The organism is Streptomyces odontomachi (assembly GCF_024435355.1).
GTDB lineage: Bacteria > Actinomycetota > Actinomycetes > Streptomycetales > Streptomycetaceae > Streptomyces > Streptomyces odontomachi.
In genome coordinates this window covers 1-43,122 of the sequence record NZ_JAMJWG010000038.1, presented here as the reverse complement: position 1 = coordinate 43,122, position 43,122 = coordinate 1, and the positions used below count along the sequence as shown (strand labels likewise).

Annotated in this window: 36 protein-coding genes and 1 pseudogene; 17 read left to right on the top strand and 20 right to left on the bottom strand. The window is 71.3% G+C overall.

Annotated elements, in window-relative coordinates; translation table 11 throughout:
• The first annotated feature begins 145 nt into the window (after window positions 1-145).
• From NQO67_RS41140 to NQO67_RS41120, 5 genes and pseudogenes are all read left to right on the top strand, one after another.
• On the top strand, window positions 146-1,528 hold the full coding sequence (locus tag NQO67_RS41140; RefSeq protein WP_255955703.1) for an MFS transporter: 1,383 nt from the start codon (window positions 146-148) through the stop codon (window positions 1,526-1,528).
• On the top strand, window positions 1,525-2,805 hold the full coding sequence (locus NQO67_RS41135; RefSeq protein ID WP_255955702.1) for an aconitase X: 1,281 nt from the start codon (window positions 1,525-1,527) through the stop codon (window positions 2,803-2,805). Before NQO67_RS41140 ends, NQO67_RS41135 begins: the two co-directional genes overlap by 4 nt.
• Window positions 2,802-3,353 carry an aconitase X swivel domain-containing protein gene (locus NQO67_RS41130; RefSeq protein ID WP_255955701.1) on the top strand — a complete coding sequence of 184 codons (552 nt, stop codon included), beginning with the start codon at window positions 2,802-2,804 and terminating at the stop codon, window positions 3,351-3,353. Before NQO67_RS41135 ends, NQO67_RS41130 begins: the two co-directional genes overlap by 4 nt.
• An 87-nt stretch (window positions 3,354-3,440) precedes the next feature.
• Window positions 3,441-3,895 (top strand): annotated as a pseudogene (locus NQO67_RS41125) (AEC family transporter); the annotation flags it as partial.
• Between the two features lie 250 nt (window positions 3,896-4,145).
• On the top strand, window positions 4,146-5,624 hold the full coding sequence (locus tag NQO67_RS41120; protein WP_255955700.1) for a hydrolase: 1,479 nt from the start codon (window positions 4,146-4,148) through the stop codon (window positions 5,622-5,624).
• Window positions 5,625-5,690: 66 nt separating this feature from the next.
• Here the strand turns inward: NQO67_RS41120 and NQO67_RS41115 are convergent, their stop codons facing one another.
• The 5 genes from NQO67_RS41115 to hemB all read right to left on the bottom strand — a co-directional run bounded on the left by NQO67_RS41115 (window position 5,691) and on the right by hemB (window position 11,157).
• Complete coding sequence (locus NQO67_RS41115) at window positions 5,691-6,662, bottom strand: NAD(P)/FAD-dependent oxidoreductase (RefSeq protein ID WP_255955707.1); 972 nt, start codon at window positions 6,660-6,662, stop codon at window positions 5,691-5,693.
• A 132-nt stretch (window positions 6,663-6,794) separates the two neighbouring features.
• Window positions 6,795-8,423 carry a carboxylesterase/lipase family protein gene (locus tag NQO67_RS41110; protein ID WP_255955698.1) on the bottom strand — a complete coding sequence of 543 codons (1,629 nt, stop codon included), beginning with the start codon at window positions 8,421-8,423 and terminating at the stop codon, window positions 6,795-6,797.
• A 271-nt stretch (window positions 8,424-8,694) separates the two neighbouring features.
• A complete protein-coding gene (locus NQO67_RS41105; RefSeq protein WP_305126904.1) occupies window positions 8,695-9,336 on the bottom strand; it encodes a GOLPH3/VPS74 family protein in 642 nt (213 codons plus the stop codon).
• Window positions 9,337-9,464: 128 nt separating this feature from the next.
• Window positions 9,465-10,127, bottom strand: coding sequence for a response regulator (locus tag NQO67_RS41100; protein ID WP_255955696.1), 663 nt, complete (start codon window positions 10,125-10,127; stop codon window positions 9,465-9,467).
• 40 nt (window positions 10,128-10,167) lie between these two features.
• Window positions 10,168-11,157 carry a porphobilinogen synthase gene (hemB, locus tag NQO67_RS41095; RefSeq protein WP_255955695.1) on the bottom strand — a complete coding sequence of 330 codons (990 nt, stop codon included), beginning with the start codon at window positions 11,155-11,157 and terminating at the stop codon, window positions 10,168-10,170.
• A gap of 192 nt (window positions 11,158-11,349) precedes the next feature.
• Between hemB and NQO67_RS41090 the strand changes: the two genes are divergently transcribed.
• From NQO67_RS41090 to NQO67_RS41070, 5 genes are all read left to right on the top strand, one after another.
• Entirely contained in the window at window positions 11,350-11,793 is a 444-nt protein-coding gene (locus NQO67_RS41090; protein ID WP_255955694.1) for a hypothetical protein, read from the top strand.
• A gap of 209 nt (window positions 11,794-12,002) precedes the next feature.
• Window positions 12,003-13,118 (top strand): protein kinase family protein, encoded by a 1,116-nt coding sequence (locus NQO67_RS41085; RefSeq protein WP_255955693.1) that lies wholly within the window; start codon window positions 12,003-12,005, stop codon window positions 13,116-13,118.
• A 294-nt stretch (window positions 13,119-13,412) separates the two neighbouring features.
• Window positions 13,413-14,057 carry a DUF4360 domain-containing protein gene (locus NQO67_RS41080; RefSeq protein ID WP_255955692.1) on the top strand — a complete coding sequence of 215 codons (645 nt, stop codon included), beginning with the start codon at window positions 13,413-13,415 and terminating at the stop codon, window positions 14,055-14,057.
• Between the two features lie 324 nt (window positions 14,058-14,381).
• The gene (locus tag NQO67_RS41075; RefSeq protein ID WP_255955691.1) at window positions 14,382-15,581 is read left to right on the top strand and encodes a DUF8814 domain-containing protein; all 1,200 of its coding nucleotides are present in this window, start codon (window positions 14,382-14,384) and stop codon (window positions 15,579-15,581) included.
• A gap of 29 nt (window positions 15,582-15,610) precedes the next feature.
• The gene (locus NQO67_RS41070) at window positions 15,611-16,441 is read left to right on the top strand and encodes a M23 family metallopeptidase (protein ID WP_374119292.1); all 831 of its coding nucleotides are present in this window, start codon (window positions 15,611-15,613) and stop codon (window positions 16,439-16,441) included.
• Window positions 16,442-16,495: 54 nt separating this feature from the next.
• Here NQO67_RS41070 and NQO67_RS41065 read toward each other — a convergent pair whose 3' ends face one another.
• Window positions 16,496-16,957, bottom strand: a complete 462-nt coding sequence (locus NQO67_RS41065; RefSeq protein WP_255955690.1) for an ATP-binding protein — start codon at window positions 16,955-16,957, stop codon at window positions 16,496-16,498.
• A gap of 159 nt (window positions 16,958-17,116) precedes the next feature.
• On the opposite strand from NQO67_RS41065, the gene NQO67_RS41060 reads away from it, so the two are divergent.
• Both NQO67_RS41060 and NQO67_RS41055 read left to right on the top strand, forming a co-directional pair.
• Window positions 17,117-17,953 (top strand): helix-turn-helix domain-containing protein, encoded by an 837-nt coding sequence (locus tag NQO67_RS41060; protein ID WP_255955688.1) that lies wholly within the window; start codon window positions 17,117-17,119, stop codon window positions 17,951-17,953.
• Window positions 17,950-18,210, top strand: a complete 261-nt coding sequence (locus tag NQO67_RS41055; RefSeq protein ID WP_255955687.1) for a DUF397 domain-containing protein — start codon at window positions 17,950-17,952, stop codon at window positions 18,208-18,210. The genes NQO67_RS41060 and NQO67_RS41055 overlap by 4 nt, the downstream gene beginning before the upstream one ends.
• A 23-nt stretch (window positions 18,211-18,233) precedes the next feature.
• On the opposite strand, the gene NQO67_RS41050 is transcribed toward NQO67_RS41055, so the two are convergent.
• Window positions 18,234-18,935 carry a hypothetical protein gene (locus tag NQO67_RS41050; protein ID WP_255955686.1) on the bottom strand — a complete coding sequence of 234 codons (702 nt, stop codon included), beginning with the start codon at window positions 18,933-18,935 and terminating at the stop codon, window positions 18,234-18,236.
• An 89-nt stretch (window positions 18,936-19,024) separates the two neighbouring features.
• Between NQO67_RS41050 and NQO67_RS41045 the strand changes: the two genes are divergently transcribed.
• A complete protein-coding gene (locus tag NQO67_RS41045) occupies window positions 19,025-19,879 on the top strand; it encodes a DUF4132 domain-containing protein (protein ID WP_255955685.1) in 855 nt (284 codons plus the stop codon).
• Entirely contained in the window at window positions 19,866-23,570 is a 3,705-nt protein-coding gene (locus NQO67_RS41040; RefSeq protein ID WP_255955684.1) for a hypothetical protein, read from the top strand. Before NQO67_RS41045 ends, NQO67_RS41040 begins: the two co-directional genes overlap by 14 nt.
• Window positions 23,571-23,664: 94 nt before the next feature.
• Here NQO67_RS41040 and NQO67_RS41035 read toward each other — a convergent pair whose 3' ends face one another.
• From NQO67_RS41035 to NQO67_RS41015, 5 genes are all read right to left on the bottom strand, one after another.
• On the bottom strand, window positions 23,665-25,347 hold the full coding sequence (locus NQO67_RS41035; RefSeq protein ID WP_374119293.1) for a bifunctional uroporphyrinogen-III C-methyltransferase/uroporphyrinogen-III synthase: 1,683 nt from the start codon (window positions 25,345-25,347) through the stop codon (window positions 23,665-23,667).
• 194 nt (window positions 25,348-25,541) lie between these two features.
• A complete protein-coding gene (gene hemC / locus NQO67_RS41030; RefSeq protein ID WP_255955681.1) occupies window positions 25,542-26,639 on the bottom strand; it encodes a hydroxymethylbilane synthase in 1,098 nt (365 codons plus the stop codon).
• On the bottom strand, window positions 26,636-28,441 hold the full coding sequence (locus NQO67_RS41025; RefSeq protein ID WP_255955680.1) for a glutamyl-tRNA reductase: 1,806 nt from the start codon (window positions 28,439-28,441) through the stop codon (window positions 26,636-26,638). The genes hemC and NQO67_RS41025 overlap by 4 nt, the downstream gene beginning before the upstream one ends.
• A complete protein-coding gene (locus NQO67_RS41020; RefSeq protein WP_255955679.1) occupies window positions 28,438-29,277 on the bottom strand; it encodes a redox-sensing transcriptional repressor Rex in 840 nt (279 codons plus the stop codon). The genes NQO67_RS41025 and NQO67_RS41020 overlap by 4 nt, the downstream gene beginning before the upstream one ends.
• 793 nt (window positions 29,278-30,070) lie before the next feature.
• Window positions 30,071-30,349, bottom strand: a complete 279-nt coding sequence (locus NQO67_RS41015) for a glutaredoxin family protein (RefSeq protein ID WP_255955678.1) — start codon at window positions 30,347-30,349, stop codon at window positions 30,071-30,073.
• A 126-nt stretch (window positions 30,350-30,475) separates the two neighbouring features.
• On the opposite strand from NQO67_RS41015, the gene NQO67_RS41010 reads away from it, so the two are divergent.
• The 3 genes from NQO67_RS41010 to NQO67_RS41000 all read left to right on the top strand — a co-directional run bounded on the left by NQO67_RS41010 (window position 30,476) and on the right by NQO67_RS41000 (window position 34,707).
• Complete coding sequence (locus NQO67_RS41010) at window positions 30,476-31,429, top strand: HAD family hydrolase (RefSeq protein ID WP_255955677.1); 954 nt, start codon at window positions 30,476-30,478, stop codon at window positions 31,427-31,429.
• A 636-nt stretch (window positions 31,430-32,065) separates the two neighbouring features.
• On the top strand, window positions 32,066-32,914 hold the full coding sequence (locus tag NQO67_RS41005; RefSeq protein WP_255955675.1) for an ECF subfamily RNA polymerase sigma factor, BldN family: 849 nt from the start codon (window positions 32,066-32,068) through the stop codon (window positions 32,912-32,914).
• Window positions 32,915-33,504: 590 nt separating this feature from the next.
• The gene (locus tag NQO67_RS41000; RefSeq protein WP_255955674.1) at window positions 33,505-34,707 is read left to right on the top strand and encodes a DUF5667 domain-containing protein; all 1,203 of its coding nucleotides are present in this window, start codon (window positions 33,505-33,507) and stop codon (window positions 34,705-34,707) included.
• A gap of 111 nt (window positions 34,708-34,818) precedes the next feature.
• On the opposite strand, the gene NQO67_RS40995 is transcribed toward NQO67_RS41000, so the two are convergent.
• From NQO67_RS40995 to NQO67_RS40960, 8 genes are all read right to left on the bottom strand, one after another.
• Window positions 34,819-36,000 (bottom strand): lysophospholipid acyltransferase family protein, encoded by a 1,182-nt coding sequence (locus tag NQO67_RS40995; protein WP_445195121.1) that lies wholly within the window; start codon window positions 35,998-36,000, stop codon window positions 34,819-34,821.
• Between the two features lie 218 nt (window positions 36,001-36,218).
• Window positions 36,219-37,295 (bottom strand): NAD-dependent epimerase/dehydratase family protein, encoded by a 1,077-nt coding sequence (locus tag NQO67_RS40990; protein WP_255955704.1) that lies wholly within the window; start codon window positions 37,293-37,295, stop codon window positions 36,219-36,221.
• Window positions 37,296-37,638: 343 nt separating this feature from the next.
• Window positions 37,639-37,737 carry a 30S ribosomal protein bS22 gene (locus NQO67_RS40985; protein ID WP_003948845.1) on the bottom strand — a complete coding sequence of 33 codons (99 nt, stop codon included), beginning with the start codon at window positions 37,735-37,737 and terminating at the stop codon, window positions 37,639-37,641.
• Window positions 37,738-37,966: 229 nt separating this feature from the next.
• Complete coding sequence (locus NQO67_RS40980; RefSeq protein ID WP_255955672.1) at window positions 37,967-38,176, bottom strand: helix-turn-helix domain-containing protein; 210 nt, start codon at window positions 38,174-38,176, stop codon at window positions 37,967-37,969.
• Between the two features lie 693 nt (window positions 38,177-38,869).
• The gene (locus tag NQO67_RS40975; RefSeq protein WP_255955670.1) at window positions 38,870-40,042 is read right to left on the bottom strand and encodes an acetoin utilization protein AcuC; all 1,173 of its coding nucleotides are present in this window, start codon (window positions 40,040-40,042) and stop codon (window positions 38,870-38,872) included.
• An 88-nt stretch (window positions 40,043-40,130) separates the two neighbouring features.
• Window positions 40,131-41,369: an MFS transporter gene (locus tag NQO67_RS40970; RefSeq protein ID WP_255955669.1), complete on the bottom strand. Its 1,239-nt coding sequence runs from the start codon at window positions 41,367-41,369 to the stop codon at window positions 40,131-40,133.
• A gap of 90 nt (window positions 41,370-41,459) precedes the next feature.
• Entirely contained in the window at window positions 41,460-42,308 is an 849-nt protein-coding gene (locus NQO67_RS40965; RefSeq protein ID WP_255955668.1) for a VC0807 family protein, read from the bottom strand.
• A gap of 148 nt (window positions 42,309-42,456) precedes the next feature.
• A complete protein-coding gene (locus NQO67_RS40960) occupies window positions 42,457-43,107 on the bottom strand; it encodes an HAD family hydrolase (RefSeq protein ID WP_255955667.1) in 651 nt (216 codons plus the stop codon).
• Window positions 43,108-43,122 lie beyond the last annotated feature (15 nt).

Genomic DNA, 43,122 nt, shown 5'->3' with positions numbered 1-43,122 from the left:
CCCCCGCCCCCCGACCCCCCCTGGTCCCCTCCCCCCCCGCATCCCCCCCCCCCCCCCCCACGCCCCCCCCGGGGGGGGCCCCCCCCCCCCCCCCCCCCCCCCCCCCGCCAGTCCCCTCCCCGTCCCCGGCCTTCAGGAGTCTGCGATGACGCTGTCCGAAGCCCGTTCCGCCGCTCGAGTCAGTGAAGCCGACGCGCGGCGTTCCGCTCGTGCGGGTGCGTTCTCGATGTTCGTCGACAGCTTCGACGTGTATCTGCCCGCTCTGGTGCTGCCCGCCGCCATGGCGTACTTCATGCCGAAGGGCATGCCCGCCGAGACCCGGGCCACCATGACCACGCTCATGTTCACCGTCGGACTGCTCGGCCGGCCCATCGGCAGTGTGATCTTCGGCAACATATCCGACCGTATCGGCCGCAAGCGGACCACGTTGATCAGCGGCTGGGGCTTCACCATCGCCACCCTGCTGATGGGGTTGCTGCCGGGGCATGCCGCCTGGGGCTACGGCGCCATCGCGGTCTTCGCGACTCTGCGCCTGATCAGCGGCGTCTTCCTGGCCGGCGGCTATGCGGCGCCGATGCCGCTCGCGCTGGAGCAGGCGGGGCCGGAGCGGCGTGGCTGGGTCGGCGGGCTGATCGGCGCCGGGGCGCCCGGCTCGTTCCTGGTGATCAACTCGCTGCTGCTGGTGATGCTGAACGTCGTGCCCGAGGGCAGCTTCCTCTCCTGGGGCTGGCGGCTGCCGTTCCTGCTCGGCTTCCTGCTGGGCCTGGTCTACCTGTGGTCGTACCGCAGGGTGCACGAGGACGCGGAGGTGTTCGCGCAGCGTCGTGCGGAGGGCGGGCGGCAGCCGGTCGTGGAGCTGTTCACCACGCACCGGAAGCTGATCCTCAGCGTGTTCCTGTTCACCTGCGGCTACTGGTTCGCCACGCAGATGTCGGTGTCGTTCCTGCCGACGCTGCTGGTGCAGGTGTTGGGGTCCAGCGCCAACCTGAGCACCACGGCCGAGCTGATCGCGTCCGTGCTGACCATCGCCCTGATCCTGGTGCTGGCGAAGGTCGGGCAGCGGATCGGGCGCCGGCGGCTGCTGATGATCTGGTCGCTGGTCATGACGTTCGTGGTGGGCGGCGCGTTCACGGCGCTCGCACTGGCCCGCGGCGGAGGTCAGCCCGCCTGGCTGACGGTGGTGATCTACCTGGTGGCGAAGGTGATTCCGTCCGCGCCGCTCGGCGTGATCCTGGCCTACCTGAACGAGCGCTTCCCGGCCGGCGTGCGGGCCAGCGGCTACGGCATCGGCTACATGTTCGGCCTCATCCTGCCCGGCCTGTACACGTTCGAGCTGCTCTGGCTGAGCAACCTGATGCCGTACGAGTACACCCCGATCGTGCTGATCGTCTTCGGCGGGCTGCTGATGCACATGGCGGTGCGCCGCGGACCCGAGACGAACCCGGTGACCGGTCCGGCCGACGCGGGCGCCACGGAAGCGCCGGCAGCGCTGGCCGCGGAGGGCATCGCGGCGGAGGGCACGCGATGAGGCTCAGCGACGACGAGAAGGCGATGCGGGACGGCGCCGAGGGCGCCGCGGTCGCGGCCGCGATGGACCTGCTGATCCGCTACGGCGAGGCGCTGGACGCCGAACGGCTCTGCGACACCCGCAATGTCGCGGGCACCACCACCCAGCCCTCGCCCGCCAAGGCCCGGCTGGTCGCCGAGGGCGGCTGGAGCAGGGCGTTCTCGGTGATCAGCCTCGATGCCGACGAGACGCTGGACATCCCGGACATGCGGGTGCCGACCTGCCAGCTCCAGCACGGCTTCGGCCCCGACTCGGTGGGCGTCGCGCCGTATCCGAAGGAGTTCGTGGAGCTCCAGACGCAGGCGGAGGCGTTCGCCGGGCGGCGCGGCGTCAACATCCTGGCCACCTGCACCCCGTACCAGGTGGGCAATCTGCCGGTGCGCGGCGAGCACTGCGCGTGGATGGAGTCGTCGGCGGTCGTGTACTGCAACTCGGTGCTGGGGGCGCGCACCAACTGCGAGGGCGGCGCCTCCACCGGTGCCGCGAGCCTCACCGGCAAGATCCCGTACTGGGGCAACCACATCCCCGAGAACCGCTTCGGCACCCATCTCGTGCGCGCCGACGTACCGGTGCGGGACTTCATGGACTGGGGGCTGCTCGGCTACTTCACGGGCGACCTGGTGCAGGAGGGGCGCCCGGTGATCACCGGCGAGTTCGCCCGGCCGGACCTGACCGACCTCAAGCACTTCGGGGCGGCGAGCGCGTCATCCGGCGGAGTGGAGCTCTACCACATTCCGGGCATCACCCCCGAAGCGGCCACCGTGGCGCAGGCGTTCGACGGCAGGCGGGTCCCCGACCCCCTGGTCTTCGGCGCCGCCGAGCGCCGTGCGGTCTACGAGAGCCTGAACAACCAGGGCACGTCGACCGACGTCGACTTCGTCCTGCTGGGCTGCCCGCACGCCTCCGTCGACCAGATACGGGCAGCGGCCCGCCTGCTGGACGGCAAGCGGCTGCACTCCGGAACCCAGCTGTGGATCATGGCCCCACGCGCCCTGAAGGACGTCGCCGACCGCAGCGGCTACACCGCCGTCATCGAGGCCGCCGGCGGGAAAGTGCTGGTCGACTCGTGCCCGGCCATGTCCCGTTCGGCGCCGCCCGGTACGAAGGTCTTCGCGACGGACTCGGCGAAGCAGGCCCACTACCTTCCGGCGATCCTCGGCATCGAGGCCTGGTTCGGCACCCTGGAGGACTGCATCGACGCGGCGGTCACCGGCCGCTGGGGAGGGGAACTCCGATGAGCACGACGCACGGTTCGGCACGGCCCACGGCCGGTCAGGCGGCACTCGGCACCGCGGCCGGTCAGGCGCCACTCGGCGCCCCGGACGCCGGGGCACACGTCGCCCACCGCGCCCCGGAGCCGTTCACCCTGCACGGCCGCACCGTCGTCCCCGGCGTGGTGGAGGGCGAGGCGCTGGTCTCGCACGAGACGATCTCCGGCTGGGGCGGCATCGACCCCGCGGCCGGCACCATCATCGAGCGCCGCCACGAACTCTTCGGCGTCTGCTTCACCGGCAGGATCCTCGTCTTCCCCGGCGCGAAGGGCTCCTCCGGCTGGTCCGGCTTCTTCCAGACCACCCGCCTCCTGGGCACCGCCCCCCTCGGCATGATCTTCACGGTGACCACGACGAAGTCGGCCCTGGGCGCCGTCGTCACCCGCGTCCCCACCCTCAGCGACCTCGACCGCGACCCGGTCACGACCATCCGCACCGGCGACTGGCTGCGGCTGGACGCGGACCGGGGGGTGGTGGAGGTGGTGCCGCGGGAGCGGCGGGGGCCGGGGGACTGACGGCTGACCCGCGACGCCTACCGGAGACGATCCGGCGAGGATTCAGAGGACTGAGACGCACCCCACCGCCCGGGAGACAGCCGCCGCGCCGCGGGCACGCCGTCCGGGGTCGCGGTGGTCGGCGGCCGGCTGGACCGTGCCAGGGCCCGTGCTGGCCCCGCTCACCCTGATGGGCAACCTGTCCGTGCCGGCCGTCCTGCTCGCTTTCGGCATCTCCCTGCGTGGCAGCGCCCTGCCGGGCCGCAGCGCGGAGCGCCATCCGGTGCTGCTCTCCGTCGTGCTCAAGTCCGTCGCCCAGCCGGTGGTCGCCTGGGTGCTCGGGGCGTGGGTCTTCCGGCTGGCGGGCGCCGACCTGCTGGACGTGGTGGTGATCGCGGCGCTGCCGGCCGCGCAGAACCTGTTCGCCTACGCCTCGCGTTACCAGGTGGCCGGGCTGCTCGCCCGCGAAGCCTCCCCCACTGCCTTCATGGCGTGGGAGGTACCCCCAGCTGTCGACGGCGGCGTCCGTACCCGTGCTGTGCGCCGTCGCGGCGGCGCTCGGCCGACCAGGCCGTCGGCCACGGCGTACGGGCGAGTCATGCGGACGCAGCCTGTTCAACGGCCCCCCGCCCTTGTACCGTTCGGTACGTCTCCCTGTTCTACGCGCGTCGGCCCGCACCCCCGGGCTCATGATCTACGCGCGCAGACGCACCCGCCAGAGTCGACCACCCCCCACGCAACAACCCCCCACCGCACCATCCGCACCGCCGCCACCATCCCGCCCCCGCCCCCCACTGTTCGGAGGTAAGACGGATGCCCGGAACCGGAACGTTTCGCCGTAGACCCGTCGCGGCCCTCGCCCTCGGTGGCCTGTTCGCCGCCGGGCTGGCCGCCGTCCAGACGTCCACCGCGCCGCACGCCACCGCGGACGCCACAGCCACCACCACCGCCGCTGCCGCCACGCACCGGGTCCTCTTCGACAACTCGAAGGCGGAGACCGCGGCCAACGCCGACTGGGTGATCAGCACCAGCCAGCCGGACCCGCTCGGCGAGGACGCCAGCCCGTCCGCCGAGACGGACTGGACCGGCGCGCTGTCGTCCTGGGGCGTCGCGTTGCAGAAGACCGGGGACTACAGCCTGAAGACGCTGTCCTCCGGCAGCAGCATCACCTACGGCACATCGGCCGCCACCGACCTGACGAACTTCGACACGTTCGTGCTGCCGGAGCCGAACGTGCTGCTCAGCGCGGCCGAGAAGACCGCCGTGATGAAGTTCGTGCAGAACGGCGGCGGACTGTTCATGATCTCCGACCACTCCGGCGCCGACCGCAACAACGACGGCGAGGACGCGGTCGAGGTCCTCAACGACCTGATGGCGAACAACACCGTCGACAGCACCGACCCGTTCGGCTTCTCCATCGACGCGATCGACGCCGGCACCGACAACCCGCGGGCCATCTCGGACTCCTCCAACCCGGTCCTGCACGGCAGCTTCGGCACGGTCACGGGCAGCATCCTGCGCAACGGCGCCACCGCCACGTTGAAGCCGTCGGACAACTCCGCCGTCAAGGGCCTGGTCTACCGCACCGGTTACTCGGGCAACACCGGCGCCTTCTTCGCCACCAGCACCTTCGGCACCGGCCGTGTCGCGTTCTGGGGCGACAGCTCCCCCGTCGACGACGGCACCGGGCACTCCGGCGACACCCTCTACGACGGCTGGAACGACCCGGCCGGCACCGACGCCGCGCTCGCGCTGAACGCGACGGCATGGCTGGCGGGCGACGGCAGCACGGGCGACCCCGGCGATCCGGGGGATCCCGGCACCTGCACCGCGGCCCAGCTGCTCGCCAACCCCGGCTTCGAGTCGGGCGACACCGCCTGGTCGGCATCCGGCAGCGTCATCACGAACGACTCCGGCGAGCCCGCCCGCACCGGCTCCTACAAGGCCTGGCTGGACGGTTACGGCACCGCGCACACCGACACGTTGTCCCAGCAGGTGAGCATCCCGGCCGGCTGCTCGGCGACTCTGAGCTACTACCTGCACATCGACACGGACGAGACCGGGTCCACTGCCTACGACTCCCTCAAGGCCCAGGTACTGAACTCCAGCGGCACCGTCCTCGCCACCCCGGCCACCTACACCAATCTGAACGCGGCCGGCGGCTTCACCCAGCACACCCTCGACCTGAGCGGCTACGCCGGCCAGAGCGTCACGATCAAGTTCACCGGCACGGAGGGCTCGAAGCTCCAGACGTCCTTCGTCCTCGACGACACCTCCCTGAACGTCCACTGAACGTCCGCCGACCGCACTCCCGGGGGTGGGTTCTTCCCACCGGGGCCCACCCCCACCCCACGCGCCTCAGCGAAGCTGCGACTGCGACTGCGACTGCGACTGCGGCTCCAACTCCGGCGCCAGCTCCAACTCCTCCATGATGAGGGCGTTGTTCACCGCTATCGCGGTGGTCGTGGCATGGCCGACCGACCCGGCGACGGTCAGGGACGGTCGGGCGCAACTGCCTGCCGCCCACACACCCGACACGCCGGTGCGGCCCTCGTCGTCGGCGACGATGGCGGCGGAGGAGACCTCGCAGCCCAGCGTCGCGGGCAGCTCGGTGGCCTGACGGCGCGTGGTGGCGGCGAACACCGCGGCCCGCTGGAGAACGGCACCGTTCGCGAAGGCGATCCCGTACAGTCGCCCGCCCTTCGAGACCACCCGGTCGACCGGCTCCTCGTGGACCGCGACTCCGGTCCGCCGCAGATGGTCGAGCTGCCCGCGCTCCAGCCCGGTCGGCCCGTTGCCGACCAGGGCGAGGTCTTCGGTGAAGCGCCGCAGCAGCAGGAGTTGCTGCCAGGCGCGCGGACCGCTGCCGACGACCGCGACCGGCTGGTCCCGGACCTCCCAGCCATGGCAGTAAGGGCACGAGACGACGTCCCCGCCCCACAGGTCGGCCAGCCCCGGCACCTCGGGCAGTTCTTCGACCACCCCCGTGGCGAACACCAGGGCCCGCGCTCGCAGCGGATCCGCGGTCCCGGTCTCCGTCCGCACCAGCCAGCGCCCGTCGGCCCGGTGCGCCGCGGTCACCGAAGCGGTGACGATCTCGGCGCCGTAGCCGCGGGCGTCCGAGCGTGCGCGGCCGAGCAGCTCATGGGGATCGATCCCCTCGTGACCGGCCAGGTTGTGCACCGCCGACGCTCCGGCGTTGCGCGGCGCGCCGGCATCCACGACGACAACGCTGCGCCGGGACCGCGCAAGTACGAGAGCGGCTTGGAGACCTGCCGCCCCGCCACCGATGACCACGACGTCGACATCTCGCTGAACGCTCGGATCCATCATGCGCCGAAGTAAATCGGCCGTCCATATTTCGGTCAATATCGTATCGACATGTGGACGTCCGTCGCAGCAGTCCAGCCCAATCGCATCCAGTCCCGTCCAGTCCCGTCCAGTGCCGTCCGTCCTGCCCAGTCAGGGCAGGGTGTTCCACAGGGCGCAGTGGTGGGCGGTGGCGGTCGTGTCCGTGGGGCCGGTGTGGTCCGGGACCAGGGACTGGACGGAATCGGCCGGCCAGGCGGGGGCGTTCGGGGAGTTGGGGTTGCCGGTACGGGCGAAACCGCTCCAGTAGTCGATCATGGTGTCGGCGAGACGGTGCTGGGCGGGGGTCATGGCGCGGGGCAGGCCGCCGAGGTCGAAGAGGTAGGTCAGCTCGCTGGCGTGCGGGGCGCCGAGCGGGAACGGGGTGGGCGTGGAGGTGAGCGGCGGGGCGTGCTCGTCGGCGAACTCGTAGCGCCAGAGAGGGACACGGCCCGCGAGGAGCGCGCCGGTTCGCAGGGTCGGGCAGGAGTAGTTGCCGTCTCCGATGACCGCGCCCAGGACCGGTCCGCCGTTCGTCTCGGTGACCGGGTAGGTGCGGGCGACGGTGGGAGCCTGGGCGGGGTCGGGAAGGAAGTCGGCCACCGTTTCGGGCCAGTTGGCGGGGGTGATGCGGACGCCGGCCTGGACGATGGCGGCGGCCCAGCCGTTTCCCTCGTCGTGGTTGGAGCCGATGAGGACGGGCACGTGGTGCACGGCACCGTGGGCCAGCGCGGTGCTCGGGTCGCGGGGCAGGAGGCCGGTGGCGTAGGCGGGCTGCTGGTCGACGTCCTGGGCGGCGAGCAGCCGCGCAGGGCTCACCCGTCGCAGGCAGGTCACGACGTGCCGGACGGCGCCGCAGCCCACCGCCTTCGCCAGCTTCGCCCCGGCGGCGTCGGCCGCCGTGCGGGAGATGGCGGACGGCGCGAAGGGGCGGTCGGCGCGGCCGGTGCACGGTCCGCTCTCGATGAGGGCGCGGTCGAACAGGCCGACGGCGGTGGGCGAGGCGAGCTGGGCGCACACGCTGAAGCCGCCTGCGGACTCGCCGGCCAGGGTGAGGTTGTGCCGGTCCCCGCCGAACGCGCCGATGTTCGCGCGCACCCAGCGCAGCGCCGCCTGCTGGTCGGCGAGTCCGAAGGTGCCGGAGCCCGGCAGGCCGCCGTGGGCCAGGAAGCCGAGGGCGCCGAGGCGGTAGTTGAGGGTGACCACCACGACGTTGCCGCGCGTGGCGAGGCGATGGGCGTCGTAGGAACTGCCCGCGCCGGTGCTGAAGCCACCGCCGTGCACCCACACGATCACGGGCATCGGGCGGTCCGGACGGGCGGCGTCGGGCGCGGTCACGTTCAGGTAGAGGCAGTCCTCGTCGACGCTGCCACCGGGTACCTCGCCGGCCGGCTGCGGGCAGGCGCTGGCGGGGCGGGTGGCGTCCCGCACGCCCCGCCACGGGGACGCGGGGTGCGGTGGCGCCCAGCGCAGGGAGCCGACCGGAGGCGCGGCGTACGGGATGCCGTCGAAGGTGCGGTAGCCCTCCCCCGCGGTGCCGCGCACGGCACCGGCCCGGGTGCGCACGACGGGTGTGCCGGAGGTGACGGGAGCGCTGGAGGTGACGGGGGCGTTGGAGGTGACGGGAGCGCTGGAGGTGACGGGGGCGTTGGAGGGAACGGTGGCGGTGGGTGAGCCGGGTGCGGCAACCTGCCGGGCCTCGGGTGTCCCCGCCCGGGCCGGCGTCGCGGCGAAGGCCAACACGGCACACGCCAGCACCGCCGTCCACCGCCCCACTCGCCCCACTCGCCCCACTCGCGCTACTGGCTCCACTCGCCCCACTCGCCCCACTCGCGCTACTGGCTCCACTCGCCCCACTCGCCCCACTCGCGCTACTGGCCCCACTCGCGCTGGTCGCGCTGCTCGCGCAACTCGCCCTGCTCGCCCTAATGCCATCGGTGTACGCCTTCCAACTCGGATCGGGTGCTCGCGGGGGGAGGATGAGGGAGGAGGGATGAGGGAGACGGGAGGCGGATCAGCTCCCGCCCATACCCCCCTGCGCGGCGATCATGGTGGTGCGCAGGCCGCGCACGGCCGTCTCCAGCCCCGGCGCGAGTTCCCCGAGCCGGCCGGTCAGGTCGTCGATCCGCGCATGGTGCCGGCGCTGGTCCGGTCCGGACAGCACGGAGCCGATCCGGCCGGCGGCGGCCAGCGCCACCAGCGCGGCATCCTCCGGGGCGACCTCGTGTGCCGAAGTGGTGGCGTGCAGGACCGCGGTCACGTGCGCGCGCAACGCCCGTACGGTGCCCGGGTCCTGCACCGTCGTATGCCGTCCGGACAGCACCGGGATCCGGCCCGGCGCGACGGTGAGCCGTCCGCCGGCCGCAAGCTGGTCCTCGACGTCGTGCAGGGTCTGCGTCCGGTGTCGCCGCGCCAGGTGCTTCCAGCCGTGCGCGGCCGCGGCCACCTCGTCCAGCACACGGTCCAGGACCGGATCGCCGACCGGTCCGGGTTCGGTCACCCGCACCTCACCTTCGCGCTCCGCCAGATGGCCGCGCAGGGTGAGGTCGACGAGTGCGGCGACGCGGACGAGGAATCCGGTGCGGGTGCGGTCGTAGGGGCCGCGCGCCGCCTCGTCGTAGGCCAGCAGGTACATCCGGTAGGGCAGGGCATCCATCACACCTGCGACGCTACGGCGCCACCGCCGGCCCGTGATCGGCCTGGCGGCGCACTTCGGGATGGACCACGAGGATCACCCGCCGGGCGTCTCCTCCTTGAGGAGGACGGTCCCGTCCTGGGAGGGGCTCACGAACCGCGCGGCCGAACGAGACCGTGGTCATAGGCGGCGACCACCGCCTGGACGCGATCCCGCAGGCCCAGCTTGCGCAGCACCGCGGCAACGTGCCGCTTGACCGTGGCCTCGGACAGGGACAGCCGACGGGCTATCTCCGCGTTGGACAGCGCCTGCCCGATCAGGGTGAGCACCTCGATCTCGCGTGCGGACAGGCCCGCCAGCGCGGGCGGCGTCGTGGGCCCGTCCGGCGCGGTGCGCAGGAACCGCTCCAGCAGACGGCCGGTCAGGCCCGGTGCGAGCAGCGTGTCGCCGCGCACCGCGGCCCGGATCGCCGCCACCAGCTCGGTGGACTCCATCTCCTTGAGCAGGAAGCCGCTGGCGCCCGCCCGCAGCGCCGCCAGCACGTGCTCGTCCTCGTCGAACGTGGTCAGCATCAGGACCCTGGCCGCGCTGCCGGAGGCCACGATCTGCCGGGTGGCCTCGATCCCGTCCATGCCGGGCATCCGGAGGTCCATCAGCACCACGTCCGGCCGCATGCGGTCGATCACCTGCAACGCCTGCCGGCCGTCTCCCGCCTCGCCCACCACCGCCAGGCCGTCCCAGGAGTCGATCACCAGACGGAAGCCGGTACGCAGCAGTTCTTCGTCGTCGGCGATCACGACCCGGATCGTCATGAACGGCATCCCATCAAACAGCGTTCGTGCGCGTCCAGGATCAGAGCCGGCGTGCGACCTCCGTCGCCCAGTACGTCAGGATCATGCTCGCGCCGGCCCGCTTGATGCCGAGCAGGGTCTCCATGATCGCTGCGTCGCGGTCGATCCAACCCCGTTGCGCGGCGGCCTCGATCATCGCGTACTCGCCGGAGATCTGGTACGCGGCCACCGGCACGTCGGCGGCGTCCGCGACCCGGGCCAGGATGTCCAGGTAGGGGCCCGCGGGCTTGACCATCACCATGTCGGCGCCCTCTTCGAGGTCGAGGGCGAGTTCGCGCAGGGAGTCACGGGCGTTGGCCGGGTCCTGCTGGTAGGTCTTGCGGTCGCCCTGCAACGAGGAGGCGACGGCCTCCCGGAAGGGCCCGAAGAACGCGGAGGAGTACTTGACGGTGTAGGCGAGGATCGCCACGTCCTGGTGGCCGGCCCCGTCGAGGGCGGACCGGATGACGCCGATCTGGCCGTCCATCATGCCGCTCGGCCCGACGACATGGGCCCCGGCCCCGGCCTGCACCCGGGCCATCTCCGCGTACCGCTCCAGGGTGGCGTCGTTGTCGACGCGGCCCTGCGCGTCGAGGACACCGCAGTGGCCGTGGTCGGTGAACTCGTCCAGGCACAGGTCCGACATCACGAGCAGCTCGTCGCCGACCTCGGCACGCACATCGCGCAGCGCCTGCTGCAAGATCCCGTCCGGGTCGGTCCCGACGGACCCGACGGCGTCCTTCTTGGCGTCCTCCGGCACCCCGAACAGCATGATCCCGGAGACTCCCGCGGCCACGGCCTCGGCGGCGGCCTTGCGCAGGCTGTCACGGGTGTGCTGGTACACGCCGGGCATCGAGCCGATCTCCACGGGTGCGCTGATGCCCTCCCGCACGAAGGCGGGGAGGATCAGGTCGGCCGGGTGCAGCCGGGTCTCGGCCACCATGCGCCGCATCACCGGGGAGCGGCGCAGCCGCCGGGGCCGCGCCGCGGGGAAGGAACCGTACGTCGTCATGCTCCCTACGCTACGCCCGGTGCACGGCCCGTCCGCCGGCCCCCACCCGGTCGGTGCGCCCCCACAGCGCCCCACCGCGGCCCCGCTCCGCACAGATCGAGATGCAGGCACGGGCAACCCATGCATAACCTGAATTTTGTGCCCAAAAGGCACGAAAAACCACAGCTTGCAAGCCAGACGAGGTGAAGCGCCATGCAAAGCACCAGGAAGCCCTTCCGCGTCCGCACCGCCCTCGTGGCCTGCACCTGCGCCGGCCTGCTGGCCGGCGGGGCCGGTGCCGCGTTCGCGACGCCCGCGGCGGCGTCGCACGCGCCTCAGGGCACGACGACGCAGAGTCCCTCGCCCAGTCCGACGGCCGCGGCCTCCATCACCCTCCTCGTGGTCCCCAGCACCGCGACCGCCGGCGACACCGTCGTGATGACCGGCCAGACCAAGGGGCTCAACCCCGGGGACGAGCTGACCGTGGAGATGCAGGGCAGCAACGGCCAGTGGAAGCCGTTGGACAACGTCAAGACGACCGTGAACCACGACGGCCGCTACAACGCGACCGCCAAGCTGACCACCAAGGGCACGGTGAAGGTACGCGTCGTGCACGGCTCGACCGCGTCGACGCCGGTGTCCGTGACCGTCAACTGACGGCGCCGCCCGGTCTCCACCCCTCCTCTCCGCGACGTGCGCCGCGGAGGGGAGCCGGCTTCCCCGGCCCCGGGTGCGGCATGCCTGGGTAAGGTCACCGAGGCACCTGAGACGCTCGCCCACGACCTCGCGCCGAGGTCACGTGCGTCCTCGTGACCGTCCGTCCCCCTGCTGCCGGAGCCGGGAGACCAGCGGACCCTGGAGCGCCCGTGGAAGAGACCCGAGCCCGGCACGAGGCCCGAGCCCGGTACCGGGCACGCCGGCACGCGCACGTGACCGTCGGCACCCGCCTGTCCCTGTACGGCGACCGCCGGCTCGGCGACGCCGTGGCCGCCGCGCCGCCGCTCGGTTCCGGGTTCGGCGGCAGGTCGTCGGAGCTGGAGGTCGAGGGCGAGAGGGTGTTCGTCAAGCGGATCCCGCTGACCGACCTCGAGTTGCGGCCCGAGCACGTCCGGTCGACGGCGAACCTCTTCGAGTTGCCGTTGTTCTACCAGTACGGGGTCGGGTCGCACGGCTTCGGCGCCTGGCGGGAACTGGCCGCACACATCATGACCACCGGCTGGGTCCTGAACGACGACTACGCCGGCTTCCCGCTCCTGCACCACTGGCGGGTGCTGCCGGACCGGCCGCCCACCGGGTTCGTCGACGAGTTCGGCGGCATCGACGGAGCGGTGGCGCACTGGGAGGGGTCACCCGCCGTGCGTCGGCGCCTGGAGGCCGTCGGCCGGGCCTCCGCCAGCCTGGTGCTCTTCCTCGAACACGTACCGCAAACGCTCGCCACCTGGCTCGCCGACGCACGCACGGCACCCGAACCGGACGAGGCGACCGTGGGTTCGGCGTACCGATGGGTGGAGGACGCGCTCGCGCACGGGACCTCGTTCATGAGCTCACGCGGCCTGGTCCACTTCGACGCCCACTTCGCCAACCTCCTCACCGACGGCCGGCAGGTCTACTTCGCCGACCTCGGACTGGCGCTGAGCCGGGACTTCGAACTGGCACCGCAGGAGACGGCCTTCCTCACCGACCACCTGCCGTACGACCGCTGCTACGCCCCCACGCATCTGCTCCGCCATCACCTGCCCGACGGCCTGCGCGGCAGCCTCGCACCCGAGGAGTTCCTCCGCGCCTGGGTCGCCGGCCGCCGGCCCGACGGAGTTCCGCCCGGGATCGCCGCGCTCATCGACCGCCACGCCCGACCCGCCCTCGTCCTGGACGACTTCCACCGCCGCCTGCTCACGGAGAGCAAGAAGACCCCGTTCCCGGCGCACGCACTCCGGCTGGCCATGAGCAGCGGTCCCGGCCTCGCACACGCACCGACGGCGTAGCGCCGCCACCCCAGGAACCGGGCAGGCAGCCCGCCCGCCACCCCGCACCACGCCACCCCGCACCACCGGCATCCGGTCATATGCCCCTGTCCTTACCGGTGATTTCCGCCGCCGCGCCCGGGAATCTCATGCATCGCACAGGCACCGCCTTCCGGGGTTCCATCGCGGGCATGCGCCCCCCTAGGATGATGGGAGCGCTCCCACCTTGGTCGGAGTCGCTCCCTCCGCTCACGTCACCACGCCGTGCCGTGTTCCTCGGCACGGCTCCCCCCGTATGCAACCGATGGGAGAACCATGCCTAAAATCCTTGCCGCCGGTGGAGCGGCCGTGGCGTTGTTCGCCGCGGCACTTTCCGCACAGGGCGCACAGGCCGCGACGACGCCGGACGCCGCGCCGTCCGAGGCCACGCAGGTCAGCATCGAGAGCGTCAACGGCTCGGGCTGTCCGGCAGGGACGGCCAGAGTCAGCGTCGCGTCGGACAACAGCACCCTCACCGTGACCTACAGCAACTACTACGCATTGGCGGGCATCGGCGCCGAGCCGACCGACGCCCGGAAGAACTGCCAGCTCATCCTGGACGTCGAAGCCCCGGCGGGCTACACGTACGCCATCTTCGGCCTGGACTACAGCGGCCACGCCCACATCGAGGCGGGGGCCACCGGGTCCCAGCGGTCGGAGTACTTCTTCCAGGGCTCGACGAGCGGTGTGGTCAAGTCCCACACCATCACAGGCCCGTACGACGGGGACTGGAGCACCTCGGACGACACCTCCGACCAGCTCGTCTGGGCACCCTGTGACGCCCAGCGGTACCTGAACGTCAACACGGAACTCCGCGTGGACGCCGGGACCTCGGACACGCAGCACTCGTCCAGCCTGATCGCGATGCGTTCGACGGACGCCCCCGCCAGCACGTACCACCTCACCTGGAAGAAGTGCTAGGGCAGCCGATCAGGAGCAGGATCAGGGTTATTGACCAGGACCAGCGATCAGCGATCAGGTCAGTGACCGGCCGGCCGGTCAGCGCACCCCAGGGGCATCTTTCACCGAACACCGGCATCTTTCACCGGACATCCTTGTCAGGTGCACGCCCTCCCCTTAGCGTGGCGGTCGCTCTGTGAATCAGGAGACACAGGGTGAAGATCCCCATTAGTGGGGCCCTACGCGGAAAGGGGGCCGCGCATGCGCGGTTTAGGGAGTAGACGAAAGGGACACATAGGCCGCCGCACACAGGTGGCGGCCGCGGGTGCGTTCGCCCTGTTGTGCGTGGCGGGCGCATCCGGCCAGGCGACCGCGGCGGCTCCGGAACCCACCTCCGGTGCCGCCGCAGTCGTCTCCTGGCAGGCGGACCTGTCGAAGGTCGGCTCGGACGACGTCAACGTCCGCTACGCCGCAGGGGACCTGAAGGTGCACGCCAAGGGCTTCCACCCGGCGTCCGACGGTGCCGGCGCCGGATACGGAACCGAGTTGCTCTCCGCCCACGGGCTCGACACCCCGGTCAACCGCGTGCGCGCCGACCTCGACGCGGCCGTGCCCTCCGGCGCCGATGTCGTCGTGGACGTCCGGGGCCGGGCGAGCGACGGAACCTGGACCGAGTGGCGGACCGCAGCGGACGGCACCGCGGCGGTGCTGCCGCGGCCGGTGACGCAGGTGCAGGCACGGATCACCTTCGACGACCCGACGGGCCGCGCCGCGGTGCACGGTCTGCGACTGAGCGCTGACAACGTTGCCCGGCCCCGCTCGGCGACCACGGCGACGGCCGCGTTCAGCTCGACGGTGTACGCCACCCGCGAGGGCCTGGTGGGCGGCACCACCGCGAACGGGCACGTGATCAAGAGCAACGACCACTTCGTGGCCCTGCCGTCGCGGCGCGGACTGTCGCCGAACGGCAGCTCGGCGTACTCGGTCGAGGTCTGCGGCCCGGCCCGCTGCGAGACGGCGCCGGTGTGGGACGTCGGCCCCTGGAACATCCACGACGATTACTGGAACCCCTCCGCGACCCGCGAGCAGTTCAAGGACCTGGCGCAGGGGCTGCCCGAGGCGCAGGCCGCCTACCAGAACGGCTACAACGGCGGTAAGGACGGCTCCGGCCGCACGGTGTCCAACCCCGCCGGCATCGACCTCGCGGACGGCACGTTCTACAACATCGGCCTGAACAACAACGGCTGGGTGACCGTCACCTACCTGTGGACGGGCGACGGCGGCGGCAGCACCGGAACCAGCTTCCCGACCTGGGGCTCGGGCGTGAACATCCGCGCCGACGCCACCACCGACTCGTCCGTCGTCGCCACGCTGTCGGGCCCGACGCAGGTCAACGTGGAGTGCCAGAAGCACGGCCAGACGGTGACGTACGACGGCTACACCAACGACGCCTGGTCGTACCTGCCCGACTACAAGGGCTACATCTCCAACATCTTCATCGCCGTCGACGACCAGTGGCTCCCCGGGGTCCCCGAATGCGCATGAGGACGACGAGGATGCGGAGGACGCAGAGCATGCAGAAGACGCGGAGGGTGCCGAAGACGCAGGGGGTGCAGTCGACCCGGCTGAAGCGTTTCGCGGCGACCCTCGGCGCCCTGCTCGCCGCCACCATCGGCATGATCGTCCTGCCCGTGCAGGCGCACGCGGAGCCGACCTTCAAGGCACCGTTCCCGTGCGGCCAGAAGTGGACCTACGCCCACTTCTCCGGCGAGGTACGCCGCGCGTTGGACTTCATCCGCGCCGACGGCGGCACCACCAACGGAACCCCCGTACTGGCCTCCGCGGCCGGCACGGCGACCCGGCTGTCGGAGCCCGGCGGTGCGGGCAACTACATCGCCATCGACCACGGCGGCGGCTGGAAGACGTACTACTTCCACCTGTCCGCCTACTCGGTGCCGAGCGGCGCCCAGGTGGCGCAGGGCCAGCAGATCGGTGTCACCGGCAGCACCGGCAACACCACCGGGCCGCACATCCACTACGAGCAGCTGCTCAACGGAGTCGGGCAGACCATCCGCATCAACGGCACCGCCCTGCCCTACCCCTCGTCGTACAACCAGTCCTATCTGACCAGCGACAACGGCTGCGGAGACGGCACGGGCACGCCCTACATGACCTGGGGAACCGACGTGCGCGTGCACGCCGACGCCACCCTCGACTCGCCCGTCGTCACCACGCTCCCCGGTCCCACCTCGGTCATCGTCGTCTGCCAGAAGCAGGGCGACACGGTCACCGCCGAGGGCTACACCAACAACTGGTGGAGCAAGCTGCGCGACCAGGGCGGTTTCATCACCAACATCTACATCAACGATCCGAACGCCAAGCTCCCGGGCGTGCCCGAGTGCTGACACGGTGGCCCGCGGTCCTGCCGCGGGCCACCCCCGCCCGCCCCCGTTCGACCTTCACGTCACGGGCGGCAGGTCGATCTCCGCCCACACGGTCTTGCGCGGCACCGGCCCGCACCGCACACCCCACCGGTCCGCCAACTCCCCCACCAGCAGCAACCCGCGCCCGCAGTCGGCAAGCGGGTCGTCGGCGGCGCGCCCCGGCACGGGCAGTTCCGCACCCCGGGTGTCGGTGACCTCGATCCGCAGTGCCCCCGCCACGGTCACGCTCATGCCGAACAGGAAGTTCCGTCCCTGCACGCGGCCGTGCGTGACGGCGTTCGCGGCGAGTTCGGCCACGAGGAGCCGCGCCGGGTCCGGCGCGAGGCCCCAGGTGCAGAGCCGGGCGGTGGCCAGCAGCCGGGCGAGACGGGCACCGCGGGGGGTGGCGGAGAGCGGTACGGAGTATTCGAACCCCGGTTCAGGCGCCGTTCCATGCTGGGTTCGATCACTCACGGTGGTGATGTTCTGACGGTTCATGTCGCTCAGCGTGTTCGCGTGTGCCTAGCGTGTGAAGCAATGGCGCCCGTGCGGACGGGGTTGTCCGCGGGTCCCCCGGTTCCGTACGGGCTGTACGGGGTGACCGGGCACGGGCGTCCGGGGTTGGACACGCAAGCACACGATGGGGAGGCGGCAGACATGGGCGAGTGGGACGCGGAACTGGACGGTGACGACGAGGCCGGTGCCGTGATGCGGACCGTCGGGCGACAACTCAAGTATGCGCGGGAAGCGGCCGGCCTCACACAGGCCGAGTTCGGGACAGCCATCGGGTACGGGGAGGAGCAGGTCTCCTCCGTCGAGCGGGGAAAGCGCATCCCTCGGCCCGAGTACCTGGACAAAGCGGACGAGGTGCTGGACGCGAACGGCCGGATCTCGGCGATGAAGAAGGACGTGGCGGAGGTCCGGTACCCGAAAAAGGTACGGGATCTGAAGAAGGTGGAGGCGGAGGCAATCGAGCTGTGTGCCTTCAATAATTCCGTAATCCACGGGTTGTTGCAGATCCCAGAGTACGCAAGCGCAGTGTTCGGTGCTCGCAGACCGCCGTTCACGGACCAGGAGATGGAGCAGAGGCTCGCCGCTCGGCTGTCTCGCCAGGAGATCTTCGACTCCCCTGCTGCAACGCCCGTCTTCAGTTTCATTCAGTGCGAGTCAACGCTACGACGCCCCTACGGGGGCAAAATGGTGATGCACAAGCAACTCGAACGGCTGTTACACCTCGGGGAGCGACCGAACGTTGATATCCAGGTCATGCCCTTGGACCGACAAGGCAATGCCGGCATGGACGGACCGTTCCGCGTACTGAGGCTTAAGGACGGCACCACTGTTGGGTACAACGAAGTGCAGTTCGTCAGCCGTGCGATCGTGGAACCGAAGCTCACCCCGATCCTTGCCATTCGTTATGGGGTCCTGCGATCTCAGGCGCTCACCCCGCAAGAGTCACTGGACTTCATCAAGCACATGCTGGGAGACGCATGAACCTCAAGCCCCACCTCGGGAACGCCCCAGCGTTCACCTGGATAAAAAGCAGTTACAGCGGCGCGGACGGCCCCGACTGCCTCGAAGTGGCCTGGACGAAGAGCACCTACAGCACGGCAGACGGCCCATCCTGCGTAGAAGTGGCCACCGTCCCCGCCACCATCCTCGTCCGCGACTCCAAGAACCCCACGGGCCCCCGCCTCGCCTTCGCCCCCGCCACCTGGGCGACCTTCCTCCCGTTCGCTTCCGGAGACTGACACACGAGGGCGGCCGGATCACGCTAGTCGTCCCGCGGGTCGAAAGCGACGTCTCCCTGGGCGTCGATCCCGACGGACACGTTTCTCCGGTCGCCCTCCCACCGGCCGTCGGAGCACCACCAGAACACGGACTGGCACTCGTAGCGGGTGGGCTTGGCCACCTCGACCCGGAAAACCTTCGGCATCTTGTCGCAGCGCAGGCCGGCTTCCTTCTGGGACGCATGGCCGTATGAGGCGTAGACGTTCGGGGCCGTCAGCAGGCCGGTGACCAGCCAGCTCCGCATCGACATCGTGCCCGTCACGTCCGTCATGGAGCCGCCGGAGAACTCCACCCGCCACACCGTCTCGAAGTCCCCGTACCGCACGGTGCAGCGGTAGTCTCCGGCCTCCCCCTCCGCGAAGACGTGCTCCTCGCACCGGCCCGGCCGCATCTCGCCCTTGGCGCCCACCATGCGGAGCGTCTTCCTCATCAGCTCGCGCATCGCCTGGTCCTCGTAGGAGGACTGCTCCTTCGCGGGCGGCAGCGCCGCCTCGATCTCCTGATCGGTCATGCCCTGCGGGAGGCGGGCGAGCGGGTGGACCGTGACCGGCAGTTCGGTCCCGGGAAGGCGGACCGCGGCCCGGTCCCGCTCCTCGCATGTGTGCTCGGGCGCAGGAGAGGCGGAACACCCCGCCAATACCCCCACGACGGCGGCCGCCACGACCGTCCACGCGTTGCGTCTCATCGTTCGGGTATACACCGGGGCCCCGGGATCCCTCCCGTACCCGGTAGCGCACCGGACCGATTGTCAGCGGGATCTGACACAGTCTCGCCATGTCACATCCCCTCACATGGATTCCCGCGGCCCACGGCCATGAGCTGGCGCTGGACGGAACCACCCTCAGATGCCGCAAGAGCAACGGACAGATCCTGAAGTCCGTCCCCAGGACGGCGCGCTACAGCACCGTCGGGGAGGAGCTGTCCGAGCTGCGCGAGCGGCTGGTGCGGCACGAGTCGACGTGCCGGGCCACCGTCGACTCATGGCTGCTCGCCGGCGTGCCGATACCCGCCGCGCTGCTGGCCCGCGTCTGGCCCGACCCGGCCTGGCGGTGCTGCCTGGAGCACCTGGTGGTGACCGTCGACGGGCAGACGGGCCTGCTGGCGGACGTGACCGAGGCGGGGCGCACCACACTGACCGGGCTGGACGGCGCGACGTTCACCGCGTCGCCGGGGCCGGTGACGCTGCCGCACCCCGTGCATCTGCTCGACGCCGATCGGTGGCGCAAGGTGCTGGAGAGCCAGGACGCCGCGCAGGGCATCCCGCAGTTGACCCGGCAGACCCACCGGCGCCCGGCCGAGGCCCAGCCCGAGGCCACCAGCGTCGACGACTACGCCGGTGGCCGTTTCGAGCGGTTGCAGCAGGCCACGGCGCGCGCCGCCGAGCACGGGTTCGCGGTACGCGGCGGCTCCGCGGTGCTGGACGTCGCCGACGACGGCGTGCGGGTGCAGGCCCGTTACTGGGTGGGCGCCGACGATCCCAAGGAACCGACCACGACCGGGCGACTGGTGTGGGTCGACGCGGCGGAACGTCCCCTCACGCTCGCCGAGGTGGGCCCGGTGGCCTGGTCCGAAGGCGTCCGCATGGCCGCGCTGATCCACGAGGGAAGGCAGCCCGATGAGCAGCAGTGAAACGATCACACCCGGCAGTGAAGTGATCCCACCCGGAAGTGAAGCGACCGCGCTGGAGGCGGGTCTGGCGCCCGTCGGCACACCGGGCGGCGAACCGGTCACGGCCCGCCGCTACCACCACCCCAGGCTCGGCGCCCGGCCCGTGGTCCTGCTGTGCGGGGACGCCACCGCGCCCGGCGAGGATCGGGTGCTGGCCGCCGCGGGGTTCGCCGCGCCCGACGTCGGCGCCCCGGTGGCGGCCGGGCGCAGGGGGGAGTTGGGCTACCCGGCCTGGGCCGTCGTCCACGACCCCGCCCATGCCCAGGTCGCGCTGGACGCCGCTCCCAAGATGGCACGCGCCGAGCTGCTGGCCAGGCCCAAGCCGGGTCCTGCGCTCGACATCTATCAGGCGCTCGCCGCCACCCTTCCGGACGACCACCTCCCCGTCTACTGGGAACAGGTGGGCCGGGCGTTCATCGCCGCCGAGCGGCACCGGCAGGCCGCGATGATGTTCGGCCGGGCCCGCGCCGCCGAGCAGCACGTCACGGCCGTCGACCCGGTGCGGCGCAGCGCGGTGTTCCTGGAGTTCGCCCTTGCCGGAGCCCTGTCGGCCAAGGACATCAAGGCGTACGTCGCCGACCTGAGCCGGTCGCCGGACCCCGCGGCGGCCTACCGGGAACTGCGCGAGCTGGCCGTGCGCCGCACCCTCGGGGGGCTGCCGCCCTGGCCCGACATGTTCAAGCAGCTCGGCAAGCTGGCCAAGGCCGCCGGTCTCGACGTGGCCGAAGAGCACGGGCTTGTGCTGGCGGCGCTGTTGGACGCGCCGGCGCTGTGGCGGGCCTCGGAGAGCTTCTGGACCTCCCAGCGCAAGACCTGGGTCGCCGCCATGGCCGGCTCTGCCCCCGTGAAGAGGCGCCTGCTGTGGCGGCTGGCCGAGCTTCCGTACTCGGACCTGGACGCCTGGTGGGTCACCCTCCTCGACGAGGTGGCCGCCTTCGACGAACTCGGCGACGACACCGGCGCATGGCTTTCCCGGATGCTCCGCCGCTACGGCGGCGGCCGGCGCGCCCCCAAGGCGCCCCAGAAGCTGCTGGACCTGCTGCCGCGGCTGGCCGACCGGGTTGCTCCGGAGAGCCGCCCGCTGCCGCTCGGGAACGGCACGACCCACATCGACGCGGCCGTCATCGGCGGCTGCCTGGCCGCGGGCATCGCGGTGGCGGACCCCGATCCGCACCTGCTGCTGGCGCACTGGTCGGACCAGAACCGGGTCGACCTGGTGGCGCTGACCGCCGACGACCGGTTCGCCACCCCGCTGACCAGGTCCATCGTCGAGGACAAGGGGTACTCGGGCTATGACGAGCGGTGGCGGACGGAGTGGACGATCGAGCCGCTCCGCCCCTTCCTGCGCGACATCGTCGACAGCCGGCTGCGCTGGGCCGCGTCCAGCGGACTCCAGACCGCCCTGGACGCGTTCGAATGGCTCCACGGAACGCTGAGCAGGCAGGCGGTCGCGCATATGCCGGACCTGCCGGCGCGGCTCGCCGCCGTCGACATGGTCACCCCGCTGACCAGGACGCTGCGCGCGGGCATCTTCGACGAATACGGCTGGGACGCGCTGGACCAGGCCGCCGCCGAGCTGGGCAGGAAGACCTGGTGCCGGGCGAGCTGGCCCATCCTGACCGTGCACAACCAGCGCAAGGCCATCGCGGTCGGGCCCGGCGGACGCATCATGGAGCACCAGCTGAAGGTGCCGTCGAACGCCAGCCAGTTCAGCTACGACGTCCGGGTGTTCTTCTCCGCCGGCGAGTTCCTGGTGTTCCACGCGGTCAACCAGACGCAGACGCTGTACTGGTCCGGCGCGCCCCAGCAGCTCCACATGGAGCACGAGACCTCGTGGCGGTGGCGGTACGGCGAGAGGAAGCGCGCCGGCTACACCTTCGTGGGACCCCGCGTCCAGCGGTTCACGGGTGCCCCGCTGCCGTCCCACGGTCCCCGGCTGCTGTCCGTGGGCGACAACCGCCTGGGCCCCGACGGGCACATGTTCCACGACGGTCGGACCTTCTGGTGGTACACGGGCGAGGGCGCGGGCTCCCGGGTGCGTCCCATCGACCCGGTCACCGAGGAGCTCGGCGAGCCGGGCCTGCCGGCGTTCCTGGACCCGGCCCTGCTCGGCGAGGACGAGCACTGGCAGATCGGGCGGTCGTCGCTGGCCCCGGTCGCCCCCGGCACCGCGACATCCCCCCTGGGCACCGACGGCACCCACCTCGGCTTCCGGGTCGCCCGCAACCGCCGCACGGGAGAGGTCGGCTACCACCGGATCGACGGCGTGCACGGCACCGTCCCGGCCACCGTCCCGGGCGTGGTCCCCTGGGGGCTGCTCGACGTGCCGGGCTCGGACGGGCGGCTGCTGCTGGACAGCCACACCCACTACCACGTCTACAGCGTCACCGCCCGCGATCCGCAGACCGGCGAGGCGTACTGGCGGGCCTGGATGACGGACCCGGACCGGGTCGTCATGGACGATCCCGACCCGATGGCCGCGGGCACGGTCCGCATGCCACCGAAGGCGTTCTGGCACTTCCTGACGCCCCGCGACCTGCCGGGCTCCCGGGCGCTGCGGGAGATATCCGAGGACACCGTGCGCGGGCTGCTGGCAGCGGCGGCCACCTCCGAGTCGACGCTGCGGGAAGCGATCGGGCGCCTGCTGCCCGACGTCAGCCATCCGCTGCTCCGAGACGGCATCGTGGGGATCGTCAAGGAGGCGGCCCGCCGGATCCCGGATCGGAACAGGCTGCTGAAGGTGCTCGAACCAGCCGTACCCAAGCAGCTGGAGGTGTCGGGACCGGACCTGGACGACGCACTGTACGGGCTGGTCAGCCACTTCGGCGAGGGTCACGGGGGCCTGGTGCGGCAGGTCGAACTGGCCGCAGCGTTCTTCTCGGGCTCGATCGACGGCGAGACGGCGATGGCGCACTGGGACATCCACCGCAGCCAGTACGACTGGACCGAGCTGGCCGGCCGCATCGGCGGCCTCGCCGTCCGCGCGGCCGGCGCCGTCACCCCGGCTGCGCAGCGCACCGCGCTGACCGCGCTGCTGAAGTTCTGGGCCTCGTCTCCGCTGCTCGATCCGTCACTCCAGCGCGGCCTGCACGACCATGAGTCACCGAAGGCGCTGTCCACCGCGGAAGGCCGGCTGCTGCCGCTGGACATCGCCATGCACTTCGGCGACTGGGCCCGTTCGCACGACGACGGCAACTACACGATCAAGGCGTTCCTGCAACGCGGCGACGTGCCGCGCCCGGACGGTTACATCGACGTCCGCCCGGTCGCTTCGGGCTGGGCCACGGCCAAGCGGCTGAAAGCGCTGGTCGCCGAGCTGGAGCGGCGTGACCCGGTGCCGTTCGAGCCGGCCGCCGCCGAGCGGCTTGCGGCGGCCACCGATCTCGACCGCGCGGCGGCGGCCCTGCTGCTGGCCGGTCTGCCCGGCGTCGAGGACAGCGGTCGCGTGTCGGACCTGACCCGCGAGAACCTGGGGCTGAAGGTGACGGAGGCGGACGCCGCACGTGACCGGTGGTGGCGCGTGCCCGCCGCCGCCCGGCTGGAGCTCTACGACGCGGCCATGCCCGACGATCTCGCGGAGCTGTGGGACCAGCACGCGATGGCCGACCGGTTGGCCGTGGCCTGGCGGAAACTGCCGCAGGCGGCTACCTGACAGGTGACGGCTTACAGACGCGGAGTGCACCGCAGGACACCCCTTCGATGTCCTGCGGTGCACTCCGCGGTGGCCCCTGAAACCGGCGGCGCCGTTACGTCGTCGTCCTCCGCCGCCGTGCCCCCGGCCGCCGCTCGCTGGGTCGGGTCACCGGGTCACCGGCCTCCACGGCCGCGTCGCGGCGTCCCGCACCGAAGTCCGCCAGGGCCTCGGCGAGCTTGAGCACGGACGGCTCGGGGGCCATCACGTCCACCCGCAGGCCGTGCTCCTGCGCCGTCTTCGCGGTCGCGGGACCGATGCACGCGATCACCGTCACGTTGTGCGGCTTGCCCGCGATGCCGACGAGGTTGCGCACCGTCGAGGAGGAGGTGAACAGCACCGCGTCGAAGCCGCCGCCCTTGATCGCCTCACGGGTCTCCGCCGGCGGCGGCGAGGCGCGCACCGTGCGGTAGGCGGTGACGTCGTCGACCTCCCAGCCCAGCTCGATCAGGCCGGCGACCAGCGTCTCCGTGGCGATGTCCGCACGCGGCAGGAACACCCGGTCGATCGGGTCGAAGACCGGGTCGTACGGCGGCCAGTCCTCCAGCAGACCCGCCGCCGACTGCTCGCCGCTGGGCACCAGGTCCGGCTTCACGCCGAAGGCGATCAGCGCCTCGGCGGTCTGCTCGCCCACCGCCGCGACCTTGATCCCGGCGAACGCACGCGCGTCGAGCCCGTACTCCTCGAACTTCTCGCGGACCGCCTTGACCGCGTTGACGGACGTGAAGGCGATCCACTCGTAGCGTCCGGTGACCAGGCCCTTGACGGCGCGCTCCATCTGCTGCGGAGTGCGCGGCGGCTCGACCGCGATGGTCGGCACCTCGTGCGGCACCGCCCCATAGGAACGCAACTGGTCGGAGAGCGAGGCCGCCTGCTCCTTCGTCCGCGGTACGAGCACCTTCCAGCCGAACAGCGGCTTGGACTCGAACCAGGACAACCGGTCGCGTTGCGCGGCGGCGGAGCGCTCACCGACCACGGCTATCACCGGGCGACCGCCATCCGCCGACGGCAGCACCTTGGCCTGCTTCAGGGTCTGCGCGATGGTGCCGAGGGTGGCCGTCCAGGTGCGCTGGCGGGTGGTGGTGCCGGCGACGGTGACGGTCAGCGGGGTGTCCGGCTTGCGGCCCGCGGAGACCAGCTCGCTGGCCATCTGCGCGACCGTGTCCAGGGTCGCGCTGACGACAGCGGTGCCGTCCGACGCGCCCAGTTCCATCCAGCACCGCTCACCCGCGGTGCGCGCATCGATGATGCGCACATCGGCGCCCTGAGCGTCCCTGAGCGGCACGCCCGCGTACGCCGGCACGCCGACTGCCGTGGCCACACCGGGCACCACCTCGAAGGGCACGCCCCCGGCAGCGCAGACCAGCATCTCCTCGGCGGCACAGGTGTCGAAGCCGGGGTCGCCGACCACCGCACGGACGACCCGCCTGCCGCCCTGTGCAGCCGCCATGACAAGATGGGCCGCATCCCTCAAAGCGGGGACACCAGCGGTTTTTGACGCGCCGTCAACAGCCCGGCCGTCGATGACCGCCGGCTGGGGTGTGCCCGCCGGCCGCCCCTCAGAGGTGGCCGCACCCAGGTCGGCCTCGCCCTGCACGGGTGCCTCGGCACGGTCCGCCGCCGTGTCCCACACGGTGACGCCGGCTCTGGTGTGCCCGCGCACCACGTCGAGCACATCGGGCTCGGCGATCAGCACGTCCGCGGTGGCCAGTGCCTCCACGGCGCGCAGGGTCAACAGGCCCGGGTCACCCGGCCCGGCACCGAGGAAGGTGACGTGACCTTGGGTGGTGGTCGATCTCTGAGGCGCCGTTCCTGCGGTGTGCTGCTCGGTGCCGCTGCCGCGTGCGGTGGCCCGGCCGTTGGGGGCGTTCGAGGCCGCCTTGCCGCGGGCCGGCTGAGCAGAGTGGGTGGGATGGTTCGAGGTGGTGGGGCTCAAAGTGCTCGCTCCCCCATCAGACCGGCCGCGCCCTTGGCCAGCATCTCCGCCGCGAGTTCGCGGCCGAGCGCCGTCGCTTGGTCGTGCGCCTGGGGCACGGGACCGGTGGTGGACAGCTGCACCAGCGTGGTTCCGTCGGTGGTACCGACGACGCCCCGCAGGCGCATTTCCTTGACAATCTGCTCGTCGGCCGTTGGGGTCTCCCCCGCTCGACCGAGGTCGAGACCTTGGGGAAAGTCGGCCAGCGCACCCACGGGCGCACTACAGCCGGCTTCCAGGGCGGCGAGCAGGGACCGCTCCGCGGTCACGGCGGCCCGCGTCAGCGGGTCGTCGAGTTCGCCGAGCACGGCAGCGAGCGAGGCGTTCGTCGACGCGCACTCCACTGCTAGTGCCCCCTGGCCGGGGGCGGGCAGCACGGTGTCGACCGACAGGAAGTCGGTCACCTCGGCGCTCCGGCCGAGCCTTTCGAGCCCGGCAGCGGCGAGGACCACCGCGTCGAGCTCGCCGTTGCGTACGAGGTTGATCCGGGTGTCGACGTTGCCGCGCACCGGGACGGTCTCTATGGCCGCGTGCTGGCACCTGGCGAAGGCGTTCAGCTGGGCCATGCGGCGCGGCGCGCCGGTGCCGATCCGCGCCGGCCGCGACGTGTCGGCGATCAGCTCGGCGAAGCTCAGCCCGTCCCGGGCGACGAGGACGTCACGCGGGTCCGCACGCCTGGGCACCGCGGCCAGCGTCAGGCCCTCGGGCTGTGCGGTCGGCAGGTCCTTCAGCGAGTGCACCGCGAAGTCGACCTCGCCGGCGAGCAGGGCCTCGCGCAGCGCGGTCACGAACACGCCGGTGCCGCCGATCTGCGCCAGGTGCTCGCGTGAGATGTCGCCGTACGTGGTGATCTCGACGAGTTCCACGGCGCGTCCCGTGGCCTGTCGCACCGCCTCGGCCACCATCCCGGACTGGGCCATGGCGAGTTTGCTGCGCCTGGTCCCCAGCCGCAGCGTCCCCAGCCGCAGCGCACCCGTGTGCACGGCCTCACCGGGGCCCCGGGGAGCGTCCCCCGCGGTCCGGGGAGGTTCCCCCGCGAAATTGCCGTCGGTCATGCTCGCCCTCGGTTCTCGCCGTCACCCGCGTGGGCGGTGGCGTCGCTCACATCGTTGCGTTCGGCCCGGGAAACAGCGGCGACCGTCTCCGGGTCCAGGTCGAAAAGGGTCCGCAGCGCGTCCGCGTACCCGGCGCCGCCGGGCTCGGCCGCGAGCTGCTTGACCCGCACGGTCGGTGCATGCAGCAGTTTGTCCACGACACGCCGCACGGTCTGGGTGATCTCCGCGCGTTGCCTGTCGTCGAGCCCCGGCAGCCGTCCGTCCAGACGGGCGATCTCGCCGGCCACCACATCGGCGGCCATGGTACGCAGTGCGACGACCGTTGGAGTGATACGCGCGGCACGCTGGGCGGCCCCGAACGCCGCGACCTCCGCCGCGACGATGGACCGCACCTGGTCCACGTCGGCCGCCATCGGCGCATCGGCGGCGGCCTCGGCCAGCCACTCGATGTCCACAAGACGGACCCCCGTGATCCGGTGCACGGCGGCGTCCACGTCGCGCGGCATGGCCAGGTCGAGCAGCGCCAGTGCCACGGGCCGGGAGGTCGGGCCGTCCGGCCGGGGGCCACGGCGCTCCGGCACCCGACCGCGCGCCGCCGCGGCGGCCAGTGCGGCGATCGTTTCCGCTTCGGCCGCCGGGTCGTGCACGACGGGCCGCTTGCCGGTGGACCGCCCGGCGGGGGTGGTCCCGTTGTCGATGCCCTTGTCGACCCACACGGCGTGCTGCTCCAGCGCGGCCGCGTCCATGCCGGCCACCGCCGCGTCGCCCGCCACGGAGAACCCGGAGGGCACCTCCTGCACGGCGGAGAGATCGACGGGGCAGGCCTCGGCGTTCCGGGCGCCCGGACGGTTGTGCGCCGGTGCACCGGTGTCCGGGTGTCCGGCGGCGTGGCCCTGGTGCGGCGCGGTGTGCGCGGGGTCGGCCGGGACACGGCCGGCGACCGCGGCCTCGACGGCCTGGGCGGTGAGCACCAGACCGGTGGCGCCGGTGCAGGAGACCACGACGTCGGCACGTGTCAGCTCGTCCGGCACCCGGTCCATGCCGACCGCGCGGGCCGGCACACCGACCCGTGCGCCGCTCGCGGCTGCGGGCCCGGCACCCGGGTCGCCCGCCGTCAGGGCGCGGGCGAGCCGCTCGGCGCGCGCCGGTGTGCGGTTGGCGATCACGATCTCGCCGATCCCGGCGCGCGCGAGCGTCGCCGCGGCCAGCGAGGACATCGAACCGGCGCCGATCACCAGGGCACGCTTGCCGGCGGCCCAGGAGTCGACCGGCGCACTGCCGGCCAGCTGCTCGAGCCCGAACGTGACCAGGGACTGCCCGGCACGGTCGATGCCGGTCTCGGAGTGCGCCCGCTTGCCGACCCGCAGCGCCTGCTGGAACAGCTCGTTGAGCAGCCGGCCCGCGGTCTGCTGCTCCTGCGCGGTGGCCAGCGCGTCCTTGATCTGCCCGAGGATCTGCCCCTCGCCGACCACCATCGAGTCAAGACCGCAGGCCACCGAGAACAGGTGGTGGACGGCACGGTCCTCGTAGTGCACGTAGAGGTACGGGGTGAGCTCCTCGAGCCCCACACCGCTGTGCTGGGCGAGCAGCGTGGACAGCTCGGCGACGCCCGCGTGGAACTTGTCCACGTCCGCGTACAGCTCGATGCGGTTGCAGGTGGCGAGCACCGCGGCCTCGTCGCTCGGTTCGGCGGCGAGGGTGTCGTGCAGCAGCTTCGCGACGGCGTCCGCCGGGAGCGCGGCGCGCTCCAGCACGCTCACCGGCGCGCTGCGGTGGCTCAGTCCGACGACCAGCAGACTCATGCCGGCATCACGGCGGGGACATCCCCGTCGGGTCCCTTCGGGGTCTTCGGCGCCACGCCGTCGGACGCCCCTCCGGCGGCGGCACCGGCGGCCGGCGCTGCTCCGGCGGACAGGGCGGGGGCGCGCCGGGTCTGCCTGGCGCGCTCCTCACGCTCGTCGTGCGCGTCGCGCTCCTCACCGTTCTTGCGCTGCTCGTGGAAGGCGAGGATCTGGAGCTCGATGGAGAGGTCGACCTTGCGAACGTCGACGCCGTCCGGCACGGACAGCACGGTCGGCGCGAAGTTGAGGATGGAGGTGATTCCGGCGGCCACCAGGCGGTCGCAGACCTGCTGGGCGGCGCCGGCCGGCGTGGCGATGACGCCGATCGAGACGCCGTTCTCCTGAATGATCGTTTCGAGCTGGTCGGTGTGCTGCACGGGGATGCCCGCGACCGGCTTGCCGGCCATGGCGGGATCGGCGTCGATCAGCGCGGCGACCCGGAAGCCGCGGGAGGCGAACCCGCCGTAATTGGCCAGGGCGGCGCCGAGGTTACCGATTCCGACGATCACGACCGGCCAGTCCTGGGTGAGCCCCAGCTCACGGGAGATCTGGTAGACGAGGTATTCGACGTCATAGCCGACACCACGCGTCCCGTAGGAGCCCAGGTACGAGAAGTCCTTGCGGAGTTTGGCGGAGTTGACCCCGGCGGCGGCCGCGAGTTCCTCGGAGGAGACAGTGGGAACCGAGCGCTCCGACAGTGCCGTGAGGGCCCTCAGATACAGCGGAAGCCTGGCGACGGTGGCCTCGGGAATCCCTCGGCTGCGGGTCGCCGGTCGGTGAGTTCGGCCAGTTGCCACGATGCTCCTGCGGGTAGATCGGGGCTGTGAGCGGCCATCTGTTCCCGTACCGCCCCATCGAAAGCAGGCTATGCCTTTGTGAACGCGTGCACAAAGATTGTGTCCGATTTGCCCCCGCAACGTGACCGGGGTCACGCGACCTACGTTCGAGGCCATGGAACCCCTGTGCGGGCGACAGCGTTGCGCTCGTCGCTCCATCACCGGCGGCGGGGGATACGGGGGCAAAGCAGGACACACTCCTCACGATCCTCACCCCCGAGATCGGATCGAAGCTTCGATCGTAAGACGATCGTATGCGAATCTCAGAGGGTCGAATGACCCCTCGCACGGTGACAGTCGCCTCACGCGCCCCGTCCGCGCACCGGCCCGGGCGCCGGCCCGGGCTCCGATCCGGCAGCACGCACGGGCGCGTCCCAGGCCCCCGCACACCCGCCGCCACACACCGGCACGGAGCCCCAACGAAGCACGAAAGACCTGGCCACAGAGGTGCGGACGCATGATCACGGACACCGCACGCGCCGCCTCCGGGACGACCCGCGGGGGCGTGGTGCGGCTCGCGCCGGCAGGGGCCCGAATCGACGGGCCACCCGGCACACTCAAGCGGGACGGCGCACGGAAAAGCCACACCCCACACGGAAACGACTCAGCATATGAGCTGATGAACCACTCGACTCGACGCACCGGCCGAGCCACTCGCCACTCCAGCCACCCGGTCGACTCGATCCACCAGACCGTCTCGACCTACCCGGTCCACCAGGCCGACCGACCGACCAGGCCGACCTACCTACTCGACCTACTCGGTCAGTGCGCGACGCAGCCGGTCCTCGCTGACCCGCCAGAAGTCGTGCTGCGCACCGTCCACCAGCACCACCGGGATCTGCTCCCAGTACTTGCGGTACAACTCCTCGTCGCGCAGGATGTCCTGCTCCTCCCAGGAGGAGCCCAGGTCGGTGCAGACCTTCTCGATCACGGCACGTGCGTCGTCGCACAGATGACAGCCGGGCTTGCCGATCAAGGTGACCACACGGTCCTCGGGCCGCCGCTTCCCGCGGCGTCTCAACAGGGGGCTCATGCGCTCCATTCTGACCCCGCGCACGATGCGTTCAACCGGCCCCTGGCCACGACCCCGTAGCGCAGAGTTCACAGCACGTCACCTGCACGATGCCGGGACCACGCTCCGACTGGCTATGCTCACGTCATGTCCGCTCTTGGATGGCTCACACCCCGCAGACGCTCCGCCACCGCACGCAGCGTGTTGGCCGGTGAGGCCTCGGCGGAGGCGGCGCGCACGTCCTCCCGGGAGCATCCGGAGGCGGCCGAGCGCCGCACCGCGAAATCCCCGGCACCGGGCGAGACCGAGGAACCCTTCCCGGTCGCCGGCGACACCCACGCCGCCGCGTTCTTCGACCTGGACAACACGGTGATGCAGGGCGCCGCCATCTTCCACTTCGGCCGCGGCCTGTACAAGCGGAAGTTCTTCCAGCGCCGCGAGCTGGCCCGGTTCGCCTGGCAGCAGGCGTGGTTCCGGGTCGCCGGGGTCGAGGACCCCGACCACATGCAGGACGTGCGCGAGTCGGCGCTCTCCATCGTCAAGGGCCACCGCGTCGCCGAGCTGATGGCGATCGGCGAGGAGATCTACGACGAGTACATGGCCGAACGGATCTGGCCCGGCACCCGCGCCCTCGCCCAGGCCCACCTGGACGCCGGCCAGCGGGTCTGGCTGGTCACCGCGGCGCCGGTGGAGACCGCCACGATCATCGCCCGCCGGCTCGGCCTGACCGGTGCGCTCGGCACGGTCGCCGAGTCCGTCGACGGTGTCTACACCGGCAAGCTGGTCGGCGAGCCGCTGCACGGCCCGGCGAAGGCGGAGGCGGTGCGCGCCCTGGCCGTCGCCGAGGGGCTCGACCTGTCGCGCTGTGCCGCGTACAGCGACTCGCACAACGACATCCCGATGCTCTCCCTGGTCGGCCACCCGTACGCCATCAACCCGGACGCCAAGCTGCGCAAGCACGCCAAGCAGCAGGACTGGCGCCTGCGTGACTACCGCACGGGGCGCAAGGCGGCCAAGGTCGGCATCCCCGCCGCGGCCGGCGTGGGCGCGGTGGCAGGCGGCACGGCAGCGGCCATCGCCCTGCACCGCCGCCGCCAGTAGCCGGGTACGCCATGGCCCGCCGTGGGCCCCGTGGCGCCGAAGGCACCGGTAAGGGGCGCGGGGATGGGGGTGCCTCCCACCCCCTTGAGGCAGTGGGGGAGCGAGCAACCCCCACCGGCCGCTGGTCCGTATACGACCGAAACCACCCCTCTGCGCCGGCGGCGACCCGCAAGGTCGCGTCACAGCCGGTCACGCAGCCCCCTGCGCCCACCGCAGGGGGCGCCGTACGCACCCACACAGCCAGCGCAGCCGGCGCAGCCGGCAGTCAGCGCACCCAGACCGGCGCACCCCGAACCGCCCCACCCGGGCCACTTCGCGCCATAGGCGCGCCACGCGGCAATCTCACCTTTTTACCCCTGCACGCCCCTCGCCAGTCGTGTTGACACCAGACGACCACAACACACCCGGAATGAGATCGTGAATGATCAGTTTCGATCAACATCCGGACATCAATTGCGACTTGAACGGTCGTCTCTCGATAACAGAAGTGACGGAACCGACGATTTGAGCAACTGGGTGTAGTGCTGCCTGTACGAAGCGTTATTCTCCTCAGACGAAAACCGGTACCCACACGTCGTCACGACGGGTGAATGGTCCCGTACTGCACGTGATGGAAGCTCTGCCTCTGGGAGTCTTGTGTACCCACACGTCGGGGTTGACGCCTCGGGCCTGGCTACGTTGCGCGCTACAGTCCTCGACTGCCTGCGCGACTTCGTCCCCACCGTCCCCACCGCGTATGCCGCCTCCACCGCATACGCCGGCCCCACGGCCCTCACCGCCCCCACCCGCGCCATCTCATCCGAGCCACGCCCCACCACCGGCCCCGTCGGCCCGTGCTACGCACTGGCCGACGGCAGCGCCGCCGTCGGCAGGCGGGGCCGCACAGCACCCGCCACATCCACCACCCCCACCATCCGACGCCCCGCAGCGGACAGCGACAGCGCCCGCATGATGGAGCTGGTCGAGCGCGCCCAGGCCGGCGAGGCCGAGGCCTTCGGCCGCCTCTACGACCAGTACAGCGACACCGTCTACCGGTACATCTACTACCGCGTCGGCGGTAAGGCCACCGCCGAAGACCTCACGAGCGAGACCTTCCTGCGGGCGCTGCGCCGCATCGGCACCTTCACCTGGCAGGGTCGCGACTTCGGCGCCTGGCTCGTCACCATCGCCCGCAACCTGGTCGCGGACCACTTCAAGTCCAGTCGCTTCCGCCTGGAGGTCACCACCGGCGAGATGCTCGACGCCAACGAGGTGGAGCGCAGCCCCGAGGACTCCGTCCTGGAATCCCTCTCCAACGCCGCCCTGCTCGACGCCGTCCGCAGGCTCAACCCCCAGCAGCAGGAATGCGTCACGCTGCGCTTCCTCCAGGGCCTGTCCGTCGCCGAGACCGCCCGCGTCATGGGCAAGAACGAAGGCGCGATCAAGACCCTCCAGTACCGCGCGGTCCGCACCCTGGCCCGGCTCCTGCCGGACGACACCCGCTGAGCGACGCCGACTCCCGTCCACGACACCCCGCCGACGGCACCACCCACCGGCCGACGGCGGCCCGGCACACCGAGACACCCCCGATCCCCCTCACCCGCGTGTCCTCGTAAAGCCCCTAACCGCCCCAGGTACGATCCCACCCGTACCTCTCGCCCACCATTCCATACGTCCCCAGCACTCCCCGTACACCGCGTACACCCCGCCCACCTGGGAACACCCTGCCGCCCCGCGCGCCAGCACCCTCCCGCACGCCCTCCCGCCGCCCCGTCCCCACCACGGCCGCCTTCCCACCCGGCCGGCCCCTCAGCCCCTCCCCCGCCGCGCCGGCGAGCAGGCGCCCGGCCACCCCGACGACCCACCGACACACAGCGCAACGATCAACTCACATAACGTGCACGACAATTGGCGTCGTGGTCCGATCATCTTTCGTCCGTAACCCAAGTGCTGCACCGCTCGTTGTCCGGGATACAGGCTCCCTGCGGTTGAAGGCTCACGATCTACGCTCACTCATTCGTGTGAGCGTAGGTATGGGCTGCAACCCTCAGGATCCTCTGGGGAGTCGACCGTCATGACGAGAGGAGGTGCCGCCAGTGATCGCGAACGTATCGGCACACCGGCGGGCGAACGCCTTCGCCCGAGCCCTGGAGGAGCGATCCGCCCGGGGCACCACGCCCGAGGAGCCGGCCGAACGGCCCGAGCACACCCGGATGTTGGCCGTGGCAGGCAGTCTCGCCGACATGCCCAAGCCCGAGCTGGACGCGGACGTCAAAGCCGTCCAGCGCACCCAGCTCATGGCCGCCATGGAAGCCATGGTGCGCGAAGGCACGACCCCGTTCGAAGCCACCGACCCCACGGTCCCCGAACAGCGGTCCCACCAGCGCAGGGGCTCCCACCGGGCCGGACCCCTGGGCGGGCTGAGGCCACGCTCCCGCCTGTCCAAGAGCATCGCCGCAAGCGGGCTCACCCTCGGCGTGGCCGCCGGAACCTTCGGAGGCGTCGCCGCAGCCAGCTCCGACGCGCTGCCAGGAGATTCCCTCTACGGCCTCAAGCGGGGCATGGAGGACGTCAAGCTCGGCATGGCCAGCAGCGACTCCGACCGCGGAGGGCTCTACCTCGACCAGGCCTCCACCCGGCTGAACGAGGCCCGCCGGCTCATGGAACGCGGCCGCTCCGGCCCCCTCGACCCCGAATCGGTCGCCGAGGTCCGGCACGCCCTCTCCGGCGTGCGGCACGACGCCTCCGAGGGCCGCCGCCTGCTCTTCGCCGCCTACCGGCGCGACGGCTCCCTCACCCCCATCGAGACCCTGTCCACGTTCTCCCAGACCCACCGGGACAGCTGGGCAACCCTCCGCGACCGGCTCCCCCACCAGCTCGGCGACGTGCGCGACGAGGTCAGTTCGGTCTTCGACGCCATAGACCAGCAGGTCGACCCGCTCCGCCCGCTGCTGCCCTCGCCCTCCCAAGGACAGGGCTCAGCCGGCCCCTACAGCGCCCCGGCCGCCGACCAGCCGTCCGACACCCACAACACATCGTCCTCGGCCCCCGGCTCCCCGTTCAGCAGCGGCGCCGACCACACCGACAGCCCCGAGCCCTCCACCTCGGACAACGACGGACTGCTCGGCTCCACCCCAAGCCTGTTCGCCCCGCCCACCGACGATCTGAACCCCCCGAGCCCCACCGCCAAGGGCGGCCGCAGCGGCCGGATCCCCGACGCCGACGTCACCCTGCCGCCCCTGCTCCCCGGCTTCCTGCCGGACCTGGACCTGGACCGGGAGGACGACGGGACGGACTGACCGTTCCCCAGACACAGCTCCGGAGACAGAACTCCAGAGATCTCCACAGACAGCACTCCCAGGGCGCGGATCCGGCCAGAACCGGCTCCGCGCCCTCGCTGGTCCTCAGGATCAGAAGAAGACCGACCGGCGCTGCACCAGCAGGCGGTAGAGGGTGTGCTGGATCTGCTCGCGTACCTGATCCGTCAGGTTGAACATCAGCATCGGATCCTCCGCCGCCTCCGGCGGATGCCCGTCGGTCTCGATCGGCTCGCCGAACTGGATCGTCCACTTCGTCGGCAGCGGCAGGGCGCCAAGCGGACCGAGCCAGGGGAACGTGGGCGTGATCGGGAAATACGGGAACCCGAGCAGGCGCGCCAGCGTCTTCGCGTTCCCGATCATCGGGTAGATCTCCTCGGCCCCGACGATCGAGCACGGCACGATCGGGACACCGGCCCGCAGCGCCGTCGACACGAAACCACCCCGCCCGAACCTCTGGAGCTTGTACCGCTCGCTGAACGGCTTGCCGACGCCCTTGAACCCCTCCGGCATCACCCCGACCAGCTCGCCACGCTCCAGCAGCTGCTCCGCGTCCTCCGCGCAGGCCAGCGTGTGCCCGGCCTTACGCGCCAGCTCGTTGACGACCGGCAGCATGAAGACCAGGTCCGCCGCGAGCAACCGCAGATGGCGGCTGGCCGGATGGTGGTCGTGCACGGCGACCTGCATCATCAGGCCGTCCAGCGGCAACGTCCCGGAATGGTTCGCAACGATCAGCGCCCCACCCTCGGACGGAATGTTCTCGACGCCCTGCACCTCGACCCGGAAGTACTTCTCGTACAGGGGCCGCAGCAGGGACATCAGGACCTGGTCGGTGAGCTCGGCGTCATAGCCGAAGTCGTCGGTGTCATAGTCACCGGTCAGCCGCCGGCGCAGAAAGGCAAGGCCCCCAGCGAGCCGGCGCTCCCAGTCGGTACCCGCCCCACCGGCGACACCGCCGGCCTCAGGTGACTCGTGATCCGCACCGTGGACGTCAGCACCCGGGTCCGGGACCTGCGATCCGCCACCAGCGGTCGGGGACGCGCCTGCCGCGGCACCCGCGCCACGGGACCCGCCTCCCGCTTCCGGGGACCCGGTCCGCCGCCCTGCCGACGGCCTGCCCCCCTTCCGGCCGCCCTTGCCACGCCCAGGGCGCGGCGCGGCATCGGGGCCGTCGTGGGTCCCGGTGCGTCGGGTCTGCTGCTCGGGGAGCGAGGCGACCTCCCCGGCCTCGGGCGCGCCGGTGTCCCCGTCACGCGCGCCGGCTTCGTCATGCACGGCGTCCGAGCCGTCCGACGCGCCCTCGGCGTCCGTGCGCCCCGGCGTGTCCGAGTCGCCGGTACGCGATGCGGTGGCCCGGTCAGTGGCGCGAGACTGGGCGGCGCGACGGCGCCCGGAGCGCTGCGCGCCGGCGCGCGAGCGGTCGTCGTCGAACGGAATGACCTTGGCGTCCGCCATTGTTGCTGCGCTCCTCTATCGACCCTTATCGACCCTTATCAACCTTGGTCGGCGCCGGTGGGGGCCGGCTGTCGCACGGTCCGGACGGCCTTGGCGACCAGCGCTCCGGCACGGTCGACGGCGTCCGCCACCGCCTGCGGCGGCAGCAGCCCGACACCATGGGCCCGGACGAACTCCGCGAAGGTCTCCGCAGTCGAGTACCGCGGCGTGAAGCGGAGAATCTCACGCATCCGCCGGGTCTCCACCACCCGCCCGTGCGTGAGCAGCCGCACCTGCTCCGGCGAGAAGTCCGTCACACCGAGGGTCCGCAGCGCCGAACGCGCCCAGCTGACGGCGGGCAGCAGCACGGGCACGGTGGGACGGCCCAGCCGGCGCGCACACTGCGACAACAACACCACACCGTCACCCGCGACATTGAACGTACGGCTGCCCGGGGCCTCGAGATCCGCCCGGTGCGCGGCCAGCCGCAGCACGTCCAGCACATCGTCCTCGTGCACGAACTGCAACCGGGGGTCGTAGCCGAAGACGGTGGGCAACACGGGGAGCGAGAAGTACTCGGAGAGCGGATTGTCGTCGGCGGTGCCGAGGATGTTGGCGAACCGCAGGATGCACACGGCCACATCGGGCCGGCGCCGCGCGAACCCGCGTACGTAGCCCTCCACCTCCACCGTGTCCTTCGCGAAGCCGCCCTGCGGCAACGACTTGGGGGAGGTGGACTCGTGGAAGACGGCGGGGTCGCGGGGCGCGGAACCGTAGACGTTGGTCGAGGACTTCACCACGAGTCGCCGGACGGTCGGAGACTTCTGGCAGGCGCCCAGCAGCTGCATGGTGCCGATGACGTTGGTCTCCTTGACCGCGGCACGGCTGCCGCCGCCGAGTGCGGTGCCGGAGACGTCCATGTGGACGACCGTGTCGACGGAGTACTCGGCGAGCACCCGGGCGATCGCCGGCTGGCGTATGTCCGCCTGCACGAAGTCGGCGCCGCCCAGCTCGTGCTCGGGCACCACCGCGTCCACGGCGACGACCCGGTCGACCCCGGGTTCCTGGTGGATGCGGCGCGCGAACCGGCCGCCGAGCTGCCGGGCCACCCCGGTCACCAGCACGATCCTGCCCAAGGTCAGCCGCCTGCCTTCCCGCATGTCCGAGCACTCTGTGGCCGACCGTAACCCCACCCGATCGCGCGGCCCTGCACGCCGCGCCGCCCCGAGTGCAGGCCGCCCCTACTGTCGTACCGCGCGCGGGACCGTCCCGGGTACCGCGTTATCGAGACGGCACGAGGCCGCCGCATTGTCGAGACGGGTACGTCACCGCGTCGACACGTAACCATCGCCGCACGTCATCGAGAACGACAGCCGCATCGCGAACGACAGCCACACAGTATCCCGCCTGGTCACGCACCAATGGCCCTCCCACCTGTGGTGGAAGGGCCACGGACCGCGTTGGTCCAGCGTCGCGCTCTTACTTCTTGTTGCGCCGCTGCACGCGGGTGCGCTTGAGCAGCTTGCGGTGCTTCTTCTTCGCCATCCGCTTGCGCCGCTTCTTGATAACTGAGCCCACTGCTACCCTCGCTCATTTCTCATCTGCTTAGTGATCCCCGACAGGGGCAATCACCCGTGCGGGGCTGCGTTGGGGCCCACACGACCTACGAAGGGCTAGCGTACCCCGGCCGTGCGCCAGGGTTGCAATCGAGGGGTGGGAAAGCCTCCACGAGTGTTCCGGGGGCGTCCGTGGCTCCGCTTGCACGGAACCGGGCGGGCCGCCCCCGGAACGCGGAGGAGATCCGCCGTCAGGCCGTCTCCACCCCCACATAGGAATCGCGAAGGTACTCGTGAACCGCATGCTCCGGGACTCGGAAGGACCTCCCCACCCGGATCGCGGGCAGATGACCGCTGTGCACCAAGCGGTACACGGTCATCTTCGACACGCGCATCACCGAGGCGACTTCCGCCACGGTCAGGAACTGAACCTCGTTCAGAGGCCTCTCGCCAGCAGCCATGACACACCTGAACCTTCCGCACATGACGGGCCCGGCTTCCCCTCCGGTGACTCCTCGTCGCTGTGCGCTCACTCCCCAGCGTAGGGGCGGGTGATACGAGTGGGGAAGAGGAGCAGCATTCAGCCGCCTACTGTGACAGACACGCCCGTTTGAGTACATAGCGAGTAAGCGGGCGGTAGGACGTGGACCGGGCACACCCGTCGACTGGCGCACGCCCGAGAGCACCACCCGCCGGCGCCGCCACCTCGCGCCCCATGCCGCACCGCGCACCGCCCCGCATCCCACACAACCCCTTTGACCTGCGACGCAGCCGGTCGCACGCCGTCCGAAACGTGCTCCGGCAACCCCGCACAACTGGTCGTAGCAACGGTCAATACGGGACAGACGGGGAACGGGAGGCCGATGTGTGCGCCGGTCTCACACCCGTTCACCCGCGCGCCTCCTTTCCGCACCAGAGCGACTCTTCGTACGCCGCAAAACATGCGGATGCGTAGCGGGAACCAGGTCGTTATGTCGACATGAGCGCCCTGCGATGAGCTGAGGGCGAGTAGCACACCCGGGCACGAGTGTCTGTCCGGACGGCGGCACGGCCTGCGTACCCCGAAGACTGGCCAACGCCGGCGCCGGAACCGTCGACGGCGGCCGGACCCTGTTCCGTGCCCGCTTCTGGCCGCCCCACGACAGGGGCGACGGCTATGGCAGCATCCCCCGCAGCGGGAACACCGCGTTGCGGGTCGCCCGGATGGCCTGATCCACCCGTGCGGCCGGATCGTACCCGTTCTCCCACGCGGACCAGGAGACCGGCCACCGGCCGTCCGTCATCCGCCCGGGCACCATCCGCCGCCCTCGCGCGAACACTTCGGCCCGCCATTCCTCCGGAAGCTCCGTCTCGGGTTCGACGGGACGTCCCGCGGCGATCGCCACCAGGTGCGTCCAGGACCGCGGTACGACGTCCACCACCGCGTATCCGCCACCGCCCAGGGCGATCCAGCGCCCCCCGGCGTGCTCGTGCGCCAGCTCGTGACAGGCCCACTGGACGGCCCGCTGCGCATCCAACGACACCGCCAGGTGGGCCAGCGGGTCCTCGAAGTGGCTGTCGGCGCCGTGCTGGGACACCAGCACCTGCGGCCGGAAGTCGGCCACCAGCTCCGGCACCACGGAGTGGAACGCGCGCAGCCAGTCGGCGTCCGAGGTCCCGGCCGGCAGCGTCACGTTCGCCGCCGACCCCTCGGCCGCCTCGCCACCGGTCTCCTCCGGCCAGCCCGTCCCCGGGAACAGCGTCCCCGGATGCTCGTGCAACGAGATCGTGAGCACCCTCGGGTCGTCCCAGAAGGCCGCCTGCACACCGTCGCCGTGGTGCACGTCCACGTCCACGTACGCGACCCGCTCGGCGCCCAGTTCCAGCAGCCGGGCGATGGCGAGGGCGGCGTCGTTGTAGATGCAGAACCCGGAGGCGGCCCCGGGCATCGCGTGGTGCAGGCCACCGCTGAAGTTCACCGCGTGCAGGGCCGCACCGCGCCAGACGTCCTCGGCGGCCCCCACCGACTGCCCGGCGATCAGCGCGGACACCTCGTGCATTCCGGCGAAGGCGGGGTCGTCCAGGGTGCCGATGCCGTACTGGCCGTGCATCGAACCCGGGTCGGCGGACGCCGCCTTCACCGCCTCGATGTAGTCCTCACGGTGCACCAGCCGCAGCGTCGAGTCGCCGGCCGGCGGTGCGGCGACGACCCGCAGGTCACGGTCGAGCCCGAACGCCGTGACGAGCCGTCTGGTCAGGGCCAGCCGGACCGGGTCCATGGGGTGCTCCGGACCGAAGTCGTACCCCGTCACTGCGTCATCCCACATCAGCTGTGCACGGCCGCTCATGCCGTCACCGTATCTGCCCCGGGCGAGGGCCCTCCGCCTGGACCGCCGCCGACGCCCGGTCCTGGCCACCCCAGCTGCCCCAGCTGCCCTAGCCTGCCGCCGCCCCGTCCGAAGCGGCCGGCGCCCCGCCCGGCGATGCCGGTGCGGCGTCGTCCTGCGGCGCGAAGGACCGGGCGTAGCACAGCGTCACGAGCACCAGCACCATCGGCACCAGCATCGCCGCCCGGTAGCTCCAGGCGTCCCCCAACGCCCCGACCAGCGGGGAACCGACCAGGAACCCGACGTAGTTGAAGACGTTCAGCCGTGCCACGGCCGCGTCCGAGGCCCCCGGCCCGTACCGTTCGGTCGCGCGCCGCCCGGCCGCCGCGAAGGTCTGCGGCACCAGCACGCACAGCCCGAGCCCCAGCAGCGTGAAGCCGAGTATCCCGCTCCACGCCCCCGGCGCGCCCGCCACCACGGCGAACCCGAGCGCCGCGACGACCGTCCCACAGCGCACCACGCCGACCGCTCCGAACCGCCGCACTCCCAGATCCCCGAGGGCCCGCCCGACCAGCGTCGTCGCCATGTAGACGTTGTACGGCACCGTGGACAGCTGATCAGAGCCGCCGAGCACGTCCTTGACGTACTTGGCGCTCCAGTTGGAGACGGTCGAGTCCCCGATGTACGCGAACGCCATCACCAGGCACAGCGGCAGGAGCAGCCGGAAGGCGACGGCTTCGGGCGCCGGCGCAAAGGCTCCCGGAGCAGCGCCCTGCACGGAGTCCGCCCGGCTCCCGTCGACGTACCGGCGACTGCCGGCCAGCGCCGCCGGAAGCAGCACCACGACGACCGGCAGGTAGGTGGTGAGCAGCGACAGCTCCCAGTGGGCGCCCGCCCAGGCCACCGAGGCGCCGACGATGCCGCCCAGGCTGAACGCGGCGTGGAATCCCAGCATGATGCTGCGCCCGTAGGCGTGTTGGAGGCTGACCCCCAGCATGTTCATGGACGCGTCCAAGGCCCCCACGCACAGCCCGAACAGCCCGAGTGCGACCGCCACCTGCCAGACCCGGTCCCCGGCAGCGACACCGAGCAGCGCCAGCAGCACCAGCGGCTGTGACCAGCGCAGCACCCGGCTCGGCCGCACGCGCCGCACCAGGTGCTCGGTGCTGACGCTGCCGACACCCGCGAGCACCGGAACGGCGGCGAGGAAGGCGGGCAGCAGCCCATCGGATATCCGGTAGTGGTCCTGGATCGCCGGAATGCGCGTCACGAGCACCGCGAACGCCACGCCCTGGGCGAAGAACGCGAACGCCAGGGAGGCCCTACCGCGCCGCAGCACTTGCGTCATGGCGGCACAGCGTAGGGCCCCTGGCTACCCACGGGTAGATGAATCAGGCAACTATCTTCGTGGACCGGTCGATGTGGATGGGTCGATGACCTAGTGGTACGGGGTGCCGAAGGTCCCGTTCGGGGCCTCGGCGGACTCGCACGAGCCCTCTGGGACACCTGCGTTGTACGCGTTATGGGCGTTGTACGTGTTGTGGGCGTTGTACATGTTGTGGGCGTTACGCGTGTTGTATGCGTCGTACGTGGCTGGGGACGGCTCCTGCCTGGTCGTCTCCAGTTCGCACTCGACCATCTTCTCCATGGGCCCGATGGCCAACTGCCCGGAGACCACCATGGCCAGTACCACGGCGACCACCAGGATCACGGTGCCCAGCCACACCATCGTGTCCACCGGCACCGTGTACGCGCCCACGATCCGCACCAGACACTCCGCCAGCAGCGCGATCCCCCACACCAGGGAGAACCTGCGCTCGGCCCGCACGAACCGGGGTTCGCTGGCGGCCAGCCGCTCCCACGCCGCTGTCCGCTGTGGCTCCCCCTTGGTGATCCAGGGCTTCAGCCCGGCCGTCATCACGGGCCGGCCCATTGCCACCGAGACCAGCACCCCGATGCCGATCGCGCTGCTGACCCCGCTGTCCTTGGCGAGCATCAACCGGGGGTCACCCGTGACGGAGGCGAGGAGCACGCCCACCACGTTGACCACGAGGATGAGCGCGGCAAGCGCGTTGAGGCTGCGTTCCCGAAGGACGCTCCACACGGTTCGCAGCGCCGGTACGACGCTGCTCCAGCCCAGCGCGGCCACCGTACTCATTCCGAATCCCTTGTTCAGCAGGTAGTACGAGCTGATGGGTACGGCTGCGTCGAGGACGAGGGGCTTCAGTCCTTCGAGGGGGTTCACGCGCTTGTGTGTGGTGGTCGCTTTCTCTGCCGGCCCATTCATGATCGGGTTCCTCCGTCGTCGCTGTGTACGTCCCGTTCTCGACGTCTTCAGCTTCGCCGGCGGACCCTGCACGGCGTCAGAAACGATCGTCCGGAGCTACGGGTGACAAAAGTCAGGTCGGCAGTCCGGCCTTCCGTCATGACAAGGCTTAAAGGAGCAGGTCAGGTAGGTCAGCCATGTTCCCGAAAAGCTTGTTCGCTCCTGCCTCTGAGAGCTGCTCGGACGGGGTCATCGCCGTGAAGCCGAACACGTCCATTCCGGCTGCAAGCGCCGCCTGCACCCCTAGCGGGCTGTCCTCGACGACCGCGCACCGCCCCGGAGCAACTCCCATACGACTGGCCGCGTGAAGGAACAGATCGGGCGCCGGTTTGCCCCGCCCCACGTCCTGCGAACTGAAGATCCGGCCGTCGTCGAACCATCGGTCGAGTCCGGTCTTGCGGTGCCCCACCCGAATCCGCTCATGGCTCCCGGACGAGGCCACACAGTACGTGCTTCCGTATGCCGTCAGCTTCTCCAGGACCTCGGTGACGCCGGCGACCCTGTCCAACTCGCGCTCGAACGCCGCGAAGACGCGGGCGTGATACCGGTCGTCGAAACCCTCTGGAAGCCGCTGGCCACTGCGCTGGAAGACCAGATCGTGGATGCGGTGATTGGCTCCACCCATGTAGTCCCGGAGGGAGTCCTCGTACGTGGTGGGGTGGCCGAGTTCGGTCAGGTACTCGGCGAGGATCCGATTGGAGATCGGCTCACTGTCCACGAGCACGCCGTCGTTGTCGAAGATGACCAGGTCGTAGCGCATGCCCTGACATTACGC

Excerpts from the sequence above, each read along its gene's own strand:
- NQO67_RS41140 (WP_255955703.1), top strand. The coding sequence starts at position 146 with ATGACGCTGTCCGAAGCCCGTTCCGCCGCTCGAGTCAGTGAAGCCGAC.
- NQO67_RS41135 (WP_255955702.1), top strand. The coding sequence starts at position 1,525 with ATGAGGCTCAGCGACGACGAGAAGGCGATGCGGGACGGCGCCGAGGGC.
- NQO67_RS41130 (WP_255955701.1), top strand. The coding sequence starts at position 2,802 with ATGAGCACGACGCACGGTTCGGCACGGCCCACGGCCGGTCAGGCGGCA.
- NQO67_RS41120 (WP_255955700.1), top strand. The coding sequence starts at position 4,146 with ATGCCCGGAACCGGAACGTTTCGCCGTAGACCCGTCGCGGCCCTCGCC.
- NQO67_RS41115 (WP_255955707.1), bottom strand. The coding sequence starts at position 6,662 with ATGGATCCGAGCGTTCAGCGAGATGTCGACGTCGTGGTCATCGGTGGC.
- NQO67_RS41105 (WP_305126904.1), bottom strand. The coding sequence starts at position 9,336 with ATGGATGCCCTGCCCTACCGGATGTACCTGCTGGCCTACGACGAGGCG.
- NQO67_RS41100 (WP_255955696.1), bottom strand. The coding sequence starts at position 10,127 with ATGACGATCCGGGTCGTGATCGCCGACGACGAAGAACTGCTGCGTACC.
- hemB (WP_255955695.1), bottom strand. The coding sequence starts at position 11,157 with ATGACGACGTACGGTTCCTTCCCCGCGGCGCGGCCCCGGCGGCTGCGC.
- NQO67_RS41090 (WP_255955694.1), top strand. The coding sequence starts at position 11,350 with ATGCAAAGCACCAGGAAGCCCTTCCGCGTCCGCACCGCCCTCGTGGCC.
- NQO67_RS41080 (WP_255955692.1), top strand. The coding sequence starts at position 13,413 with ATGCCTAAAATCCTTGCCGCCGGTGGAGCGGCCGTGGCGTTGTTCGCC.
- NQO67_RS41070 (WP_374119292.1), top strand. The coding sequence starts at position 15,611 with ATGCAGAAGACGCGGAGGGTGCCGAAGACGCAGGGGGTGCAGTCGACC.
- NQO67_RS41065 (WP_255955690.1), bottom strand. The coding sequence starts at position 16,957 with ATGAACCGTCAGAACATCACCACCGTGAGTGATCGAACCCAGCATGGA.
- NQO67_RS41060 (WP_255955688.1), top strand. The coding sequence starts at position 17,117 with ATGGGCGAGTGGGACGCGGAACTGGACGGTGACGACGAGGCCGGTGCC.
- NQO67_RS41055 (WP_255955687.1), top strand. The coding sequence starts at position 17,950 with ATGAACCTCAAGCCCCACCTCGGGAACGCCCCAGCGTTCACCTGGATA.
- NQO67_RS41050 (WP_255955686.1), bottom strand. The coding sequence starts at position 18,935 with ATGAGACGCAACGCGTGGACGGTCGTGGCGGCCGCCGTCGTGGGGGTA.
- NQO67_RS41045 (WP_255955685.1), top strand. The coding sequence starts at position 19,025 with ATGTCACATCCCCTCACATGGATTCCCGCGGCCCACGGCCATGAGCTG.
- NQO67_RS41040 (WP_255955684.1), top strand. The coding sequence starts at position 19,866 with ATGAGCAGCAGTGAAACGATCACACCCGGCAGTGAAGTGATCCCACCC.
- hemC (WP_255955681.1), bottom strand. The coding sequence starts at position 26,639 with ATGACCGACGGCAATTTCGCGGGGGAACCTCCCCGGACCGCGGGGGAC.
- NQO67_RS41025 (WP_255955680.1), bottom strand. The coding sequence starts at position 28,441 with ATGAGTCTGCTGGTCGTCGGACTGAGCCACCGCAGCGCGCCGGTGAGC.
- NQO67_RS41015 (WP_255955678.1), bottom strand. The coding sequence starts at position 30,349 with ATGAGCCCCCTGTTGAGACGCCGCGGGAAGCGGCGGCCCGAGGACCGT.
- NQO67_RS41010 (WP_255955677.1), top strand. The coding sequence starts at position 30,476 with ATGTCCGCTCTTGGATGGCTCACACCCCGCAGACGCTCCGCCACCGCA.
- NQO67_RS40980 (WP_255955672.1), bottom strand. The coding sequence starts at position 38,176 with ATGGCTGCTGGCGAGAGGCCTCTGAACGAGGTTCAGTTCCTGACCGTG.
- NQO67_RS40975 (WP_255955670.1), bottom strand. The coding sequence starts at position 40,042 with ATGAGCGGCCGTGCACAGCTGATGTGGGATGACGCAGTGACGGGGTAC.
- NQO67_RS40970 (WP_255955669.1), bottom strand. The coding sequence starts at position 41,369 with ATGACGCAAGTGCTGCGGCGCGGTAGGGCCTCCCTGGCGTTCGCGTTC.
- NQO67_RS40965 (WP_255955668.1), bottom strand. The coding sequence starts at position 42,308 with ATGAATGGGCCGGCAGAGAAAGCGACCACCACACACAAGCGCGTGAAC.
- NQO67_RS40960 (WP_255955667.1), bottom strand. The coding sequence starts at position 43,107 with ATGCGCTACGACCTGGTCATCTTCGACAACGACGGCGTGCTCGTGGAC.